Annotated in this window: 52 protein-coding genes and 1 pseudogene (1 of these 53 cut by a window edge); 23 read left to right on the top strand and 30 right to left on the bottom strand. The window is 65.8% G+C overall.

What is annotated here, in order from left to right; genetic code table 11:
* From E3T38_RS00910 to E3T38_RS00885, 6 genes are all read left to right on the top strand, one after another.
* On the top strand, window positions 1-1,277 hold the 3' portion of the coding sequence (locus tag E3T38_RS00910) for a ThiF family adenylyltransferase (RefSeq protein WP_134545569.1). Its footprint begins 25 nt before the window's first position; the window shows 1,277 of its 1,302 coding nt (coding positions 26-1,302); its start codon lies beyond the left edge, outside the window; it ends in the stop codon at window positions 1,275-1,277.
* A gap of 3 nt (window positions 1,278-1,280) precedes the next feature.
* A complete protein-coding gene (gene glp, locus E3T38_RS00905; protein ID WP_134545568.1) occupies window positions 1,281-2,678 on the top strand; it encodes a gephyrin-like molybdotransferase Glp in 1,398 nt (465 codons plus the stop codon).
* The gene (moaC, locus tag E3T38_RS00900; RefSeq protein WP_241984232.1) at window positions 2,675-3,184 is read left to right on the top strand and encodes a cyclic pyranopterin monophosphate synthase MoaC; all 510 of its coding nucleotides are present in this window, start codon (window positions 2,675-2,677) and stop codon (window positions 3,182-3,184) included. Before glp ends, moaC begins: the two co-directional genes overlap by 4 nt.
* Window positions 3,185-3,323: 139 nt before the next feature.
* A complete protein-coding gene (locus E3T38_RS00895; RefSeq protein WP_134545567.1) occupies window positions 3,324-4,004 on the top strand; it encodes a molybdenum cofactor guanylyltransferase in 681 nt (226 codons plus the stop codon).
* Window positions 4,001-4,273 carry a DUF6457 domain-containing protein gene (locus E3T38_RS00890; protein ID WP_104196012.1) on the top strand — a complete coding sequence of 91 codons (273 nt, stop codon included), beginning with the start codon at window positions 4,001-4,003 and terminating at the stop codon, window positions 4,271-4,273. The genes E3T38_RS00895 and E3T38_RS00890 overlap by 4 nt, the downstream gene beginning before the upstream one ends.
* Complete coding sequence (locus tag E3T38_RS00885; RefSeq protein WP_134545566.1) at window positions 4,273-4,512, top strand: MoaD/ThiS family protein; 240 nt, start codon at window positions 4,273-4,275, stop codon at window positions 4,510-4,512. The genes E3T38_RS00890 and E3T38_RS00885 overlap by 1 nt, the downstream gene beginning before the upstream one ends.
* A 75-nt stretch (window positions 4,513-4,587) precedes the next feature.
* Here the strand turns inward: E3T38_RS00885 and E3T38_RS00880 are convergent, their stop codons facing one another.
* Both E3T38_RS00880 and E3T38_RS00875 read right to left on the bottom strand, forming a co-directional pair.
* A complete protein-coding gene (locus E3T38_RS00880; RefSeq protein ID WP_134545565.1) occupies window positions 4,588-5,010 on the bottom strand; it encodes a molybdenum cofactor biosynthesis protein MoaE in 423 nt (140 codons plus the stop codon).
* Window positions 5,010-5,525: a molybdenum cofactor biosynthesis protein B gene (locus tag E3T38_RS00875; RefSeq protein ID WP_104196015.1), complete on the bottom strand. Its 516-nt coding sequence runs from the start codon at window positions 5,523-5,525 to the stop codon at window positions 5,010-5,012. Before E3T38_RS00875 ends, E3T38_RS00880 begins: the two co-directional genes overlap by 1 nt.
* A gap of 160 nt (window positions 5,526-5,685) precedes the next feature.
* Here E3T38_RS00875 and E3T38_RS00870 point away from each other — a divergent pair, with 160 nt between their 5' ends.
* Window positions 5,686-7,011, top strand: coding sequence for an MFS transporter (locus E3T38_RS00870; protein ID WP_134545564.1), 1,326 nt, complete (start codon window positions 5,686-5,688; stop codon window positions 7,009-7,011).
* 489 nt (window positions 7,012-7,500) lie between these two features.
* Here E3T38_RS00870 and E3T38_RS00865 read toward each other — a convergent pair whose 3' ends face one another.
* The 7 genes from E3T38_RS00865 to E3T38_RS00835 form a co-directional block, all read right to left on the bottom strand.
* Window positions 7,501-8,913 carry a dicarboxylate/amino acid:cation symporter gene (locus tag E3T38_RS00865; protein WP_134545563.1) on the bottom strand — a complete coding sequence of 471 codons (1,413 nt, stop codon included), beginning with the start codon at window positions 8,911-8,913 and terminating at the stop codon, window positions 7,501-7,503.
* Window positions 8,914-9,046: 133 nt separating this feature from the next.
* Complete coding sequence (locus E3T38_RS00860; RefSeq protein ID WP_134545562.1) at window positions 9,047-9,400, bottom strand: DUF488 domain-containing protein; 354 nt, start codon at window positions 9,398-9,400, stop codon at window positions 9,047-9,049.
* 9 nt (window positions 9,401-9,409) lie between these two features.
* Entirely contained in the window at window positions 9,410-10,168 is a 759-nt protein-coding gene (gene narI / locus E3T38_RS00855) for a respiratory nitrate reductase subunit gamma (RefSeq protein WP_134545561.1), read from the bottom strand.
* Window positions 10,165-10,890 (bottom strand): nitrate reductase molybdenum cofactor assembly chaperone, encoded by a 726-nt coding sequence (gene narJ, locus E3T38_RS00850; protein WP_241984231.1) that lies wholly within the window; start codon window positions 10,888-10,890, stop codon window positions 10,165-10,167. The genes narI and narJ overlap by 4 nt, the downstream gene beginning before the upstream one ends.
* Window positions 10,887-12,554 carry a nitrate reductase subunit beta gene (narH, locus tag E3T38_RS00845; RefSeq protein ID WP_134545560.1) on the bottom strand — a complete coding sequence of 556 codons (1,668 nt, stop codon included), beginning with the start codon at window positions 12,552-12,554 and terminating at the stop codon, window positions 10,887-10,889. The genes narJ and narH overlap by 4 nt, the downstream gene beginning before the upstream one ends.
* Entirely contained in the window at window positions 12,554-16,336 is a 3,783-nt protein-coding gene (locus tag E3T38_RS00840; RefSeq protein WP_241984230.1) for a nitrate reductase subunit alpha, read from the bottom strand. Before E3T38_RS00840 ends, narH begins: the two co-directional genes overlap by 1 nt.
* 75 nt (window positions 16,337-16,411) lie before the next feature.
* Window positions 16,412-17,131 carry a metalloregulator ArsR/SmtB family transcription factor gene (locus E3T38_RS00835; RefSeq protein ID WP_166805365.1) on the bottom strand — a complete coding sequence of 240 codons (720 nt, stop codon included), beginning with the start codon at window positions 17,129-17,131 and terminating at the stop codon, window positions 16,412-16,414.
* 152 nt (window positions 17,132-17,283) lie between these two features.
* Between E3T38_RS00835 and pdhA the strand changes: the two genes are divergently transcribed.
* The 4 genes from pdhA (at window position 17,284) to E3T38_RS00815 (ending at window position 21,424) form a co-directional block, all read left to right on the top strand.
* The gene (gene pdhA / locus E3T38_RS00830; RefSeq protein WP_134545558.1) at window positions 17,284-18,360 is read left to right on the top strand and encodes a pyruvate dehydrogenase (acetyl-transferring) E1 component subunit alpha; all 1,077 of its coding nucleotides are present in this window, start codon (window positions 17,284-17,286) and stop codon (window positions 18,358-18,360) included.
* Window positions 18,357-19,376, top strand: coding sequence for an alpha-ketoacid dehydrogenase subunit beta (locus E3T38_RS00825; RefSeq protein WP_241984229.1), 1,020 nt, complete (start codon window positions 18,357-18,359; stop codon window positions 19,374-19,376). Before pdhA ends, E3T38_RS00825 begins: the two co-directional genes overlap by 4 nt.
* Before the next feature lie 9 nt (window positions 19,377-19,385).
* Window positions 19,386-20,684 carry a dihydrolipoamide acetyltransferase family protein gene (locus E3T38_RS00820; RefSeq protein WP_166805364.1) on the top strand — a complete coding sequence of 433 codons (1,299 nt, stop codon included), beginning with the start codon at window positions 19,386-19,388 and terminating at the stop codon, window positions 20,682-20,684.
* 62 nt (window positions 20,685-20,746) lie between these two features.
* A complete protein-coding gene (locus E3T38_RS00815; RefSeq protein ID WP_134545557.1) occupies window positions 20,747-21,424 on the top strand; it encodes a metalloregulator ArsR/SmtB family transcription factor in 678 nt (225 codons plus the stop codon).
* A 122-nt stretch (window positions 21,425-21,546) separates the two neighbouring features.
* On the opposite strand, the gene E3T38_RS00810 is transcribed toward E3T38_RS00815, so the two are convergent.
* The 5 genes from E3T38_RS00810 to E3T38_RS00790 form a co-directional block, all read right to left on the bottom strand.
* A complete protein-coding gene (locus tag E3T38_RS00810) occupies window positions 21,547-23,910 on the bottom strand; it encodes a bifunctional SulP family inorganic anion transporter/carbonic anhydrase (RefSeq protein WP_134545556.1) in 2,364 nt (787 codons plus the stop codon).
* 260 nt (window positions 23,911-24,170) lie between these two features.
* A complete protein-coding gene (locus E3T38_RS00805) occupies window positions 24,171-24,566 on the bottom strand; it encodes a hypothetical protein (RefSeq protein WP_134545555.1) in 396 nt (131 codons plus the stop codon).
* A gap of 405 nt (window positions 24,567-24,971) precedes the next feature.
* Complete coding sequence (locus E3T38_RS00800) at window positions 24,972-25,205, bottom strand: ferrous iron transport protein A (protein ID WP_134545554.1); 234 nt, start codon at window positions 25,203-25,205, stop codon at window positions 24,972-24,974.
* The gene (locus tag E3T38_RS00795) at window positions 25,202-25,900 is read right to left on the bottom strand and encodes a TrkA family potassium uptake protein (protein ID WP_134545553.1); all 699 of its coding nucleotides are present in this window, start codon (window positions 25,898-25,900) and stop codon (window positions 25,202-25,204) included. The genes E3T38_RS00800 and E3T38_RS00795 overlap by 4 nt, the downstream gene beginning before the upstream one ends.
* Window positions 25,893-27,302, bottom strand: coding sequence for a TrkH family potassium uptake protein (locus tag E3T38_RS00790; protein ID WP_241984228.1), 1,410 nt, complete (start codon window positions 27,300-27,302; stop codon window positions 25,893-25,895). Before E3T38_RS00790 ends, E3T38_RS00795 begins: the two co-directional genes overlap by 8 nt.
* Before the next feature lie 119 nt (window positions 27,303-27,421).
* On the opposite strand from E3T38_RS00790, the gene E3T38_RS00785 reads away from it, so the two are divergent.
* Entirely contained in the window at window positions 27,422-28,111 is a 690-nt protein-coding gene (locus E3T38_RS00785) for a hypothetical protein (protein WP_134545552.1), read from the top strand.
* A 211-nt stretch (window positions 28,112-28,322) separates the two neighbouring features.
* On the opposite strand, the gene E3T38_RS00775 is transcribed toward E3T38_RS00785, so the two are convergent.
* Window positions 28,323-28,952: a phosphatase PAP2 family protein gene (locus E3T38_RS00775; RefSeq protein WP_134545609.1), complete on the bottom strand. Its 630-nt coding sequence runs from the start codon at window positions 28,950-28,952 to the stop codon at window positions 28,323-28,325.
* Here E3T38_RS00775 and E3T38_RS17385 point away from each other — a divergent pair.
* The gene (locus tag E3T38_RS17385) at window positions 28,854-29,258 is read left to right on the top strand and encodes a hypothetical protein (RefSeq protein ID WP_370448965.1); all 405 of its coding nucleotides are present in this window, start codon (window positions 28,854-28,856) and stop codon (window positions 29,256-29,258) included. The genes E3T38_RS00775 and E3T38_RS17385 overlap by 99 nt on opposite strands.
* Here the strand turns inward: E3T38_RS17385 and E3T38_RS00770 are convergent.
* Window positions 29,199-30,476: a multidrug effflux MFS transporter gene (locus E3T38_RS00770; RefSeq protein WP_241984226.1), complete on the bottom strand. Its 1,278-nt coding sequence runs from the start codon at window positions 30,474-30,476 to the stop codon at window positions 29,199-29,201. The genes E3T38_RS17385 and E3T38_RS00770 overlap by 60 nt on opposite strands.
* A 23-nt stretch (window positions 30,477-30,499) precedes the next feature.
* Window positions 30,500-31,744, bottom strand: coding sequence for an ROK family transcriptional regulator (locus tag E3T38_RS00765; RefSeq protein WP_241984225.1), 1,245 nt, complete (start codon window positions 31,742-31,744; stop codon window positions 30,500-30,502).
* A 168-nt stretch (window positions 31,745-31,912) separates the two neighbouring features.
* Here E3T38_RS00765 and E3T38_RS00760 point away from each other — a divergent pair, with 168 nt between their 5' ends.
* Together E3T38_RS00760 and E3T38_RS00755 are read left to right on the top strand one after the other, a co-directional pair.
* On the top strand, window positions 31,913-32,917 hold the full coding sequence (locus tag E3T38_RS00760) for an aldo/keto reductase family protein (RefSeq protein WP_134545551.1): 1,005 nt from the start codon (window positions 31,913-31,915) through the stop codon (window positions 32,915-32,917).
* A gap of 37 nt (window positions 32,918-32,954) precedes the next feature.
* Window positions 32,955-33,800: an NAD(P)-dependent oxidoreductase gene (locus E3T38_RS00755; RefSeq protein WP_134545550.1), complete on the top strand. Its 846-nt coding sequence runs from the start codon at window positions 32,955-32,957 to the stop codon at window positions 33,798-33,800.
* A gap of 98 nt (window positions 33,801-33,898) precedes the next feature.
* On the opposite strand, the gene E3T38_RS00750 is transcribed toward E3T38_RS00755, so the two are convergent.
* Window positions 33,899-35,161: an FAD-binding protein gene (locus E3T38_RS00750; RefSeq protein WP_134545549.1), complete on the bottom strand. Its 1,263-nt coding sequence runs from the start codon at window positions 35,159-35,161 to the stop codon at window positions 33,899-33,901.
* 211 nt (window positions 35,162-35,372) lie between these two features.
* Between E3T38_RS00750 and xylA the strand changes: the two genes are divergently transcribed.
* Window positions 35,373-36,578 (top strand): xylose isomerase, encoded by a 1,206-nt coding sequence (gene xylA, locus E3T38_RS00745; RefSeq protein ID WP_104196039.1) that lies wholly within the window; start codon window positions 35,373-35,375, stop codon window positions 36,576-36,578.
* Window positions 36,579-36,830: 252 nt separating this feature from the next.
* Here xylA and E3T38_RS00740 read toward each other — a convergent pair whose 3' ends face one another.
* The 3 genes and pseudogenes from E3T38_RS00740 to E3T38_RS17380 all read right to left on the bottom strand — a co-directional run.
* The gene (locus E3T38_RS00740; RefSeq protein WP_174775198.1) at window positions 36,831-38,027 is read right to left on the bottom strand and encodes an ROK family transcriptional regulator; all 1,197 of its coding nucleotides are present in this window, start codon (window positions 38,025-38,027) and stop codon (window positions 36,831-36,833) included.
* 121 nt (window positions 38,028-38,148) lie between these two features.
* Window positions 38,149-38,940, bottom strand: a complete 792-nt coding sequence (locus E3T38_RS00735; RefSeq protein ID WP_241984224.1) for an IS1595 family transposase — start codon at window positions 38,938-38,940, stop codon at window positions 38,149-38,151.
* A 21-nt stretch (window positions 38,941-38,961) separates the two neighbouring features.
* Window positions 38,962-39,141, bottom strand: a pseudogene (locus E3T38_RS17380) (transposase); the annotation flags it as partial.
* Between the two features lie 250 nt (window positions 39,142-39,391).
* On the opposite strand from E3T38_RS17380, the gene E3T38_RS00730 reads away from it, so the two are divergent.
* Complete coding sequence (locus E3T38_RS00730) at window positions 39,392-41,554, top strand: PQQ-dependent sugar dehydrogenase (protein WP_134545547.1); 2,163 nt, start codon at window positions 39,392-39,394, stop codon at window positions 41,552-41,554.
* Window positions 41,555-41,592: 38 nt separating this feature from the next.
* On the top strand, window positions 41,593-42,567 hold the full coding sequence (locus tag E3T38_RS00725; RefSeq protein WP_134545546.1) for a sugar phosphate isomerase/epimerase: 975 nt from the start codon (window positions 41,593-41,595) through the stop codon (window positions 42,565-42,567).
* A 112-nt stretch (window positions 42,568-42,679) separates the two neighbouring features.
* Here E3T38_RS00725 and E3T38_RS00720 read toward each other — a convergent pair whose 3' ends face one another.
* The 7 genes from E3T38_RS00720 to E3T38_RS00690 are packed head-to-tail and all read right to left on the bottom strand — an operon-like array spanning window position 42,680 to window position 50,991.
* Complete coding sequence (locus E3T38_RS00720; RefSeq protein WP_134545545.1) at window positions 42,680-44,098, bottom strand: alkaline phosphatase family protein; 1,419 nt, start codon at window positions 44,096-44,098, stop codon at window positions 42,680-42,682.
* A complete protein-coding gene (locus tag E3T38_RS00715; RefSeq protein WP_134545544.1) occupies window positions 44,095-44,964 on the bottom strand; it encodes a TatD family hydrolase in 870 nt (289 codons plus the stop codon). Before E3T38_RS00715 ends, E3T38_RS00720 begins: the two co-directional genes overlap by 4 nt.
* Before the next feature lie 9 nt (window positions 44,965-44,973).
* Window positions 44,974-45,681 (bottom strand): EboA domain-containing protein, encoded by a 708-nt coding sequence (locus E3T38_RS00710; protein ID WP_174775197.1) that lies wholly within the window; start codon window positions 45,679-45,681, stop codon window positions 44,974-44,976.
* A gap of 34 nt (window positions 45,682-45,715) precedes the next feature.
* A complete protein-coding gene (locus E3T38_RS00705; RefSeq protein WP_241984223.1) occupies window positions 45,716-46,588 on the bottom strand; it encodes an SCO3242 family prenyltransferase in 873 nt (290 codons plus the stop codon).
* A gap of 7 nt (window positions 46,589-46,595) precedes the next feature.
* Window positions 46,596-48,443: an FAD-dependent monooxygenase gene (locus E3T38_RS00700; RefSeq protein ID WP_134545543.1), complete on the bottom strand. Its 1,848-nt coding sequence runs from the start codon at window positions 48,441-48,443 to the stop codon at window positions 46,596-46,598.
* Window positions 48,440-49,474, bottom strand: a complete 1,035-nt coding sequence (locus E3T38_RS00695; protein WP_134545542.1) for an ABC transporter permease — start codon at window positions 49,472-49,474, stop codon at window positions 48,440-48,442. The genes E3T38_RS00700 and E3T38_RS00695 overlap by 4 nt, the downstream gene beginning before the upstream one ends.
* Window positions 49,471-50,991: a sugar ABC transporter ATP-binding protein gene (locus E3T38_RS00690; RefSeq protein ID WP_174775196.1), complete on the bottom strand. Its 1,521-nt coding sequence runs from the start codon at window positions 50,989-50,991 to the stop codon at window positions 49,471-49,473. The genes E3T38_RS00695 and E3T38_RS00690 overlap by 4 nt, the downstream gene beginning before the upstream one ends.
* A 199-nt stretch (window positions 50,992-51,190) precedes the next feature.
* On the opposite strand from E3T38_RS00690, the gene E3T38_RS00685 reads away from it, so the two are divergent.
* From E3T38_RS00685 to E3T38_RS00665, 5 genes are all read left to right on the top strand, one after another.
* Window positions 51,191-52,237 carry a substrate-binding domain-containing protein gene (locus tag E3T38_RS00685; RefSeq protein ID WP_134545541.1) on the top strand — a complete coding sequence of 349 codons (1,047 nt, stop codon included), beginning with the start codon at window positions 51,191-51,193 and terminating at the stop codon, window positions 52,235-52,237.
* A 72-nt stretch (window positions 52,238-52,309) separates the two neighbouring features.
* Entirely contained in the window at window positions 52,310-53,500 is a 1,191-nt protein-coding gene (locus E3T38_RS00680; protein WP_174775195.1) for a Gfo/Idh/MocA family protein, read from the top strand.
* A gap of 8 nt (window positions 53,501-53,508) precedes the next feature.
* On the top strand, window positions 53,509-54,513 hold the full coding sequence (locus E3T38_RS00675; protein ID WP_134545540.1) for a sugar phosphate isomerase/epimerase: 1,005 nt from the start codon (window positions 53,509-53,511) through the stop codon (window positions 54,511-54,513).
* A gap of 190 nt (window positions 54,514-54,703) precedes the next feature.
* Window positions 54,704-55,585 (top strand): thioredoxin domain-containing protein, encoded by an 882-nt coding sequence (locus E3T38_RS00670; RefSeq protein ID WP_166805362.1) that lies wholly within the window; start codon window positions 54,704-54,706, stop codon window positions 55,583-55,585.
* Between the two features lie 62 nt (window positions 55,586-55,647).
* On the top strand, window positions 55,648-55,989 hold the full coding sequence (locus E3T38_RS00665) for a CHY zinc finger protein (RefSeq protein ID WP_198417279.1): 342 nt from the start codon (window positions 55,648-55,650) through the stop codon (window positions 55,987-55,989).
* A gap of 50 nt (window positions 55,990-56,039) precedes the next feature.
* Here E3T38_RS00665 and crcB read toward each other — a convergent pair whose 3' ends face one another.
* On the bottom strand, window positions 56,040-56,432 hold the full coding sequence (gene crcB, locus E3T38_RS00660) for a fluoride efflux transporter CrcB (RefSeq protein ID WP_134545538.1): 393 nt from the start codon (window positions 56,430-56,432) through the stop codon (window positions 56,040-56,042).
* Window positions 56,429-56,881, bottom strand: a complete 453-nt coding sequence (locus tag E3T38_RS00655) for a CrcB family protein (protein WP_134545537.1) — start codon at window positions 56,879-56,881, stop codon at window positions 56,429-56,431. The genes crcB and E3T38_RS00655 overlap by 4 nt, the downstream gene beginning before the upstream one ends.
* Window positions 56,882-57,133 lie beyond the last annotated feature (252 nt).

Here is a 57,133-nt window from a genome sequence, read left to right as displayed (position 1 = left end):
CCGTTGATCGGCTCACCGCCTCCGAAACCGTGCGTACCGCCCGCCAGCGTCGCCTCCCCCAGCTCAATGAACTCGGTCAGCGCCGCCTCGCCAACGCCCGGGTGCTCGTGCTCGGCGCCGGTGGACTCGGCTCCCCCGCCCTGCTCTACCTCGCAGCGGCCGGTGTGGGCACCATCGGTATCGTCGACGATGACGACGTGGAACCGAGCAACCTGCAGCGCCAGATCGTTCACGGGCAAGCGGATGTCGGCCATCCCAAGGTGGACAGCGCCGCCGAGCGCGTCGCCGAGATCGCTCCGGAAACCACGGTCGTCCGGCACTCCGATCGTCTCGTGGCGAGCAACGCGGCCGAGATCATCGGTGGCTACGACATCGTCATCGACGGTACCGACAACTTTCCGACCCGGTTTCTCGTCAACGACACCTGCGCGCGGCTGGGGCTGCCGCTGGTGTGGGCATCCGTTTTGCGGTTCGACGCCCAGCTCTCGGTGTTCTGGGCCACTCCGCCGGCCGGCAGCGGTATCACCGGAGTGCACCTGCGCGACTTGTTCCCGACGCCACCGGCCGAGGGCGAGGTGCCCAACTGCGCCGACGCCGGTGTGCTGGGCGCGCTGTGCGGCCAGGTCGGGTCGCTCATGGCGACCGAAACCATCAAGCTCATCACGGGGATCGGCTCGCCCCTGATCGGTCGGGTGCTGGTGATCGACGCGCTATCGGGTCGGTTCAGCGAGATTCCCCTGCTCGGAACCGGCATTGCCGCCGAGCCGACCGCCGCCGAGATCGCCACCGAGCGTTCAGCCGAGCTCGCCGAGGCGGCCATGAAGAGCACCCCCGAGGTCTCGAGCGTGGAACTTGTCCACCGCCTCGCCGCGCAAAGCGCCGGCACCGATAATTTTCTCGTCGTGGACGTGCGCGAGCCAGATGAATTCGCCGAAAGCTCGATTCCAACGGCCCGGCTTTTGCCCATCGGCGAGCTTCTCACCGATGGAGCGCTCTCAGACAGTGGCCGCGCCGCGCTGCCTCAAGACACGCCGCTGATTCTGCATTGCCACGCCGGCGGTCGGGCGGCCCGCGCCGCGAACGCGCTGCGTGAGGCGGGATTCACCGATGTTTCCGTGCTCAGCGGCGGGATCCTCGCCTGGGATGACCTCGTCACCGCCGGGGGCGCCTCGGGTATCGGCAGCCGCTGGGAGTCGCCAGAGCCCGTCCCGACCAGGCAGCACGCCACGACGGGCGACGACGCCGGCAACACCGACCAGTCAGACAGTCTGGTCTAGCCGGTGACCGACACCGAACGCACACACGATCACACGCACACCGAGCGGGCGGATGCCTGCGCACCCGCCACATCCGCACGCAGCGTTGCCGCTCACCTTGCGATCGTGCTCGGCAGTGTCGATCCCCTGCCGCCGGTGCGGCTCGGCCTCGACGAGGCCCGTGGGCTCGTATTGGCCGAAGACGTACTCACGGTGACCGACACGCCTCCCTTCGACAACTCCGCGATGGACGGCTACGCCGTTATCCGCGCTGATCTGCTCGAAGCATCCGCTCAGAACCCGATCACCCTGCCCGTCGTGGCCGACCTCGCCGCCGGCACGGACCAGAACCCGCGCCTGGTACCCGGGCAGGTCGCGCGGATCATGACGGGCGCGCCGATTCCCGACGGAGCGGATGCCGTCGTGCCGATCGAAGACACCGACCAGGGCACCGAGCAGGTCACCATCCTTCAGGCGCCCAAGCCCGCCGCGCATGTACGCCGGGCCGGCGAAGACGCCCACGCCGGGGACCGGGTGCTGCGCGCGGGCAGCGTGCTCTGGCCTACCCGGGTCGCCGCAGCGGCTAGCGCCGGAACCAGCTCTGTTCTCGTGCACCCCGCTCCTCGGGTGGCCGTCATCTCCACCGGCAGCGAACTCGTCACTCCCGGCAGCCCGACGCGTCGCGGCCAGATTCCCGATTCCAACTCCTTTCTGCTGTCGGCGGCCGTCGCCGAGGCCGGCGGGATTCCCGTACGGATCGGCGCCGTGCCCGACGACGACGACGTGCTGCGTGCGGTGTTGACCGAGCTGGCCGGCCAGGTCGACGTGATCGTGCTCTCCGGCGGGGTGAGCGTCGGAGCGTACGACGTGGTCAAGGCCGTGCTGAAGCCGCTCGGCACGGTCGACTTCGGACCGGTCAAGATGCAACCCGGTAAGCCGCAGGGGTTCGGACGCTGGCCCGCCACCGACAGTGTGCCCGGACCGCTGATCTTCGCCCTGCCCGGCAACCCGGTCAGCGCCTACGTGTCCTTCGAGGTGTTTGTGCGACCCGCGCTGCGGCGTCTGCTCGGCCAGGAGACCCTGCATCGGCGCACCGTCACCGCTACGGTCGTCGATGGCTGGCGTTCCCCGCCCGGACGTGCCCAGTACATGCCCGTCATCCTCACGCACCGCACCATTGACGCCGACGCCGACAGCACAGACGGCAGCACGGATGGCAGCGCAGACGGCAGCACAGACGTCAGCACAGACGGCAGCGCAGACGTCAGCACAGACATCATCGAGGCACGCCCAGCTTCTCGCGGCGGGTCGGGTTCGCACCTCGTCGCCGGCCTCGCGCAGGCCAACGGGCTCGCCATCGTGCTCGAAGGCACGACTCACATTCGCGGCGGCGACCTCATCACTGTCATGCTGACATCATGACGCACACCACCGACACGACCGGAGCGACCATGCCCGCACAGCTGTTCACCCACCTCGACTCGGCCGGACAGGCTCGTATGGTCGACGTGACCAACAAGGTTCCGACCGTGCGCAGCGCCACCGCCGCCGGTTTCGTGCGCTGCGGCGCGACAGTGATCGCCGCCCTCCGTGACGGCACCGCGCCCAAGGGCGACGTGCTCGCCGTGGCCCGTATCGCCGGAATCCAGGGCGCCAAGAAAACCGCCGACCTGCTCCCCCTCGCCCATGTGATCGGTGTCCACGGCGCCGTCGTCGACCTCATCGTTGACGATGACGGTGTCAGCATCACCGCCACCGTGCGCACCGCCGACCGCACCGGCGTCGAAATGGAAGCGTTCACCGCCGTCACGGTCGCTGCCCTCGCGGTCGTCGACATGGTCAAGGGCCTCGATAAATCTGTCACGATCGAAAACGTGCGCCTCCTCGCCAAGAGCGGCGGCAAGAGCGGCGACTGGCTGCGCGCTTGACCCGGCGCGATTCCGGCACATCCTTCGCTCAAAACGGATGCCCCGCCATCATCACGGGCGCGCCCAGTTTCGGTAGCCGCTACACCGGTTACCGGAGCGCGCACCGAAATCAGGCGCTCCCCTCCGCTGGGCAGGCGACATGAGTGCACTTGCCGGCGCCACTGTCGATTTGCTCGTGCTCGCCGGCGGCCGCGGCCGCCGACTCGGCGGCGCACTCAAGCCCGCGGTCGAAGTGGCCGGGCGCACCCTGCTCTCCCGGGTTCTCGACGCCCGCCCGGTCGCCCGGAACGCCGTCGTCGTCGGCCCGCCCGCCGCCCGGCCCGCCGCCGGCGACCTACCGGACGACGCCCTGGTCTGGGCCCTGGAGGATCCTCCGTTCGGCGGCCCGGTGGCCGGCATCGCGGCTGGCCTCACCGCGCTTGCGGCGAACGCCGATGCACCCGCCGATTGGGTGCTCGTACTCGCCTGCGATCTGCCCTGGGGAGCGGATGCCGCCCGCCTGCTCGTCGCGGCAGCATCCGCTGCAGAGACCATCGGTGAACAGACCGAGGGCCTGCACCTCACCGACGACACCGGCCACGCCCAATGGCTTGCCGGGATTTACCGGGCACCCGCCCTGCGCGCCGCCGTGGACCGACTGGGCACTCACGTGAATGGTGCCAGCATGCGTGAGCTGCTCGCGGGACTCAACCTCACGGGGCTGCTGGACGAATCCGAAGCCGGCGCTGACGTGGACACGTGGGAAGATGTTGAGAGCAGCACCGCTCGCTTGACCGGTGCTCCGACAATTCAGCCCGACCAAAGGAGTGACCCCGAATGAGCTCTACACCGTTGCCTCCCGAAGCGCTCGACGAGTGGCTCACGGCCCTCGCCGATCGGCTGCAGCTCGACCCGGCCGACGTGCCGGTGGGCGACCTGCTCGACGCAGCCCGCGACATTGCCCACAACGTGGCCCGGCCGGCCGCTCCCCTGAGCACCTTTCTGATCGGCCTCGCCGCCGCGAAGAACGGTGGAACGGGCACCGATATTGAAGCTGCCTGCGCCGCCGCGAGCGAACTCGCCCGCGACTGGGCACCCGAGAAGCTCTGATGGCGACCCTGCGATTCTTTGCCGGCGCAGCCGAGGCCGCCCAGACCGACACGGCCACGCTCGACGCGGGCACGATCGGCGAGTTGCGCGCCGAGCTCGCCGAGCGCTACGGCACCGAGTTCATGCGCGTACTCGAGCTGTGTTCCCTGCTGGTGAACGGCGCCCGCGCCGGCGATGACGCGGTCACGCTCGCACCCACCGACGCGGTCGACGTGCTCCCCCCCTTCGCCGGCGGCTGACCACCCGGTTTTCCGAACGCGACTTCCACGATTCGCCCCGTCGCTTCGGTGCTCGTAGTTCCTGACCGGTCGAGGCTATAAACCGACCCAGGAATGCGTTCCGTCAACCTCGTACTGCTTCTTCCAGATCGGCACCTCTGCCTTCACGGCCTCGACGAGACTCTCACAGGCTGCGAAGGCGTCGCCGCGGTGCGCGCTCGCCACGACCGCCACGAGGGCGAGGTCACCGACCTCGAGGTGTCCGATGCGATGGCTGACCGCCAGCACCACCAGCGGATGCTTCCCCCGCACCCGGTCAGCGATCTCACCGATGATGCGCCCCGCGTCGGGATGCGCACTGTAGTCGAGGCCCGTGACGCGGCCGGAAGCATCCGGATCATGATCGCGCACCTGCCCGATAAACGTCACCACGGCCCCGTGGGTTGCATCGGACACCGCCGACAGGTGTTCGCCCACGTCGAGCAGTGACTCGGTGACCAGGGCGAAGCCAGCAGCCATCAGTGGTCCCCCCCGTCGAGCTGGTCGATGATGTGCCGCACGAGCGGCGCAAGAATGGCCACACCGTCGCGCACCGCGCCGGTGGAACCGGGCAGGTTCACGACCAGGGCACCGTTGTTGCCGACCGAATCGGCGATGCCGGCGATACCGCGGGACAGCACCGCGGTGGGGATCGTCGCGGCGCTCAACGCGCGCATCCGCTCGGAGATTCCCGGCAGAATAGTGTGGATCACGGTCGTCGTGCCCTCGGGTGTGAGGTCGCGCGCCGAGACGCCGGTGCCACCGGTCGTCACGACGAGGCGAGCGCCATCGCCGAGCGCTGCCAAGATCGCTCCCGCCACACTCTCGATGCCGTCGGGCACCACCCGCGGTGGCCCGCACGGTATGCCGACCTCCGCGAGCGCATCGACGGTGGCCGGCCCCGACCGGTCTTCGCGCTCCCCGCGCGACGAGCGATCAGACACGGTGATCACGACGGCCCCGAGTTCGGCACCAAGCTTGAGCTGAGTTTTCACCGTTCTACACTACCGCGACGCAGCCCGAGCGGTTCGGCTACCGGCATCCGCTCTGGGCCGAATTCATTTATCACGGTGTTTGCGCGGTGCACGCCGAACGGCAAACGAACAGGCTGGTTACGCAGCGGGCCGTATGCCCGACAACCAGCCGAGGAATCCCATGTCAACCGTCTTACCACCACGCGTTACGTCCACGCTGAAGCCGGACCTCTCCAATTGGGATCCGGAACACGACGAAACGTGGGATTCGCGCCTTGCGTGGCGCACCCTGTGGATCACGACTTTCAGCATGACCCTGGGCTTCGCGGCCTGGTACCTGGTCAGCGCTATCGCCCCACGGCTGAACGACATCGGCTTCGACCTCGGCACCAGCCAGCTGTACTGGCTGGTCGCTCTGCCGGGCCTCGCCGCCGGCCTGTTGCGACTCATCTTCATGTTTTTACCGCCGATTCTCGGCACCCGCGTACTCGTCGCCCTGTCGAGCGCCCTGCTGCTGCTGCCGATGATCGGCTGGACCCTCGTCGCCCGCGACGTCACCACCCCCTACTGGGTGCTGCTGGCACTCTCGTTCGCCGCGGGTATCGGCGGCGGCAGCTTCTCGGGGTTCATGGCGTCGACGAGCTATTTCTTTCCCAAGCGCCTGGCCGGAACGGCCCTCGGCCTGCAGGCGGGGCTCGGCAACTTCGGCATCGGTCTCATTCAGCTGCTCACTCCGTGGGTGGTCGGTTTCGGCCTGCTCGGCACTGCCGCCCTCACCCCGGAGAGCGACTCGAACGGTGAACTGGTCTGGCTGCACAACGGCGGACTCGTGCTCATCCCCTGGGTGATCCTCGCGATCGTCCTCGCCCTCCTCTGTCTCAAGCGTGTGCCGATCAAGGCCAACTTCAGACAGCAGCTCGACATCTTCACGGTCAAGCACACCTGGATCATGACCGCCATCTACCTCATGAGCTTCGGCGCATTCAGCGGCCTGGCCGCGCAGATGGGCTTGATCATTCTCAACGTGTACGGCGATTTTCCGGATGCTCCCAACCCGCTCGCTTTTGCCTTCATCGGCCCCGTCGTCGGCGCCCTCGTGCGCGCGGCCTCTGGCCCGCTCTGCGACCGGTTCGGCGGCGCCATTTTCACCTTCATCGGCGGCGCAGGCATGGCCGTCGGCACCACCGTCACGGTATTCTTTCTCACTCCGACGAGCGTCGACGAGTTCGACGGCTTTCTCACCGGCATGATCATCATCTTCTTCTTCTCCGGGCTGGCCAATGCCGGAACGTTCAAGCAGATGCCGATGATCTTTCCCAAGCGGCAGGCCGGCGGAGCGATCGGCTGGACGGCGGCGATCGCCGCGTTCGGACCGTTCATCGTGGGTATGGCCCTCACCGGCATGAGCCCGACCACTTTCTTCATCGGCTGCTCCGCCTTCTGCGTGCTCTGCACCGGGCTCGCCTGGTTCTATTACGCGCGTCCCGGTGCCCCCAACCCGAGCTGACGCTCCCTCCATCGACCCGAAGCCTCCTCCTCCTCCAGCGGGGGGCTTCGGGTTTTTTCCTGCCAGCAGGGGGTCATACTGACATGAGGAGGTCACCGATGACCAGAAGAGAAGAACCACCAGGCGGTGACCCGGTCTGCTGGCTCGAACAGGTCTGTCCGGAGTGCGGCGCCTACGTCTCCGGCGAGTTACCGGCCACCTGTTGGCGGTGCAACACGGTGGTCTCGCCGTCCTGACGGCTTGAACCGGGCATCCGTCAGCCATTGTGTGAAGCGGATGCCGACCCGTCGCCCAAACGGCCGTCGGTCGCACCGTGCGTGCGTGGTGCGGGCGCTGCGCAAGAAGCGCAACACCTGCATCTAATCCAGGGACCGCGCAACGCGCCCGGCAAACCTGGCAAACCCGATCAACGGGATCGGCAGGGCCCACACACGCATTCAGGCGCGGCCCGTGAGCCGGGCCGCGCCTGAATGCGTGTACTCGGAACGGTTAGACGCGCGTCTCGGACAGTTCAGACGGCGCGGGCTCCGCTACGTCGTCCGTAAAGGGCTGCGAGGTTCGCGGCGCGTTGTACAGCGTCTCGTCGAGGATTCCCTGGCGCTTCGCCACGATCGTGGGCACGAGCGCCTGACCGGCCACGTTCACGGCGGTGCGGCCCATGTCGATGAGCGGATCAATGGCCAGCAGAAGGCCGACCCCGGCCAGCGGCAGACCCAGCGTTGACAGGGTCAGCGTCAGCATGACGACGGCGCCCGTGGTGCCGGCCGTGGCTGCCGAACCCAGTACGGATACGAGAACAATGAGCAGGTACTGGGTGAGGTCCAGCTGAATTCCGAAGAACTGTGCCACGAAGATGGCGGCGACGGCGGGGTAGATAGCCGCGCAACCATCCATCTTGGTCGTCGCCCCGAGCGGAACAGCGAAGGATGCATATCCGCGCGGTACGCCCATGCTGCGTTCCGTGACGCGCTGCGTCAGCGGAAGAGTGCCGATGGATGAGCGCGACACGAAGCCCAGCTGAACAGCCGGCCAGACACCCGAGTAGTACTGCTTGACGGAGAGACCGTGAGACTTGATCAGTACCGGGTAGACCACGAACAGTACCAGGATCAGGCCAACGTAGATGGTGGCTGCGAACTTGCCCAGCGAACCCATGGTGTCCCACCCGTAGACCGCGACGGCATTACCGATCAGACCGATCGTGCCGAGCGGCGCGATGCGAATAATCCACCACAGCACCTTTTGAATGACCGCCAGAGCTGACGCGTTGAGGTTCAGGAATGGCTCGGCAGCTTTGCCCACCTTCAACGCGGCAATGCCTACCGCGATGGCGATGACGAGAATCTGCAGCACGTTAAAGCTGACGGTGGTGCTTGCGATGCCGTCAACGACGGAAGTATTGGCGCCGAGTCCGAGGAAGTTCTTCGGGAAGAGCCCGGTCAAAAATGCCCACCAGTCCCCGGTCTTGCCGGTGTATTCGGCATTCTCGGTGATGCCCGTTCCGGCTCCCGGTCGCACCAGCACGCCCAGTCCGATGCCGATCAGAACGGCAATCAACGCGGTGATGGCAAACCACAGAAGAGTGTTCCACGCCAGCTTCGCCGCGTTGGACACTGCGCGCAGGTTCGCGATGGAGCTGACCACGGCCGTGAAGATGAGCGGTACGACGGCAGCTTGCAGCAGCGAGACGTAGCTTGACCCGATAATTTTCAGGGTCGCACCGAGACCGTTGGGGTTCGCTTCGGTACTGCCGGTGTATTTGGCCATCAGCCCGAGGCCGAGACCGATGATGAGCGCGGCGATGATCTGAACGCTGAACGAGCGCACCCATCTGGGAAATCTGCTGCCGTGGGTACTGACGGGAACTACTGAAGTCACTGGTTCGACACTTCCTCTTGTCATTCGTGAGTCACACTGGCGCCCCTGTCCCGCGCAGCGGAGCCCCTTGAGAGTCCACGGCCGCGTGCAGGCGCCTTTATTCCCAAGGCCGAAAGGGGGCACAGTATTCCTTCACGCGGTATGTGACCTAGTGCGGCTACTTCTCCTGCAGGTATTCGGCGAGCACCCGCGCATGGTTCACCCGTTGGTCCTTTGCTCCATAGACCAACGTCGTCACGCCGGCCGCGGCGAGCGCGCGAAGCTGCACGACGGCCGCCTGGGTCTCGGTAGTACCGTCGAGTTCGGCGCGGTAGCGCACGGCGAACTCGTCCATGCGCTTCGGGTCGTGCTTCCACCAGGTGCGGAGCTTGGGTGATGGCGCGATCTCTTTCAGCCACTCATCGAGGTCGGCGCTCTCCTTGGAGACACCGCGCGGCCAGAGTCGATCAACCAGCACCCGGCATCCATCAGAAGCGGATGCCGCCTCATACGCCCTCTTGATCCGCACCATGAAAACAGACTACTTTCTGGAGCGTTCCAGCGGGCGCTCGCTTTTCTCCCAGCCCCGGTGGGGCGCCCGCGAACCGGCGCCTCGAGGGTCGTCGCGGGAACGGTAGACAACATAGGGGCGCACGAGGTAGCCGAGTGGCGCCGAGAACACGTGCACCAGTCGGGTGAATGGCCAGAGCAGGAACAGCGTCGTGGCCGTCAGCACGTGCAGTTGAAAGAAGAACGGCACGTCGCTCATCAGCGACGGGTCGGGCTGCAGGCTATACAGCGAGCGGATCCAGGGTGAGATCGACCCGCGATAGTCGTAGCCGCCGCCAAAGATTTGATACAGCACGGTCGCCGTCGTGCCAAAGGTGATCGTACTGGCCAGGAACACGTACATGACTTTGTCCATCACCGTCGTGACCAGCAGCACCCGTTTGGTCAGGCGGCGACGGTAGATCAAAATGGCGAGTCCGGCAACGGTGAGTACGACGGCGAAGCTGCCCAGCCAGGTCGCACCGAGGTGGTACATGTGCTCGGTCACGCCGAAGAATTCCAGCCACGGCTTGGGAATGAACAAGCCGACGACATGCCCGCCGATCACCATGAGAATGCCATAGTGAAACATGGGTGAACCCCAGCGCAGCAGGCGGTTCTCGTAGGTCTGACTGGACCGCGAGGTCCAGCCGAACTGGTCATAGCGGTAACGCAACAGGTGGCCCACCACGAACACGCCCGTCGCGGCGTAGGGAAAAGCGACCCAGAGCAGGTAATCCCAGGCGGTCATACTCTCACATCTTCATTCGCGTGCGCGGAAAACGGCTTCAGATTGCCGAGGTAGGTCATGCCGACCGTCTCGGTCGGCGGCCCCTCATTGACCAGGTTGAGGTAGCGTTCGCGGGTCTCGTCGTCGATCATGGGCAACGACAGGCACACCGCCTCAACCAGGTGAGCGTAGGGACTGTCGAATTTCTCGAGCGCCGAGCGCAAAACCTCGATGCCGTCGCGGTGCGCGGCGAGCAGTTCCTGCGCGATCGGCGAATCGGAAAGCGCTGAGAATTCCAGCACCATCGGCAGGTAGTCGGGCAGTTCGTCGGCATCCAGCTGCCAGCCCGCCGCCCGGTAGGCCTCGACGAATCGCACGAGCGCCATACCGCGACGGCGGGTATCGCCGGCGGCGTAGTAGGTGAGGTACGGGCAGCATTTGCGTTTCAGGTCGAAGGTCGCGGTGAAGTGCGTTTCGAGCTCCTGCTGGCTGAGCGCGTTGACCGCCGTGAAAAAAGCCTGGAAGCTGCGGCGCAGCTCGCCGGGCAGATCCGCAACGGATTCCTCCACCAGCGAAAACTGCGCCCGCCGTTCCGGCGCGGGGTAGTCGAGCAGAATCGACGCCGCCATGTGCGCGACGACCCCCTGCTCGGGCGTCAGCGGAACGGCCGCAATCGCTCGCGGAGCCGTCTTGGGCGCCCGAAAGCCGAAGTTCATCCGTGCGCCGAGGGTGCCGACGTTCACGCGGGGCTCCCGGCATCCGCTATCGGCGGGAACATGCCCTGGGGCGCTCCGTTACCGTTCCAGTTGAGCAGGTTGACCCGGCCCGGGGTGGTCGGCGCGGTCGCACTCGGGCGCCCGGTCATCTGGTTGTAGTTGTCGACGGTGGCACCGAGTGGTATGCCCACGGTGTTGCCGTATGGGCCACTGTGCCCGGCGGATCCGGGCCCGCCCATGCCGGGGCCGCCGTCGGTGTCGAGCGAGCAGCCGAGCTCTTCAAGCTCCCGCGCGGTCTCGACGTGGGCCTTGGGAATGACGTAGCGGTCTTCGTACTTGGCGATTGCGAGCAGCCGGTACATGGCCTGAATGGTCTCGCCGGTCATGCCGACCGCGTTCGGAATGCGCTCGTCAGGCTCGTTGCCGAGGTTGATATCGCGCATATAGGCGCGCATCGCGGCGAGCTTGCGCAGTGACAGCTCCACCGGAACCACGTCGCCGGCCGAGAACAGCCCGGCGAGGTATTCCACCGGGATGCGCAGCTTGTCGATCGCGGCGAACAGGGTGCGGGCGTCTTCCCCGTCGCTGCCCGAGTTGCTGACGACATCGACCACGGGCGAGAGCGGGGGGATGTACCAGACCATGGGCATGGTGCGGTATTCCGGGTGCAGCGGCAGGGCGATCTCGTACTCGGAGATGAGCTTATAGATGGGGCTGTTCTGGGCCGCTTCGATCCAGTCGTCAGCCATGCCCTCTGCCTTGGCAGCGGCGATGACCTCGGGGTCGAACGGGTCGAGAAAGCAGGCTCGCTGGGCGCCGAGCAGGTCCTGATCGTTTTCGATCGAGGCCGCGGCGAGCACCGCGTCGGCGTCATAGAGCATGAGGCCGAGGTAACGCAGGCGTCCGACACAGGTTTCGGAGCAGATGGTGGGCTTACCCTGCTCGATCAGTGGGTAGCAGAGCGTGCACTTCTCGGCCTTGCCCGTTTTGTGGTTGAAGTACACCTTCTTATAGGGGCAGGCGGAGACGCACATGCGCCAGCCGCGGCATCCGTCTTCATCCACGAGCACGATGCCGTCTTCTTCACGCTTGTACATGGCGCCGGAGGGGCAGGCCGCGACACAGGCGGGGTTGAGGCAGTGCTCGCAGATGCGCGGCAGGTAGAACATGAAGGTCTCTTCGAACTCCATCTTCACATGCTCGCTCATCGTGGCGAGAATCGGGTCCTTTGCGGCGGTCTCCTGCGAGCCGCCCAGGTTGTCGTCCCAGTTGCCCGACCATTTGATGTCCATGTCCTGGCCGGTCAAAAGCGATTTCGGGCGGGCGACCGGGCTTTGCGTGCCGGCCGGGGCGGTGGTGAGCATGTCGTAGTCGTAGGTCCACGGCTCGTAGTAGTCGTCGATTTGCGGCAGGTTGGGGTTGTTGAAAATCTGCGAGAGCTTCTTCAGCCTCCCACCGGCCTTCAGCTGCAGCCGGCCGCGCTTGTTACGTACCCAGCCGCCCTTCCACTTCTCCTGGTTCTCGTACTCGCGCGGGTAGCCGATGCCGGGCCGCGTCTCCACGTTGTTGAACCAGGCGTACTCCACACCGGTGCGGTTGGTCCACACCTGCTTGCAGGTGACGGAGCAGGTGTGACACCCGATGCACTTGTCGAGGTTCATAATCATCGACATCTGGGCCATGACACGCATTAGTAGTCCACTTTCTGGCTGCGACGACGAATCACGGTGACCTCGTCGCGTTGGTTGCCGGTCGGGCCGAGGTAGTTGAAGGCGAAGGACAGCTGGGCGTAGCCGCCGATCAGGTGGCTGGGTTTCAAGAGGATGCGGGTCAGCGCGTTGTTGGTGCCGCCGCGCATACCGCTGGTTTCGGCGACCGGCACGTTGATGGTGCGGTCCTTCGCGTGGTACATGTACACCGTGCCTTCCGGCATGCGGTGCGAGACGATCGCCCTCGCCACGACGACGCCGTTGCGGTTGTACGACTCGATCCACTCGTTGTCGCGTACGCCGATCTTGTCGGCGTCCTGCGGGCTCATCCAGATCGTCGGCCCGCCGCGGGAGAGCGAGAGCATGAGCAGGTTGTCCTGGTATTCGGAGTGGATCGACCACTTCGAGTGCGGGGTCAGGTAGCGCACGGCGACCTCCGCATGACCTGCCGAGCCCGCCGCACCGGTCGCGGTCGTCGCGCCGACGATCGAGTCGTCGAACAGGCGGTGCATGTCCAGCGGCGGCCGAAAGATGGGGAGTTGCTCGCCGAGCTCGATCATCCAGTCGTGGTCGAGGTAGAAATGCTGGCGACCGGTGAGGGTATGCCAGGGCTTCAGGTGCTCGACGTTGATGGTGAAAGCGCTGTAGCGGCGGCCACCGTGCTCGGAACCCGACCACTCCGGGGAGGTAAGCACCGGAACCGGCGCTCCCTGCACATCCGGGTAGCTGAATCGGCGGCCCTCGTTGTCGCTGGCCAGTTGGGCGAGCTTCACGCCGGTGCGTTCCTCGAGCTGGCGAAAACCCTGGGTGCCGAGGCGGCCGTTGGTGGTGCCGGACAGTGCCAGCACCATTTCACAGGCGTGGATCGCCGTCGACAGGCGCGGACGGCCGGCGGCTGGCCCGCTGGGCACCAGGCCGTTCTTCTTGCCGAGGTAGGCGACCTCCACGTCGGGGTTGAATTTCACCCCTTTGGTGACCATGCCTTCCGCGGCGGTGAGCGGACCGAGCGCGCCGAGCTGCGCGGCAAAGGCCGGGTAGTCGCGTTCGACAACGACGAGCCTCGGCATGGTAACCCCGGGAATGAGCGGCTGGTCGCTGAGCACAATACCGTGCGGCGTGGCCATACCGTCGGGGGTGTCGTGCTGCAGCGGAGCGGCGACGAGGTCTTTCCGCACGCCGAGGTGCGTCACCGACATTTCGGAGATTTTCGCGGCGAGCACGTGAAAGATGTCGAAGTCGGTCTTGGCCTGCCACGGCGGAGCGATCGCGGGGTTGAACGAGTGAATGAACGGATGCATGTCCGTCGTTGAAAGATCGTTTTTCTCGTACCAGGTGGCCGGGGGCAACACCACGTCACTGTAAATAGTCGTCGACGTCATGCGGAAGTCGCTCGTGACCATCAGGTCGAGCTTGCCCTCCGGCGCGCTCTCATGCCATTTCATGGTCTTCGGACGGCGAGCCGGCATCGATTCGACGGCGCGCACAGCGGAGGGCGCCCCGAGCAGGTGCTTGAGAAAATACTCGTTGCCCTTGCCGGAGGAGCCGAGCACGTTGGCCCGCCACACTACGAGAACGCGGGGAAAATTCTCGGGGGCGTCGGGGTCTTCGCAGGAGAACTCGAGCGAGCCGTCCCGGAGCGAATCGACCACGTATTCCGCTGGCTCCTGGCCCGCGACTGCAGCGTCGTCGACGAGGTCGAGCGAATTGCGGTTGAAGGTGGGGTAGCTGGGCATCCAGCCGCGTTTGGCCGAATCGACCATGGTGTCCGCGGTGGTGCGTCCCGTGAATATGCCGGCGCCGAGCGGGCTTGCCAGGGTGTCGGCGCTGAGTCCGTCGTAGCGCCACTGGTCGGTGGCGAGGTAAAAGAAGCCGGTGCCGATCATCTGGCGCGGCGGCCGCACCCAGTCCAGGGCGAAGGCATATTGGCCGTATCCGGTGAGCGGGCGCACCTTTTCCTGGCCGACATAGTGGGCCCAGCCGCCGCCGTTGACGCCCTGGCAGCCGGTCATGGTGGTGAGCGCGAGAAAGGCGCGGTAGATGGTGTCGGAGTGGAACCAGTGGTTGGTACCGGCGCCCATCAGAATCATCGAACGACCCTGTGAATCCTCGGCATTCTGCGCGAACTCGCGACCGATGCGCGCGGCGGCCTGCCACGGCACCGAGGTGATCTCTTCCTGCCAGGCAGGGGTACCGGGCGTCGACGCGTCGTCGTACCCGGTGGGCCACACGCCCGGCAGGCCGGGACGACCGACGGCGTACTGGGCGAGCAGCAGGTCGAACACGGTCGTCACGAGCACGCCGGCGACGAGGCGTACCGGTACGCCGCGGCGCACGATGCCGGCCGCTCCGGCGTGCTGTTCACCGGCTTTGTCCGCGCCCGGCGTGACGTCGAAGCGGGGCAGGTCGATTGCGACGGTGGCACCGTCGTAATCGGGGGCATCCGCTATCGAGAGCAGCGGATCGCGGCCCTCGAGGTCGAGGTTCCAGGTGCCCTTGTCGGCCTCGCTGAACCGGTGGCCGATCGACCCGTTCGGCACGAACGGTTCGGCGTTTTCGTCGAGCATCACGGTCTTGAAGGCAGCGCTCGACACCGATGCGTCGGTGCCGGGCAGCGCGTCGGCCGTCAAAAACTTGCCGGGGACCCAGGCGTCCTGGCGCGGGGCGAGCGCGATCAGGTAGGAGGAGTCGCTGAACTTCTTCATATAGTCAACGAAACGCGGGGTGCGGCAATCGACCAGGAATTCCTTCAGCACGACGTGCCCCATGGCGAGCGCGAGGGCGCCGTCGGTGCCGGGGTGCACGGCAAGCCACTCGTCGGCGAACTTGGAGTTGTCGGCATAGTCGGGCGAGACCGTGATGACTTTCTGGCCGCGGTAACGGGCTTCCACCATGAAGTGGGCATCGGGGGTGCGGGTAACGGGAACGTTGGAGCCCCACATGATCAGGTAGCTCGAGTTCCACCAGTCGGCCGATTCGGGAACGTCGGTCTGGTCGCCGAACACCTGTGGGCTCGCCACCGGCAGGTCGGCGTACCAGTCGTAGAACGAGAGCATGGTGCCGCCAAGCAGCGAGATGAAGCGGTTGCCAACGCCCTGGGACACGATCGACATGGCCGGAATCGGGCTGAAACCCGCAACCCGGTCCGGGCCGTATTTCTTGATGGTGTGTACGTGTGCGGCGGCGACGATTTCGGCGGCCTCATCCCAGCTGGCACGCACCAGTCCGCCCTGCCCGCGGGCACTCTTGTACTGGCGGGCGGTCTCGGGGTTACCGGTGATCTCGGCCCAGGCGAGCACCGGGTCGCCCAGGCGAGCCTTCGCTTCGCGATAGAGGTTCAGCAGTACGCCGCGCACGTAGGGGTAGCGCACCCGGGTGGGCGAGTAGGTGTACCAACTGAAGGCGGCGCCGCGGGGGCAACCGCGCGGTTCGTATTCGGGGCTGTCCGGGCCGACACTGGGATAGTCGGTCTGCTGGGTTTCCCAGGTGATGATGCCGTCTTTGACGTACACCTTCCACGAGCAGCTACCGGTGCAGTTCACGCCGTGGGTGGACCGCACCTCTTTATCGTGGGTCCAACGGTCACGGTAGAACGTGTCGGCGGCGCGGCCGCCGTTCTTGAACACGCTGCGCAGGTCGTCGCTGGTTTCGCCGCGGCGCAGAAAGCGGCCGAGCTTGATCAAAGAGTCGGCGACCGGGCCGTCGGTGCCGGGCGTGGTCGCGGCGCTGGTGGAAACTCTGGTGCTGGTGTTTATGCGCTTTTTCACGGCTATCCCTTACCTGCCGGGGAATGCCGCTGCGGCACTCACCCTCGAAATAAGCTTTGCCGCTGGGTAAAACGGCTACAACCGCGAAATACCGTGAATAATGTTTTGCCCCAGTTCACACGAGCCTGCATCCGCTTTTTGGGCACTCTTTTCGCTCTCGCGGGCACCGGAAACGGCCACCACGTCGATCACGCAGAGGTGCGGGGCATCGATGAGGTTCAAGCCGACCGCCCGGAGTGGGCCGTCGGCCTGCTCCAGCACACCCTGAATCAAGCGGTAATGCACGCCGCAGACCTCGGGATGGTCCTTGACCATTTCCGAGTACGGGCAGTCACGCAGGTTGAGTTGTTCACGGTTCGCGGCGATGCTCGCGTCGAAACCGGCCTGGTCGAGGTGGTCGTCGAGCGCATCGAGCTGCCGTTGCGCAGCCGGACCGGAGCAACCGGCGAACCCCTGGCCGGCGGGCAGCAGCGGCAGAATCCGTCGCAGCTGGTCGGCACGTTCCTGCGCGGCCGCGATTTTGCGGCTGCGGATCGACCCGAGCTCGGTGCTGACCCCGTCCGCAGCGCTATAGAGCATTTTGGGACGACCCTTACTGTCGCGCGGCTCGGGCGCGCAGGTGACGAAGCCCTCGTTGATCAGGCGGTCGAGGTGTTCGCGGGCGGTGTTGTGGTGCAGGCCCGCGGCTTCGGCGAGGTCGTTCACGGTCATCGTTCCGCGGCTTTGTAACTGGTAAAGCAGGTTCATGCGGCTGAGACTGGCGAGCGTTTTGTAACTCGGGGGTTGGGCGGCCATGTTTCCATTATGGGCGCCAATCATGTGCGGCAGCAGAATCGGTCAGTTTCTCTCTTTCTTCCCGCAGATCCTTCCGCTGCACGGTAGAAAAAGAAAATATTCAGCACACAGTATTAGTCTGGTCAAACGAAGCACGCAGGAAGTGGGATCACATGGCGTCAAAAGCCCGCACGCGACCGGAGTCAACAGTTGAGTCCACGGGTGGTGAGCCCGCCGACACCCTGCGTGACTATTACGAACAGATGTCGTTGGTGCGAGCCTTCGAGTTGCGCTCCAGCGAGATGTATGCCCGGGCCAAGATCGGTGGCTACTGCCACCTGAACCTCGGCGAAGAAGCCACGGTGGTCGGCCTGATGGCGGCCATCGAGGTCCGTGATTATCTGTTCACCGGCTACCGCGACCACGGCTATGCGCTGATGCGCGGGCTGTCGCCCGAGCGGGTAATGGCCGAACTGTTCGGCAAAGTCACCGGTGTCTCGGGCGGACGCGGCGGTTCGATGCACCTGTTCGACGCCGAAACGCGCCTGTTCGGCGGCTACGGCATCGTCGGCGGGCAGATTCCCCCGGCGACCGGCGCCGCACTCGCTTTGAAAAATCAGGAAGTGGCCGGTCCCGACGCTGCGGCAGTGATGTGTCTGCTCGGTGACGGCACCACCAACATCGGCGCGTTCCACGAATCGCTCAACCTGGCCGGGCTGTGGAAACTTCCGATCGTTTATGTGATCGTCAACAACGGGCTTGGTATGGGCACAACGGTGGAGAAAGCATCCGCTGAACCGGACCTGTACAAGCGCGGCGCTTCTTACCGTATGCCCGGAGTACGGGTCGACGGCGACGACGTTCTTGCCGTGCGCGACGCCGCCCGCGATGCACTCCGGCAGGCCCGCGAGTCGCGCCAGCCGGTGTTGCTCGAGGTCATGTGTTACCGGTTGCGCGGCCATTCCGTGGTCGACCCGGCCCGCTACCGCTCGAGCGAAGACACGACCATCGCCCAGCAGTCCGACCCGGTACCGAGCTTTCGTGCCAAGCTGATCAGCGCCGGAGTGCTCAGCGAAACGGATGCCGCCGCCATCGACGAGGCCGCCGACGTGCGCGTGTCCGAGGCGGTCGTTTTCGCCGACGAGAGCCCCGAGCCCGACGTTGACGACCTGTTCAAATATGTATACGCGACCGCGGTGGCAAATATGCCAACCGCTTTGCCCGGAGAACCCGTTATGGACGCACTGTGAACACCGAAGTAGCAACCACCCGCACGATCACCTACCGCCAGGCGCTCAACGAGACTCTGCGCGCTGAGCTCGAGCGTGACGACAAGGTCTTCCTCATCGGTGAAGAGATCGGCGTCTTCGAGGGGTCCTATAAGATTACCGCCGGACTGCTTGAAGACTTCGGACCCGACCGGGTGATCGACGCCCCGATCGCCGAAGAGGGTTTCGTGGGGGCAGCCCTCGGGGCCGCGATGCTCGGAATGCGCCCGGTGGTCGAGATCATGACCATCAACTTCAGCCTCATCGCGATCGACCAGATCGTGAACCACGCAGCCAAGATGCGGTCGATGTTCGCCGGTCAGGTTTCCATTCCCCTGGTCATTCGCATGCCCGGCGGTGGTGGCCAGCAGCTCGCCGCGACCCACTCGCAGAACCTCGAGGTCTGGTACGCGCACATTCCGGGGCTCAAGGTCGTCGCCCCGTCAACCCCGGCCGATGCCAAGGCTCTCCTCACCGCTGCCATTCGCGATGACGACCCGGTGATTTTTCTGGAGAACCTTTCGCTCTACAGCGCCAAGGGTGAAGTTTCCAACGACGAGCAGGTCGCCGAGATCGGCAAGGCTGCTGTGGTCAAGACCGGCACCGACCTCACTATCGTGAGCTACTCGCGCGGCACCACGACGGCTCTCGAAGTGGCTCGCCAGCTCGAGACCGAGGGCCTGTCGATCGAGGTCGTCGACCTGCGCAGCCTGCGGCCGCTCGACCGCGATACCATTTGCGCCTCGGTGAAGAAGACCGGCCACGCCGTCGTCTTCGAAGACGACTGGCTCAGTTACGGCATCGGCGCCGAGATATCGGCGACCATCGGCGAGGGAGTCTTCGACTTTCTCGACGCCCCCGTGCGTCGCGTCGCCGCCGCCGAGGTGCCGTTACCCTACGCCAAATCCCTCGAGAAGGCCGCGCTGCCCAGCGCCGCCGATCTCGCCAGGGTCGTGCGCGAGGTACTCAATATTTCATCTACCCCGAACGACAAGTAGGAGCCGGCCATGCCCGACGTCATCATGCCCCGCCTCTCCGACACCATGGAGGAGGGCGAACTCAGCCGCTGGATGAAGCAGGTCGGCGATGAGATCCACAAGGGCGACGTGCTCGCCGAGATCGAGACCGACAAGGCCACGATGGACCTGGAAGCCTTCGACAACGGCATCCTCGAGCAGCTGCTCGTCGTCGCTGGCGCGCTCGTACCGATCGGTGCACCGGTCGCGCGCATCGGCGACGGGAGCAACATCGTCGCGGAAGGCGCTGCCCCGGCAGCTCCGGCAGCTCCGGCAGCCCCAGCCGCGGCTGCTCCAGTCGCGGTCGCTGCAGCAGCAACACCCACGGTCATCCCCCCGGCGGATACCCCCACGCCGGCCACGCCCACGGCAGCCCAGACGGGCGAACTGCGCACCTCGCCGCTGGCTCGCAAAATCGGCCGAGAGCACGGTATCGACCTGCACACCGTCGCGGGCACCGGGCCGCAGGGCCGCATCACGCGCACCGACGTCGACAGGGCGATCCTGGCCCAGGAAGCGGCAGCATCCGCTGTCCCGACGGCGCCACGAGCCGCAGCACCAGCGGCGGCCGCACCGGTCGCGGCAGCACCGGCCGCCGTTTCGGCCGACTCCGTCTCCGTGCCGGTCAGCCGCATTCGCGCCGTCACGGCCCGCCGACTCACCGAGAGTCAGGCCGTTCCGCACTTCTTCCTCACCAACGTCGTCAACGTTGAACGCCTGGTCGCTTTCCGCGCCGACGTCAATGAATCGCTCGCCGCCCTCGGCACCAAGATCAGTCTGAACGACCTGTTCGTGCGCGCCAGCGCGGTCGCGCTGCGCGCGCACCCCGAAGTCAACGCGTCCTGGGGCGACGGCGTCATTCTGCGCCATGACCATGTCAACGTCGGCGTGGCCGTCGCGACCGACGATGGACTCCTCGTTCCCGTCGTCACCGATGCCGATCAGAAGTCGCTCGGTGCCATCGCCACCGAAACCCGCGCCCTGGCGGGCCTCGCCCGCACCGGCAGCCTGTCCCTCGCTCAGATGTCGGGGGGAACCTTCACCATCAGCAACCTCGGCATGTTCGGCATCGACTCCTTCACCGCCGTATTGAACCCGCCAGAAGCCGGCATCCTGGCAATCGGCGCGGCGACCGACGTTCCCGCGGTACGGGACGGCGTTCTCGTGACGATACCAACGGTGAAGATCACCCTGACCGTCGACCATCGAGTACTCGACGGCGCCGTCGCGGCAGCGTTCCTGCGCGATCTCACTATCCTGCTCGAAGAACCGTTGCGCATCGTTCTCTAGCCTGCCCGCCCCGCAAGATTAAAAGTACGCGACTGCTCATAATTCCGGGCTAGTCTTGTACGGTGGATTTCGACGAACGCACTCCCGCGTGGCATGCCGCGCTGGCGTCGCCGATTCGGCGCAGCGTGCTCCAGCTTCTGGTCGCCTCCAGCGAACCGCTCGATGCCGCCGCCGTCGCCGACCGGATGAACCTGCACGTCACCACGGCCAGGTTTCACCTCGACCAGCTTCTGGCAGCCAAGCTCATCGAACGAGAGGCCGTACGGTCCGGCCAGCGGGGCCGGCCGCGCATCCGCTTTTGTGCCGTGGCCGCCACGCGCACCGACACGCGCGACCAGCTCAGCCACGCGCTCGCCAGCGTGCTTGCCGAAGACGACGACGGCGGCCGGGCCCGGGCTATTCGGGCCGGTGAGAAGTGGTCGGAGGCCTTCACCGGCGGCCTCGCAGCATCGACCGAAACGGGCGCCGCCCCGCTGGTCGAATTACTCGACCAGCTCGAATTCGCGCCCGAACTCGATGAGTCCACGCAATCGATCGCGCTCACGGCCTGCCCGTTTCGCGAGGCCGCCCGCGAAAACCCCGGCGTGGTCTGCGCCGTGCACCTCGGGCTCATCCAGCGGGTGGCGCGCACGCTCGGCCACGACGACAGTGCGATCGAGCTGCGCCCCTTCGTCGGCCCGCACCTCTGCGTCGTCAACCTCGGCAGCAACTGGAATGCCGTTCCGGTCGAGTTGAGTTAGTCCGGCCCGGTCGCGGCTCGGTCGCGGCCCGGTCGCGGCTCGGTCGCGGCTCGGTCGTCGACGGGGGCACGGACTGTTCCCCGCTTAACCTGAATCCGCCGCGCACGTGGGATAGTACGTCTTCACAGCGCGGCCGCCCCCAGTCCCGCGCTTTCCGGTGAAGGGGCGTTCACCCGGTCGAGGTGGTCGATTCCGTCGGCCGTGATCCAGATCACCCGCGCCGTGGACAGGTCGTAGAAGACGCCGGCAAGATGCACGCGCCCGCTCGCGACCGCCGGGCCAACAAGCGGATGCCGCCGCAAATTCTGCAGCTGAACGGCAACGTTCACCATGCCCAGTTGGTCGACCTCGCTGAAACCAGCATCTCGTGCCGCCCGCCCAACGGGATGTCCGTTGCGAAGGGCTTCGCGGCTGGGGCGCACATGATCGAGCCAGGCATCGACGGCTCCCCGTTCGCGGCCGGCACTATCCTCGGCAGCCGCCTGCGAAGCATCCGTCGCGTCCGCCGCGTCCGCCGCCTGCTCATTGTGCGCGGCCGCCATGGCACCGCAGCCGGAATGGCCACACACCACAATTGAATTTACGGAGAGTTCGTCAAGACCGAACGCGAGCGCCGCGTCGATGGAGGGTTCTGTACCGTGCGCGCAGACGACGTTGCCAATGTTGCGCACCGTGAACAGGTCACCGGGGCCGCTGCTCGTGATCAGGTTGGGAATGATGCGGGAGTCCGCACAGGTCAGAAACAAGGTGTCGGGATTCTGGGAGTCGGCCACCTCCTGCATGTGCGGTCGCACGCGAGCCGCATGGCGACGGTGATAGTCGTCGATGCCGTGGATCACCGGGTTCAGCGGATGCGGGTGCGCGTAGCTGTTGACTCCGCCGCGGTCACGGCCCTGCCAGGCCTTCCAGGGCGCGAAACCGAGGCGCGTCGTGGACGGTGCCGAGTTTCTGCGGGGCGGGAGTGCCGCCGCCAATTCGAGCGTTGCGGCGCCGCCCTCGTCGATCTGTACCGTGCCGCCGGTGCTCTCGTGTTGACGCTGCCAGGCGCTGAGCGTCTCGTAGGCCGGATGGTCGAAGAAATCGACCGCCAGATCGATCGTGACGTGGGAGCCCGCTGGCACGGAGCTCAGAACGGAATTCAAGCGCGGGAGCGACAGAAAACTGCACGACCCCTCGATCACGACCCGCCACAATTTCGATTCCGGAGGACCCGCTGGTTCGGCGTGGATGGAGGCCCGAACCACGCGCCACAAAACGAGGGCGGCTGCCAAGGCGAGTCCGATCATGACCCCCTCGAGCAGATTGAGAAACACGACCCCGATCAGAGTGATGCAGTACACCAGCAGGTCGCCGGTGCGTCGGGCGGTCTTGAAGTTGGCCAGGCTCGCCAGCCGCACGCCCACGACGATCAGAAGTCCCGCGAGCACCGCCTGCGGAATCTGCTGAATCAGACCGGCGAACAGCAACGAGAAGACCAAAATCCACATGCCGTGCAAAATGGTGGACGTGCGCGACCGTGCACCTGCTTCCACGTTGGTAGCACTGCGCACGATGACCCCGGTGACGGGCAGACCGCCGATCGCACCGGAGAGCATGTTCGCCGCCCCCTGCCCCAGAAGTTCGCGGTTGAAGTTGGTGCGCGGGCCGGTGTGCATCTTGTCGAGTGCCACCGCAGAAAGCAACGATTCGATGCTCGCGATCAGCGCGATAGACAGGACGCCCATCATGATCGCCTGCCAATTTCCCTCGGGAACCTCGGGAAAAGACAGGGCGTCGAGAATTGACCCGTCGAAGGTAACGCGTTCCACGTTGGCACCGAGCAGTACCGACAGGATCGTGACGCCGACCACGGCAACGAGCTGTCCTGGAACCCGGCGCACGGCTGGCGGAAGTCGTTTCCAGAGCACCAGGATGGCGATAACCAGGGCACCGAGGAGTACGGCCGGAAGATTCGCGGCCGCGAGCGCTGCGGGGAGGCTCGTAATGTTCGCGAGGGCTGAGCTGCTCGATTCGGAGCCGATCATGACGTGCAGCTGTTGCAACACGATGGTGATTCCGATGCCAGCGAGCATGGCGTGCACGACCACCGGGGAGACGGCCAGTGCCGCTCGGCCGATGCGACAGGAACCAAAGACGATCTGCACGAACCCGGCGGCGACGGTGATCGCGCAGGTCGCCTGCCACCCGAACTGGTCGATGAGGCCGGCGACGATCACGGTCAGCCCAGCGGCGGGGCCGCTGACCTGCAGCGGAGAACCGCCGAGGCTGCCCGCGACGATCCCGCCAACGGCGGCGGCAATCAGACCGGCCATGACCGGCGCCCCCGACGCGGCTGCGATGCCCAGCGAGAGGGGTACGGCTACGAGAAAGACGACGAACGACGCGGGAAAGTTGATACGCAGGTCGTTCGTCAGGAAACCGCGAATGCGCCCGCTGCGCGAAATTCCGGGGGGCGAGGACGCTGAATGGGTGAAATGTGTGGTCATGAAAAAGTCCTTCGTTCGGAGAATATTCGTGCTGCATGGGTCCGGAGACAGGCCATCGCGCCAGGCACCGAGTCTCGGGACGCCGATAGGCGGGTGTCGATAGGCGGGTGTCGATAGGCGGGTGTCGATAGGTCTCCGTGGACGCGCTGGTCTCAGCGAGCGCGCAACCGACCCGCTCCTGGGGGCACGTGAAAGGCGTGCACTGTTTCTGGGCAGGAATTGCGTCGCGGGGTGCTCTGCCGTGGGGATCTGCTCGACTTCTAGGTGCGGCTAATGCACAGTGCGGTAAGCGTGACCGGGCGAGGTGGGGCCTCCGGGTAGCGTATTGCTACCGACCGGCGAATGCGCGGCGCGAAAGACAACACTGTGCAAGCGCTGGGCTGGCGAATAAGCGCCCGAGGCAGAACGATGCCTCGCCCGGGCTCTGCCGCCGCGCAGAGATCCGCGTCGTTGACCTGGAGTGTCGGTGCGGCCGACTCTGTTCCGACGACCTGCACGGAGCTGATCGCCGAAGCGGCAGCGCTGTCACCCGAATCGGCCAGGAGCGCCCCGTCGAGGGAGTGTCCGAAGATCAACGAAATGGTCGTGCCAATAATTGCCAGGATCATCGTCACGGTACGGCGCAGGTCACCCGCCGCCTGAAGCGCAGGGGTCATCGGGTACCTCCTTATCGGCACCTCAGGTCGTTGACGACCCGCGACCGCGAGCCTTCCGACCGCTGAAAACTCAGGTGATCTGGAAGGTAAAAAGTAGCAAGATAATCTCTGTTTGACCTGACCAGAACGCAAATCAGCGTTAGATGTTCACGCACTCGTCACGAAACCTTCAGGGGCACGTCGCACGCGCCACACAACTGATGGACGGGCCTGACGGAGCCTCAGCGCGGCCAGAAAGCCGCAGCGCAGCCAGAAAAGCGCAGCCAGAAAGGCGCAGCGCAGCCAGAAAGGCGCAGCGCAGCCAGAAAGGCGCAGCGCAGCCAGAAAGGCGCAGCGCAGCGCAGTAGGTGGCCGAACCGTCTTGGGCGCACGTTCTGGTTCAGATCCTCACGTCAACCGGTGGTTTCAGGCCCGGGCCCGGCGCGGTCTCCGTTCGGGCGCCGGCGGCACGAGCTTCGCGGCCACCACGTCGGCCATCGCGAGCGTGACCAGCCCCCGCTTGGTCTCCACCGAAACGGATGCCGCGCTGCGGCTCCGCAGAAAGCCCAGCGCGTCCGTATACCCACCCGGAATGCTGGTGCGCACGACGACCCGACTGCCGAGCGGTGCATCCGCGAGAAAAACGAAGGGGGAACTCATCGCATCAGGCTGTATTCTTCGACTCGCGCAGATTCTCCGGCGATGAGAATGATGTCGCCATCTTCGATCACGGTGTCGAGCGAGGTGTAGCTCCAGCCTGCGCCGGGGCGGTGAAACGCGGTGACGGTAATGCCGTAGCGGGCACGCACCTTGGCCTGGCCGAGGGGTACGCCGATGAGCGCCCGCGGCGGTGCCGTCTTGACCAGCGCAAAGTTCTCGCCGATCTCGATATAGTCCTGCATAGCGCCGCGCACCAGGTGCGCAACCCGCTTGCCCATATCTTTCTCCGGGTAGATGACATGGTTGACGCCGAGCTGGGTGAGGATCTCGCCGTGCGGGTCACTGACCGCTTTGGCCCAGATGTTCGCGATGCCCAGCTTGAGCAGCAGCGAAGCGGTGAGAATGTTTGCCTGGATATCGCCGCCGATCGCCACGACCACACTGGAGAACTCGGGTACCGAGAGCTCCCGCAGGGTAGCCTCCTTGGTGGAGTCGGCACGCACCACGTGGGTGAGCAGTCTGTTGTGCATCTGTACCACCTCTTCGTCCCCGTCGATGCCGAGCACCTCGGTGCCACTGTTCATGAGTTCGAGGGCGAGCGCGCTGCCAAACCGGCCGAGACCGATGACGACGACCGATTCAGCTTCGGCGAGGCGGGCGGGGTCGCGGTGCCCGAACAGCGAATATTTAGCCAATGATCGGCCTTTCCTTGGGAAGTTCGTAGGTGGTGCGGCGTTCGCGCAGGGCAATGGCCGACGCGAAGGTGATCGGGCCGAGGCGGCCGATGAACATAAGCAGAATCAGGATGACCTGCCCTCCCCATGGCAGCCCCGCGGTGATCCCGGTCGACAGTCCCACCGTCGCAAAAGCGGAGATCGCCTCGAACAGCAGCGCGTCCAGAGAGATGTCGGTCAGGAGCATGAGCGCCGCCGTCGCGGCAATGATGACGCCGACGGCGAGCAGGGAGATCGTGATCGCCTCACGGTGCACCGCCCGGGAAAGCCGCTTGCCGAACACGTTCACGGCGACCTGGCCGCGCACCTCGGTCCAGATAATGAAGAACAGTACGGCGAACGTCGTGATTTTAATGCCGCCAGCGGTTCCGGCGGGACCGCCACCGATCAGCATCAGAACATCCATCCCGAGCAGGGTGGCGGAGTCGAGCTGGCCGATGTCGATGCTATTGAAACCGGCGGTGCGGGTCTGCACCGATTGGAAGAAACCGGCCAGTAGTTTGCCTGACCAGTCCAACGGGCCGAGAGTATTCGGATTCGACCATTCAACGGCGGTGATATATGCCGTTCCGAGAATGAGTAGCGCGAGCGTGCCGGAGACCACGATGCGGGTATTCATGGTCCAGGTTCGAATCGACCAAGCATGCTGTAACCAGTGCCGAGAATCCCGCCCCTGCCGCCGCAGCTGCCGCCGCAGCTGCACAATGACCGGAAAGCCGAGGCCACCGAGAATGACGGCGGCGGCAATCGGCAGGCAGATCCAGGCATCCGTTGCATACCCCATGAGATTGTCGCTGAACAGGGCGAAGCCGGCATTATTGAAACTCGATACCGAGTGGAACACCCCCAGCCAGATGGCCCGGCCAATGGGCTCGCCGTAGCCGAGCATAAAGCGCAGCGCGAGCATCATCGCTACGGTGACCTCGATCGCGAGCGAGATACGCACAACACCGAACACCAGCCCCTTCACGTCAGCGAGACCGACGCTTTTGGTTTCGGCGGCGGCTGTTATGCGCGAGCGCAGGGAGAGCTTGCGGGCGATCGCGAGCCCGACGACCGAGGCAAAAGACATGATCCCGAACCCGCCGATTTGAATCAGCAGCAGAATCACGACCTGCCCGAACGGTGTCCAGTACACCGCCGTATCGACGACGGTCAGCCCGGTGACGCACACCGCGCTCGTCGCGGTGAACAGGGCCTCCAGAAACGATGCGCCGCCCGGCCCGACCCGGGCGTTCGGCAGCATCAACAGCGCTGTGCCGACGAAAATGGTCAGGGCGAATCCGGAAACGACGACCTGCGCCGGATGCAGCCGGTGCCGCTTCGTTGTGTTGCCGCGTTCGCGGATGGCCCGTGAGTGCACGGACCAACTCTACGCTGGGCGCACTCCCCGCGGGGTACGCCTGATTCCTCGTCGGGAGACGTTACTCGCTTCAGGCGGCTTCGTCTACCCCCCTGAAGTAGCAACGAGATACTGGGTCGATGTGCGCGATACTCACTTTGAGGGGTGAAACGGAACACATGATGCGCGAGGGGTTCGAGCCGGCAGTCCGGCACGTTTTGCGGCCGCGTCGCAAGCTGGTCAAGCGGTCGATTATCGCTGCACTGTCGTTGCTGGTCCCCGTTCTGATCGTGCTGTACTGGCTCACTATCCCGCGCAATACCTGGATCTTTGTCGCCGCCGTTCAGTTCGGCCTGACCCTTCTCGGCGTGATCGCTGTATTCGGGGCCCGCAGAGTGTGCGTGACCGTTGCGGCTGGGCGCTTGGAAAGCCGCAACCTGCTGGGCCGGGTGACCAACTTTGGTACGGCCGAAATTGCCAGCGTCGTGCTCGTCGAGCTGTATCAGAGCGAGATGGTCGAGACCCTCTCGCACTTGTACCTGCTGGACTCCGCCGGTGACGTGCTGCTTCGCCTGCGGGGCCAGGTGTGGCCCCGCTCCGGGCTGGAGAACATTAGCGACGCACTCGGGGTGAGAGTCGTGCGACCACCCGACCCGCTCACCGTGTCCGAGCTGGGGCTACTCCGCCCACGGCTGGTGCACCGCTGGACTCGACACGCCGCTCGGCTGGGAAACTCATCCCCTCGCGCGTCTGCGCGGCGAGTGCCCGTTCCGTTCAGCCGTCTAGTGCCCCCGGCCCGGCACGATGTCGGCCATGCGCGCAAACGGTGACGTGGTGCAACGCCCGGCAAGCTCGGCTCGATCGGCCAGTGGATAGGCACGGTAGAGGGCGGTGACGGCGAGCCAACGCAACGGCTCGGGTTCCCAGTCTCGTACCCGATGGTTGACCCACGGCAGATCCAGGAGTTGTCTGTTGCACGAATGACGAACGAAGCGTCGAACGAGACCTTGCCGTTCTACCGGGGCTCCTGTACCGCGTTGGTCATGACGTGAGGGTTTTCTGCCGCTTCCGCTGCCGTTCGAGTCGCCGGCGGGCGGCGAGTGCACGTTCGCCATCGAGTTTGGCGGCGACCGGAGCCCACAGCACGATAGCGACACCGGCGCCGAGTAATAAGCCACCGATGGTGTCGGTGAGCCAGTGCGCACCCAGATAGGTGCGGCTGAGCAGCATCACGATCGTATACGCGGCGCCGGCGAGCACCACCCAGAGGCGCGGAAAGATGATCGCGAGGCACACCGCCATGGTTGCCGCATTGGCGACATGGCCGGAAGGAAACGACCCAAAATCGGAGGTGACCAGCATGTCTTCAGGGCGGGCCCGCCCAAAGACCTGTTTGAGCAGTTGCACGCCTACCGCACTCAGCACCGTGGCCCCGAGGTAGTACCCGGCCGCCCAGGGCCGCTTGATCAGCACGAGCACGAGGATTATGACCAGCGGCACGACGAAGACGCCGAATAGACCGCCGCCGAGCGTGTTCATGAACAGCGACGGAACCTGCCAGACCGTCGAGCGATGCTCGATGATCTCGTTCATCCACTCGGTGTCGACCTCGAGGGCGGCGCCGTTTGCCCGCACGACCACGACGAGACCGAGCAGGGCGGCCAACGCCATAGCGGAGATGCCGCTGACGACGGGCCAGCGACGGGAAATGTGGCGAGCTGCGGGGTCTGCAGCGCGTTCCGGGTTAGTCATTCCGCCATCGTAGGTCAGCAGCCCGTTACCGCGCCCCCATTTTGGACGGGGCCCGGGCCCGGACCGTGGGCCCGAGCGGCTAAGACTCGAAGGAGCCTAAGACTCGGAGGGGCCCAAGACTCGAAGTGGCCTGAGACGCGAATGAGAACGAGCGAGCGCCTCGGGCTAGCGGTCGAGCGCTGGCACGCTGCTCGGGCGCACAATCAGCCAGAGCGCAAGAATTGAGATCACGGCGGTGACGCCCATGACGGATGCCATCGGTATCGCCGTTCCCACTCCGAGCAGTCCCACAATCGGCGAGATCAATCCGGCCACACCGAAGTTCGCGGCGCCGAGCAACGACGCAGCGGTTCCGGCTTCGTGTCCATGGGCGTTGAGCGCGATGACCTGCACGCTCGGCAGGGTGAAGCCGCAGGCCGCGATGAAGAACCAGAGCGGCACCAGGACACCCCACAGCCCAATGCCGCCGAGGTCGAGCAGCACGATCGCACCAGCGGTGATCACCAGCACAACCGTGGAGACGGAAAGTATCCACTGCGGCCCGATGTTGGACCGGTGCATCAGGCGCGAGCTCAGCTGCACCCCGGTGACCACACCGAGGGAGTTGATGGCGAACAGCAGACCGTACTCCTGCGGACTGAACGCGTACACGTCTTGGAACAGAAACGGTGAGGCCGACAGGTAGGAGAACAACCCGGTGAAGGTCATCGCTCCGATGATCGCGACGCCCACGAAGGTGCGGTCGCTCAGTACCGCTTTGTAGCGTTGGCCGAGGGTGCTGTGGCCCGTCGCGTTGCGTTCGCTTTCGGGCAGGGTTTCAACGATCCAGAAGGCGACGGCCAGAATCACGATGACGCCGTAGGCGGCCAGTACCCAGAAGATTCCCCGCCAGCTCATGACGAGCAGCAGCTGCGAGCCGATCACCGGTGCCAGCACCGGCGCGAGGCCGCTGACCAGCGCGAGGCGGGACAGCATCTTGACGAGCGGCCTGCCGCCGAACAGGTCCCGCACCATGGCCATGGCAACGACGGCGCCGGCCGCGGCGCCGAAGCCCTGCAGCACGCGGAAGATGGCGAGCACGATGATGTCGTTCGACAGGGCGGCGCCGACACAGGCGAGAATGTGCACACCGGTAGCGAGCATGAGCGGGAGTCGCCGTCCGACCTTATCGCTCCAGGGGCCTACGACCAGCTGCCCGAAACCGAAACCGATCATGGTGCCGGTCAGGGTGAGCTGGATGACCGACGGCAGCACGCCGAATTCGTTTTCCAGGGTCGGAAAGGCCGGCAGATACAGGTCGATGGTAAACGGGCCGAGCGCCGTGAGCGCCCCGAGAATGAGTATGTAGACGATGCGCTGGCGCCGAGTCAGTTTGTCCCCGGGATGCGCCGCGGTGGAGGCAAGTTGCGCGGCGCTAATCACGGGGATGCTGGCTGTAATCACGAAAACGGATGTCCTTGGCTGGTCTAGAGAGGCTGGATGGCGGCGGGCGGCGCGATTTCGGGCGACACGGCCGCAGTGGCACCTCCGGCCGCCCTTACGCTAAGCGAGGATAGACCCGAACTATTCCCGCTTTCGGACTGTGGATCGAGAAGCAGCGTTTCGAAGGCCAGTTCGGCGGCACCGATCAGGAGCAGATTCGAGCCGAGAAGCGCGGGGGCGATCTGCACCTCGTCGAACGCAGTCCCTAGCGTCAGTGCAGCCACCGCGCGCGTCAAGCGCCCGGGGTCGACCACATAGAGCGCCGCGAGGAAGCCGCCCAGCACGATGAGTTCTGGGTTGAGGATGTTGACGGCGCTGGCTAAAGCCACGGCCAAGAAATCGACCTGCCGGTTCACTTCGGCGCGTACCGCGGGCGCGGTGGAGGCGAGCAGTGCGCGTTCGAGGTCGTCGGCATCCGTTTCCCCGGCGGGCAGGCCGAGCACCTCAAGGAGCGCGCCGCGGGTGACCTCGGCTTCGAGAGTGCCGGCGATACCGGCCGAGTCGGTGCGGCAGCCCGCGCTCACCCTGGTGTGCCCGAATTCCCCCGCGTAGCCCGCCCGTCCGCCGGCCGCGACTCCCCCGACGACGAGGCCCCCACCGATACCGCTCGAGCCGCCGTTGAGGTAGATGAGATCGGTCATTCCCTGCCCCGCACCGAAATAGCGCTCCGCCGTGACGCCGAGGCTCGCGTCGTTGGCGGCCACGACGGGCAGACCGGTGACCTCGGCGAGCAGGTCGCAGAGTGGTTCGTCGACCCAGCCGAGATGTGGAGCGTTGCGAACCAGACCGTCGTGTGCACGCACCAGGCCCGGCACAGCCACACCCATTCCGATTATGGAATACTCTCCGAGCTCGCGCCGCAGGTCGGTGACAATACTCGCCGTGATAGCGACCGCCTCGGCGACCGTCGGCGTGGTTGGCGTGGCGAAGCGGATGCTCCGGTGCACGACGCCGCTGAGGGCGACGACCCCCACGGTGATCGCGTCAATTTCAGGATTCACCGCAATGGCCACAACGCGGTCGCTCGCCGCCACGATCGGGCTCGGGCGCCCGGCAAGTTTGGTGGGGTCGGGGGTGCGTTCCTCGACCAAGCCGCGTTCGCCCAACTCTGCGACCAGCGCGCCGATGGTCGACCGGTTCAAACCGGTCAGGCGGGTCAGCTGGGCGCGCGACGCCGCGCCACCGCGGTGTACGAGGCGCAGAATGATCGACAGGTTGTGCCTGCGCACATCATCATGGTTGTTACCCTGCATGGCGTCCACTGCTCTCGGCCTCCCGCTCGCTTTTTCGGTCAGAAGTCAGGTTACTGCGCCGGATGAGCTCGATGGATGATACGTTGCCAATGTCAACAAATCATCGAAGGCGCCGGCAGACACGAGGCGCCAGACAGGGACGTCATGGAGTTTCGATACCTCGGCAACAGCGGATTGAAAGTTTCGGAGATTACCTACGGCAACTGGCTCACCCACGGGTCCCAGATCGAGAATGACACAGCGACGGCCTGCGTGCGCGCGGCCCTGGACGCCGGAATCAGCTCGTTCGACACCGCAGACGTCTACGCGAACACCATCGCCGAACAGGTATTGGGCGATGCCCTGCGCGGTGAACGCCGCCAGTCCCTCGAAATCTTCACCAAGGTCTTCGGGCCGACCGGTCCCAAGGGACACAACGACACCGGCCTCTCTCGTAAGCACATCCTCGAGTCGATCGATGGCTCGCTCACGCGGCTGCAAACGGAGTACGTCGACCTCTATCAGGCACACCGGTACGACGTGGAAACCCCGCTCGAAGAGACGATGCAGGCCTTCGCCGACGTCGTACGCCAGGGCAAGGCCCTGTACATCGGAGTAAGCGAGTGGAACGCCGAGCAGTTGCGCGCCGGCCACGCCCTGGCCACTGACCTCGGCATTCAGCTCATCTCCAACCAGCCGCAGTATTCGATGCTGTGGCGTGTGATTGAATCCGAAGTGGTTCCGGCCTCCGAAGAACTCGGCGTCTCGCAGATCGTCTGGTCTCCCGTGGCTCAGGGCGTGCTCACCGGCAAGTACCTGCCGGGTCAGGCGCCCTTGAAAGGCAGCCGGGCAACGGATGCCCAGGGCGGCGCCAACATGATCAAGCGTTGGATGGATGAGCCGGTGCTCACCGGCGTGCAGAAATTGCGCCCGATCGCCGACGAGCTCGGACTGAGCATGGCGCAACTCGCTCTCGCCTGGGTGCTGGCGAATAAGAACGTTGCATCCGCCATCATGGGCGCGTCCCGCCCCGAGCAGGTCGCCGACAACGCGAAGGCCGCCGGTGTGCACCTCGACGCTGACGTGCTTTCAAGGATCGATGCGGCCGTTCGAGACCTGGCCGAGTTCGACCCGCGCAAGACCACCTCGCCGGAGCAGCGCGAGGTGTGAGCCGGCCGCATCCGCTTTTGAGACTTAGGGAGTATTCATGAGAATTGCCGTCACCGGTGGTAGTGGCAAGCTCGGCCGTAGCGTGGTTGCGCGCCTGGCGAGCGAGGGGCATGAGGTCACCAATCTCGACCAGTCGGGACTTCGCGGTTCCGGATTCACCAAGATCGACCTGACCGACTACGGCCAGGTCATCGACGTGATGTTCGGCATCGACGACCGCACAGACGGGTTTGACGCGCTCGTGCATCTGGGCGCCATCCCGGCCCCCGGCCTGCTGCCCGATGTGGCCACGTTCCACAACAACATGCTCGCAACCTTCAACGTCTTCCAGGCCGCCCGCCGGGCCGGAATCAAGACGATCGTCTATGCCTCGAGTGAGACGACCCTCGGTCTGCCATTCGACATCGACCCGCCCTACATTCCTGTTGACGAGGAGTACCCGGCCCGCCCGGAGAGCATGTATTCCCTGGTGAAGCACCTCGAGGAGCAGATGGCTATCCAGCTCGTGCGCTGGGATCCGCGGCTGAGCATCACGGCGCTGCGCTTCTCCAATGTGATGGACGAAGACGACTACGCGGCATTCCCCGCATTCGACGATGACGCCACCCTGCGCAAGTGGAACCTGTGGGGCTACATCGACGGTCGCGACGGCGCCCAGGCCGTGCTGCGGGCGCTCGAACAGGCCCAGCCGGGTTTCGAGACGTTCATCATCGCGGCCGCCGACACCGTGATGAGCCGGTCGAGCGCGAGCCTGGCCGCCGAGGTCTTCCCGAACGTCACCGTGACGAAGACGGTGGGCGAACACGAGACCCTGCTGTCGATCGACAAGGCGAAACGGATGCTCGGCTTCGCCCCCGAGCACAGCTGGCGCGACCACGTGTAGTTAGCCGCGACTGGTAGTCAACTTGGGCAGTTTCGCTCCGGACCGCCGGCATCCGCTCACTGCTGTGACGACGGATGTCGCGGCCCGCATGAACTGCGTCAGACCCGTACGCGCCCGAACACCGTTCGCTCCAAAAACGCGTTGCGAAATTTCTGTGCCGGGTCGAGTCGGTCGGCGAGAGCACGGAAGTCGTTGAAGCGTCGGTAACGGGTGGCGAGCATCTCGGCATTCGCGTGAAAGAGTTTGCCCCAGTGCGGGCGCACTGCGAATGGCGCAAGAACGCCCTCCAGTACGGGCAGCAGCGCTTCAACGGCGGCCTGCTCGGGCTTCCAGGTGAAGTGCAGTGCCACGCCGGGCCGTTCGAAGTTCGGGCTGAGCCAGAGGTCGTCTGCCGCGACGCTACGAACCTCGCTGACCAGCAGCAGCGGCGCGATCCGGTCGGAGAGAGTGCGCAGCGCCTCGATTGCTGCGACGGCATGCTCGCGCGGCACGTGATACTCGCTCTGCAACTCCTCGCCGTTGCTCGGGGTGAAAGCCATCCGAAAGTGCGCCAGTCGCTCCGACCAGGGCCCGGCGACGCCGAACTGCTCCGTACAGTTGACCGCTGAAATACCGGGCAGCGGATGTCGCCCCAGAGTCGCCGCCGTTCCCCCGAAGAACTCGCCCGCGCCAGTAAAGTCGCCGCCCCGGCTTTTCACCCAGGCCTGATCCACGTTTTCGCCGAGCCAGTTGGTGAACAGGCTCACGCTGTAGGCGCTGCCCATCACGGCATCGAAATGCTGCAGCACTGCGCTCCACGACAGGTTCTCGTAGACGAACTGTTGCGCCTCAAACGTCGGCTGGATATCGAGCGTGACCCGGGTGACGATGCCGAGGGCGCCGAGCGCCACCACCATGCCGGCGAAGTCGGGAGTCGACCGATCAACCCGCAGCAGCCCCCCGGAGCCCGTGACGATCTCCAGGGCCGACACCGCGGTTGCGAGGCTGCCGTTGTGGTCGCCCGAGCCGTGCGTGCCGGTAGCGATAGCACCGGCCACGCTGATGTGCGGCAACGACGCGAGGTTGTGCAGGGCGTAGCCCTGCCGCTGCAGTTCGACGGCGAGCGTGCCGTAGGTCGTGCCGCCGGAAACCTCGACGCTCAGCAGGGTCGGGTCGATGACAATGGCATCGTCGACGCGGTCGAGTGCGAGCAGCATGCCGGGGGAATCCGCGATCGCATTGAAGGAGTGGCGCGAACCGAGGGCGCGCACCCGGGTCGCCGCGGCGACGAGTTGTTGCACCTCGTCGACGCTCTTCGGGTGCGCGACGGGTGCCGCGTAGCGGTAGTTACCGGCCCAATTGCGTTCGCTCTTCTGGTTCATTCGGACCACCTCATCGTATTTGGTGTTCAGGACAACATACCAGCCCAGTCAGGTCACCTTGGCACCATTGCACTCGGGTTCTGCAGCTGCGTGGCTGCGGCTGCGTGGCTGCGGCGAATTCAACAGTCCGGCTATTGACGACTGCATCCATCCCCGGTATATGTTTGACTAATCAACAAATCATCGACGAAGCTGAATCGGAAGTAGTGATATGACCCTGAGTGACGTGAGCCTGACCCCCACCCGCGACGACAAGTTCTCCTTCGGCCTCTGGACCGTCGGCTATAACGGCAGTGACCCGTTCGGTGGCCCGACGCGTCCCAAGCTCGACGTCGTCGATGCCGTCACCAACCTGGCCGAGCTCGGCGCCTACGGCCTGACCTTTCACGACGACGACCTGTTCGACTTCGGCTCGACGGATGCCGCGCGCCAGTCCCAGATCGACCGCCTCAAGCAGGCTCTCGCCGACACCGGACTGATCGTGCCGATGGTCACCACCAACCTGTTCAGCGCACCGGTCTTCAAGGACGGCGGCTTCACCTCCAACGATCGCGCGGTACGCCGGTTCGCCCTCCGTAAGGTGCTGCGCAACATCGACCTTGCCGCCGAGCTCGGCGCCAAGACCTTCGTCATGTGGGGCGGCCGCGAGGGCGCCGAGTATGACGCGGCCAAGGACATCCGTTCGGCGCTCGAGCGCTACCGCGAAGCCGTGAACCTGCTCGGTGACTACGTCACCGACAAGGGCTACGACATCCGCTTCGCCATTGAGCCCAAGCCCAACGAACCGCGCGGCGATATTCTGCTGCCGACGGTCGGCCACGCGATGGCGTTCATTGAAACCCTCGAGCGTCCCGAAATGGTCGGAGTGAACCCCGAGGTCGGGCACGAGCAGATGGCGGGGCTCAACTTCGCTGCCGGTATCGCCCAGGCGCTGTACCAGGGCAAGCTGTTCCACATCGACCTCAACGGTCAGCGCGGCATCAAGTATGACCAGGACCTCGTCTTCGGCCACGGCGACCTGCAGAACGCCTTCGCGCTCGTCGACCTGCTCGAAAACGGCGGCCCGAGCGGCGGCCAGGCCTACACCGGGCCGCGCCACTTCGACTACAAGCCGAGCCGTACCGAAGACGTCGCGGGAGTGTGGACGTCGGCCGCGGCCAACATGCGCACCTACCTGCTGCTCAAGCAGCGCGCGGCGGCGTTCCGCGCCGATCCCGAGGTGCAGGCGGCCCTCGCCGCGTCGAAGGTGCCTGACCTGTCGAACAACACCCTCGCATCCGGCGAAAGCTACGACGACCTGCTCGCCGACCGCAGTGCCTACGAAGACTTCGACACCGACGCGTACTTCGGTGGCAAGGGCTTCGGCTTCGTGCATCTGCAGCAGCTCGCCCTCGAACACCTGCTCGGTGCGCGCTAGCCCCACCGCACTCAAGCAGCTCATTCAGGCGATCCGCACGCGTTCGCTCCGCCCAGTCTCGAAAAATCGGGGCTGGGCGGCACCGGCAACCCCAATTTCCTGAATCAGCCACCTGCACTGCGCATAACTCCTGCAAATTGGCGACAGACCGCCCAGGCACCCACGCGAATACGCGGAAGTCGGTCGGCGGCCACTCAGATTGCAGGAGTTATGCCTCGTGATCCCTGCACGGGACGGGTCAGAACGCTGGCGTCAGAGGGCGAGCGACACGACCATGGCCTCGATGCGCTCGGGCGAGAGCGCGTGGTGGATGGCGAGCATGCTCGCACCCAGGATGGCGGCATTGGGCCCGGCGCTGGACTGGGTAATCTGCAGGTGCTGGGTAGCGAGCGGGTTGGAGCGCGAGTAAACGATCTCCCGCACGCCCGCGATCAGGTGTTCCCCAGCCTGTGCCATCGACCCGCCAAGCACGATGACCGAGGGATTGATCAAGTTGACACACATGGTGAGCACCTCCCCCATATCCCGTCCGGCCTGACGCACGGCCCGAATAGCCTCGAGGTTGCCCTGCTTCACGAGGTCGACCACGTGCTGGCTCGTTGTCACCGGCAGCCCTTGGGCGGCCAGTAATCGCGTGAGCGCCGCCCCGGAGGCCACGGCTTCGAGGCAGCCATCATTGCCGCAGCGGCACGGCACGCCCACGCCGCGGGCAATCTGCACGTGCCCGAGGTCGCCGGCAATGCCCTGCGCGCCGCGCTGCAGGTAGCCGCCCGAGATGACGCCGGCGCCAATGCCGGTGGCGACCTTCATGAAGATGAGGTGGTCCGTGCCCGACCAGGCGAATTCTCGTTCGCCGAGCGCCATGAGGTTCACGTCGTTGTCGACGAGCACGGGAACCTGAAAGTGCTGTTGCAGCCAGCCGGGAACATCGAAGCGGTCCCAGCCCGGCATGATCGGCGGGTTGATCGGCCGGCCGCTGGTGTGCTCAACCGGGCCGGGCAGGCCCACGCCGATCGCGAGCAGGTCGGCCGTTGACCGCCTGCTGTCGCTGAACAGCCGCGCACCGGCCTCGATGACCCAGTTCAACACGATCTCGGGTCCGTCCGAGATTTCCAGAAAGGTCGAGTCCTGCACGAGGCTTCGTCCACCCAGGTCGCTCAGCGCGATCCGAATATGGCTCGCGCCGATGTCCACGGCCAGCACGAATTTGTTGCCCGATTGCAGGGCGAACTGCGATGAGGGCCGGCCACCAGTGGAGGTGGCGTTGCCGGCCGGGCCGACGAGACCGAGGCGCGTGAGCGCGTCGACGCGCAGGGCTACGGTGGAGCGGGCCAGTCCGGAGAGGTCGGCGAGTTCCGTGCGCGTGCGCGGCTGACCATCACGCAACACCTGAAAAAGGTCACTCGCGCCGGCCGGACCGAGGGCGTTGACGTGACTTATGTCGACCATCAGGCAATTCAATCATACTAATCATTTGAACTTTGATACTTTCCGAGCGGATGCCGCCGCGGCGGCCTCGCAGGGCACCGCAGCACCACGACGGCGCCGTTCACCGCAGGCCAGCGCCAGGTCAGCGCCAGGGCAGCGCCGGGGACCCCGATCGGGGTGCCGAGTACGGCACGCCGGCGGCGGGCCGGGTGCGCCCCGTCTTCAGCAGCGACCGGTAGGTCATCGGCTGTCCGGCCACGGCGTACCCCATCAGGGCGTGGAAAAGCTGACCGCGACTGGTGGAGTGACGGCGATTAAACCGAAACACCCACTCGTCGACGTAGGCGGGCAAGTGCTCGGCGCTGACGGCGCCCTGCCGCGGCCCCATCAACCAGTGATTCGCCTGGAACACCACCCGGCGCACGGCGGGAAGCACTTCGCGAGTGGCGAAACCCGGCGCCACGGTCGGTCGGGCCAGGTGCAGGTACCGGTCCCGAATGAGCGCCGGAAAGGCCGACCAGTCGTGGGTCATGACGCGGCTGCCGGGCTCGATGGAATCCAGCATGAAGGCGGCCAGCTGCGCGGTCCCGGCGCTCGGGATTCGCGCTACCCGGGTTCGACCCAGACCGTCGGCACCTACTTCGACGGCAACCGCGAACAGCACACGACCCAGGGAACCCCGACCGGGGACCGACCCGCCAAGGTAGGACACGTCGACCTCCACGTTGCCGCGCAGGCGTTCCCGGCCCGGTTGCACCATGACCGAGCGGAAGCGGTGCAGCATGGCCCAGGCGGTTTGCAACGAGCCGAGCTCGGACTCCCGGTGCAGCTGGGTCGCCGACAGCCCGGCCTTGCTGTTCACGAGCAGCCACGCGGCACTGAACCACACCAGGAGCTCGGTGCGGGTGCCGTGAAAAATAGTTCCAGCTGTCACGGAAATTCGTTTGCCGCAGCCCGCGCACCGCCATCGCTGGTGCGCCTCGCGCCAGCCGTGCTCGTGCGCACAGTTCGGACACTGAAATCCGTGCGGCCATCGCAACCAGTCGAGATAGTCGAGGCACTTCCACTGTTCGTCGAACCACAGGCGCAGGTCGGCGTACGAGTTCGGGTAGGCAGGTTGTGCCGGCGTTGGCATACTCCCCACACTAGGGCACCGAACGCGAAACCCCATGAGGTCAAAAATAAGGGGGTTTGTAGTTCGGTGCCGTCGGGTGTACCCCCGGTGCGGCCTCCCGAGCCGGACATGATTTTCTGCGACGGCACCGAGCCGTAAATAGATGTTGGTTCTTCCGGTTATTCAAACACCGAAGTATTCCCATACCGTGGCGACACCGGCCCCGCTCACCTGAGAGTTGCGCCCTGATCTCAACGAGGAGAAACCAGATATGCGAACGAAGCACGGACTTCGACTGACTGCGGGGGCGGCGATGGCCACCCTTGTAGTCGCTGCCCTCACCGCGACGCCGGCACTGGCAGCCCCGGGGGACCAAGCGCCCCCGGGTACACCCGACACACCCACCCCGGCAGCTCCCGCGGACTCAAGCTTTCAGAAGGTCACCCTCGACGCCACGCCGGGCGAGCCGCTCGACCTGGCTGTGCTGCCCAACAACGACGTGCTGCACACCACCCGCGCCGGTGATATCTGGCTCAACGACGCGCAAACCGGACTCAACACCCTCGCCGCGTCACTCGAGGTGTACCAGCACGACGAAGAGGGGCTGCAGAGCATCGCCCTGGACCCGAAGTTCGGCACGACAGGAAATAACTGGATCTACCTGTACTACTCCGCACCGCTGAATACTCCGGTCGACGACCCCGCAACCGTTGGCGTGAACGAGGGCGACGCCCCGATCACCGGCTCGGCACAGGACTTCGCCCCGTTCAAGGGCTCGATCACCCTCTCGCGATTCCAATTCGACGGTGCCGTCTTCGACCTTGCGAGCGAGCAGAAGATCCTCGATGTCGACGTGGATCGCGGCATCTGCTGCCACGTGGGCGGAGACATCGTCTTCGACGCGGCCGGCAACCTCTACCTCTCCACCGGCGACGATTCGAACCCGTTCTCCTCCGACGGCTTCGTACCGATCGACGAGCGAATTGAGAGCAATCCCGCATTCGACGCCCAGCGCAGTGCAGCCAACACGAATGACCTGCGCGGCAAGATTCTGCGCATCACCCCGGGTGCCGAGGGCGGCTACACGATACCAAACGGCAACCTATTCGCCCCGGGCACCGATCTCACCCGCCCGGAAATCTACGTGATGGGCATGCGCAACCCGTTCCGCATTGAGCTCAACCAGAAGACCGGCGAGCTGTACGTTGGCGACTACTCCCCGGATTCCCGGACCGCCGATCCCCTGCGCGGCCCGGCCGGCACTGGCAAGTGGACGAGTATCACCGAAGCGGCAAACTACGGCTGGCCATACTGCGCCACCGCCGAGTTGCCGTATGTGGACTTCGACTTCACCACCGGCGTCTCCGGCGAAACGTTTGACTGCGCAGCTCCCGTGAACGACTCGCCACGCAACACCGGCCTGCGAGAGTTGCCTCCCGTTGCCCAGCCCGAAGTTTGGTACGGCTACGGGTTGTCCGCCGAGTTCCCGGAGCTCGAGACCGGTGGCATCGGTCCGATGGCCGGCCCCGCGTATGACTTCGACAAAAAGGCGTCGAAGGGTAAGGCATCCGTTGCCTGGCCCGAGTACTACGACGGCATGTCGATGATGTACGAGTGGACTCGCGACTACATCAAGGGCATGACCCTCACCGACGGTGAGCTGACGAAGATCGAAGCCGTCGTGGATTCGATCATCGTCGACAACCCGATCGACATGGAGTTCGGCCCCAACGGCGCACTCTACGTTCTCGAATACGGCGACGGGTACTTCGCGCAGAACCCCGGCGCGCAGCTCTCGCGCATCGACTTCGTGGGCGAAATGGGCAACCGCTCGCCCCTCCCTATGGCCTCGGCCACGCCGACCACTGGCGCCTCGCCGCTCACCGTGGAGTTCTCCAGTGCAGGCACCACCGATCCCGAAGGCGACAAGCTCAGCTACGCCTGGGACTTCGAGTCCGACGGGGTCGTCGACTCCCTCGAGCAGCACCCCACCCATACCTACGAGACGGATGGCGCCTTCACGGCTTCACTGCAGGTGACGGATTCCGGTGGCAAGGATCGAGGACGCTACGCCTCCGCAGAGGTGGAGATCGAGGTGGGCAACCAGGCTCCGGTCGTGACCTTCGTCACCCCCGCAGTGGGCCAGGACTTCCAATTCGGCGACACGGTGGCCTACGAAGTCCTGGTCACCGATGACCAGCCGGTGGACTGCTCGCTCGTGACCGTGACCTACATTCTGGGCCACGACTCGCACGGCCACCCGATCACCACCGCAGGCGGCTGCTCGGGAACCATCACCACCACGGTCCCCTCCGGCCACAACCCGGAGACCGATGACCTGTCCGGGGTCTTCAACGCCTCATACACGGATGCCGGCGGCGACTCCTCAGGACCGCTCACCGGCAGCGCCGAGGTTGCGCTGCGCTCGAACTAGTTCTGTCTCAGAAAAAACTACCCACGAAAGGTAATCACATGTGTTTCGGATTTGACGGAGCGAGAGAACTTAACAAATCGCTCGACGGCAGGAAAAATCTCAACCGCCGCAACTTTTTGCGCGGCGCACTGACGGCGGGAGCGGGGGCCGGCCTCGCCGTCGCCGGCGCAAACTCGGCCATGGCCGCCCCCGGCCTGAACTCTGCCAAAGCAGGCTTAGGAGGCAAGCCGGGTCAGGGTCGCAAGGTGCCGCCGGGGCTGATCAGCATCCAGCTGTACACGCTTCGGTCGATCATGAAGGGCGACGGCGTTGACGCTACCTTCGAAGCGCTCGCGGACTACGGATATACCAAGGTAGAACTTGCCGGTCTCTACGGCCGCACTCCGGCGGCCATGCGCGCCTACCTCGACGAGCTCGGCATCACGCCGAGCTCAAGCCACGACGGTATCAGCGGCTCGCCAGCGGCGTTGCAGTCCAAGATCGCCGGCGCAGTGACGCTGGGGCAGACATACCTGAATGTTCCCTATCTGGCCTCGAGCGTGGCCGACGACTGGCGCCTGTGGGCTGACCAGATGAACGCCGAGGCATCCGTTGCCCAGGCTGCGGGGATCAAGTACGGGTACCACAACCACGCCCACGAGTTCACGACCGACCTCGGTGGCGGGCTCACCCCGTGGGACATCTTCACGACCCGGCTCGACCCGAAACTCGTGCACCTCGAGGTGGACCTGTATTGGGCCGTGACGGGTGGAGTCGGTGTCGGAGCGCCTGACCCGGTGCAGTTCGCGATCGACGTGATCAAGGATGCCCCGCAGAAGGTGCTCGAGTACCACGTGAAGGACCGCGACGCGGCCGGCGGATTCGCCGATCTCGGCACCGGCACGATCGACTTCGCCCGCATCTTCGACGCCCACCCGGTGAAGCTGTATGCGGTCGAGAACGACCAGCCTGACGTGACCCCGCTGCAGAGCGCAGAAGTGGGTTACAACTACCTGCGGAACGTGCGCTTCTAGCCGCCACACACGACAACGGCGCCCCTGCGAGGGGGCGCCGTTGTCGTGTGTGCTCGGCGTTGCGGTGTGCTCGGTGTTGCGGCGTGCTCGGTGTTGCGGCGTGCTCGGCGGGTCAGCCGTTCACCGGGGCGCCCTGTTTCAGGCCGGCGAGCTGCAGAAGCAGGTCACGCACCTCGGTGGCGGCGATGCTGCCCCTGGCGGCCGCCGGGTCGGAGCAGAGCAATACGGGACCGTCGGCAGCACGCTCCGGCAGGCGCCCGTGAGAACCGCGTACGCAGGAGGGATCCAGCGGCACTACGTCCATGGCGTAGCGCAGCCCGACCTTCTTTTTTGCGAGGTTACGGGCGGCCCGCAGTTTGACGAAACGGTCGTCGGGGTCGAAAAATAGCTCGGCGGGATCGTAGCCGGGCTTCTTGTGAATCTCCACTCCCCGCGCGAAGTCGGGCGCCCGGGCGTCGTCGAGCCAGTAATAGTAGGTGAACCACGCCTGCTTCTGCGCTATGGCCACGAGCTCGCCGCTCCGCTCGTGGTCGAGGCCGTAGCGGGCCTGCCCTTCAGTGTCGAGCACCTCCTCCACGCCCGGCAGCGCTTCGAGCAGCGCGCGCACGCGCGGCACATCGGCGACGTCCTGCACATAGACGTGCGCGAGCTGGTGGTCGGCGACCGCGAATGCCCGGCTCGTCCAGGGGTCGAGCAGTTCTCCGCTCGCGTTCTGGTGCACCTCGAGTAAGCCTTCTCGGCGCAGCATGCGGTTCACGTCGACGGGCTGGTCGACGTTCGTGATGCCGTATTCGCTGAGTACCACGATGGTCACGCCGAGCCGGGCGGCATCGTCGAGCAGCGGCGCCAGCACCGCGTCGAGTTCTCGTGCGGCGTTGATGGAGCGCGGATCGTCGGGGCCGAAGCGTTGCAGGTCGTAGTCGAGGTGCGGCACGTAAACGAGCGTGAGGTCGTGCTGTGGCAGCACGTGCCGGGCCGCGCCCACGATCCAGCGCGAGGAGGCCAGGCCCGCGGTCGGTCCCCAGTAGGTGAAGAGTGGGAACGCTCCGAGCTTGGCCACGAGTGCGTCGTGCAGTTCGGGTGGACGGATGTAGGCATCCGGGCTCTTGCGTCCGTCGGCGTGATAGACGGGGCGCGGGGTGATCGTGACGTCGGTCGTGGCGCCCATGGCATACCACCAGCACACGTTCGCCACCCGGTAGCCGGGATTCGTGCGGCGGGCCGTCTCCCAGACCTTCTCGCCGCCGACCAGCCGATTGTGCTGGCGCCAGAGGTTGACCTCACCGATATCGCGCAGGTACCAGCCGTTGCCCACGATCCCGTGTTCGGCCGGCGTGAGCCCGGTGAGAAAGGTGGACTGCGCCGAGCACGTCACGGCGGGCAGTACGGTGCCGAGCTCGGCCGAAAAGCCGCTGGCCGCGACGCCCTGCAGGTGCGGCATCACCATGAGCAACCGCGGGGTGAGCCCGGCGACATCGATGACGAGCAACGGAGTGGGCCCGTTCTGCGTCTCGGCTGGAGGGCTGGTCATGCGCGGGCGCCCCGCATGATGGAGTTGCCGCCGAATTCGGCCGGCACCGCAGCATCCGTTGTGTCGCTTTGCTCATCGAGGTCGAGGCGACCACTCTGACCGAAGAACTCCACCGGGTTGCGCCAGAGGATGCGGTCGACATCGTCGTCGTCGAAACCGGCGGCGAGCATGGCCTCACCGGTATGCAGCGTGGTGAGAGGGTCGCTGCGCCCCCAGTCGGCGGCCGAGTTGACGAGCACGCGGTCGAGCCCCACGTCTTTCAACACGGCGACCATGCGGGTGGGGTCCATCTTGGTGTCGGGGTAGATGCTGAAGCCCATCCAGCAGCCGGAATCGACGACCTCGTGCACGGTGACCTCGTTGAGGTGGTCGACGACGACCATGCCGGGCGCGATGCCACTCTCCCGCACCACGTCGAGGGTGCGGCGGGTGCCGGCGACCTTGTCGCGGTGCGGGGTGTGCACGAGCGCGGGGAGTTCGTGGGCCACGGCGAGCGCGAGCTGGGCGGCGAAGGCGCGGTCTTCCTCCGGGGTCATCGAGTCGTACCCGAGTTCACCCACGGCGACGACGCCGTCCTTCTCGAGGTAACGCGGCAGAATGTCGAGCACGCCGGTCAGGCGCGGGTCGCCGGCCTCCTTGGGGTTGAGCCCGATCGTGCAGAAGTGGCGGATACCGAACTGGCTGGCCCGGAACGGTTCCCAACCGACCAGGGCGTCGAAGTAATCGATGAACGACGCGACACTCGACCGCGGCTGGCCGAGCCAGAAGGCCGGCTCGACGACCGCGCGCACCCCCGCCGCGTACATGGCCTCGTAGTCGGTGGTCGTGCGGGAACTCATGTGAATGTGCGGGTCCATGATGCGCATGTGTGGTCCTTATTCCTTATGGATGTGGTTGGCGGTCAGCAGTTCGCTGAGCAGGGCCATCGGGAGGTCCGTACGGTCCAGGCACTCGGGAAACGCGGCGACCACTGCGGTGATATCGGCGGGAATATCGCGACCGGCTGCGTTGCGTTCGTGGGCGAGGTCGACGAGCATCCGGGCGAGTTCGGCATCCTGGCGTGTGGTGAGATTCGCGATCACGAGCAAGGGAATACCCATGAAGACGCACTTGACGACGGCGTGGCGGTACGCCTCGAGGCCGAGGTGGTGCGCGCCATACGGTTGCAGGGCAGCGGCGATCAGGCGCACATCATTGGTACGGAGCGCGTCCTCGACGAGTGTCAGGAGTTTCGAACCGATGCCAGAACCGGGCGAAACGTTGGGATCATCGAGCGGGTGCAGCCCGCGCAGCACTCCGCGTTTCTCGCCGGCATCGCCGTGACGATACAGGTCATCCAGAAGATCGACGCGGGCCGCACCGGCGAGTGCGCCCAGAAGTACGCCGCGAGCCGCATCGTCGACGGTGCCGTAGCGCAGGCCCTGCACATCATCGTGCCGGAGTGGGGCGCGCCCACAGCGCCGGGACACCGCTGGGAAGTACCGAGTGATCGCTGCCGGATGATGCTCAACGTCGACCCGTGCAGATTCCAGCCAGAGCGAACCGGCGTCGGTCAGGTGGTCGTGCAAGGCGGTGCCGCTCACTGGTGCGCCCCCGTGGTCTGGGGCGTTGCGACGCTCATGTGGCTGACACCCTCCGGGTGAGGCGCCGGCCAAGCGGCAACAGGGCTGCGACGGCCAGGCCGGTGCCCACTGCACCGGACCGCGCGATCAGCGCCGCCTGCAGGCCGATCGTGCCGATGACCGAGGCTCCGACCGCTCGGCGCACGTCGGCGGCGGCGCGTGTGTTCCGAGCGCGGAGTTGGGCAGGGGCAACGGTGCCGAGGTAGACGGTCGCGAGGGCGGCCCCGACGACCCGGGGCAGCCATTTGTTATCAGGTTGCCGAACTCGGCCGAAAGCGGCCATCACAGCGGCGCCGGTCGTGCCCACGACGGCCAGGGTACCCACCACGCCGCTCTCGGATCCGTGCACTTCGTCGCGACTGAGGGTGGTGGTGCCGAGGGTGTGGGTGAACACGGTGAGCGCCGCCGGCAGTGCTGCCGGTACCGAACCGGCGCCGAGCAGCACGTCGAGCAATCGGGTGGCCGCCATCGAGACCGGGCCGAACGGGGTGGATTTGAACACCAGGTCGTAGGCCCAGACGCTTGCGGCCAGTGGGAGCGCGACCGCGAGGGCCCGCCGTCCGCCGCTCAACGCGGCAATGCCGACGCCGGCCGTGGTGAGAACGATCGCCACAGCGAGGGCCTCGGCGGGTGTCACATCGCCGGCCGGAATCGGTCGTTCCGGGCGCTCCACCGCGTCAAGTGCCCGGTCGGCGTAATCGTTTAGTGCCATGCCCGCCCAGTAGATGAGGGTCGAGCACAGCGGAAGCAGAACGGTGTGCGGGCCGAGGGAGCGGCCGGAGGCAGCGGCCCCCGCCAGCGTATCGCCGGGCGCGGTGAGTGCTGCGGGGAGGCGCACGAGACGGGCGAAGGCATCCGGGGTCATCATGCGCGGCTCATGCCGACTGCCCGGCAAAGACGCGGCTGTCGGCGCGGCTGAGCATCTCTGTCATCGCCGTGAACACGGCCTCTTCCGGATGTTCGGCGAGCCGGTACGACCGCCAGCCGATGTGTTTGTCGGGGCGCACGAGCACGACACCGTCCTCGGCCACCTCGCGCAGCCTGGCCCAGTCGAAGTACAGGTCGGTGACGGGCTGACCAGGGCCGATGATCACGGTTTCGAGCTTGACGCCGAGCCGCTCACCGACGCGCGCCGCGGCCTCCGCCCAGGCTGATCCGGTGATGCCGGTGATGAGCGTGAACTGCGAGAAGGGGGCGAGATCGTGGGTCGAGATCTTGTGCACGCTGTCCCCTACCCAGGCGTGCGGCAGGCGCGATCCCGGCACGGTCGAGGCCTGGTAGTACAGTTCGGGATCGCGCTCGGGTTCCCGGCGTCGCGAGCCGTCGCCGACGATGGCGGTCGATTCATAGAACTGCCCGACCTCAACGCCGTGGGCATTGAACTCGTAGTCCTTGACCTCCATAGCGGCCTGGATGGCCTGCCGTTTGGCTGCGCCCGCCGGGGTGTTCGCCTTGCGTTCCTCGATCATCTCGATCATCTCCGATTCGGTGCGCGCCGTGGTCACGCCGAGCGCGTCGAACAGTTGGCCGAACTCGCGGGCCGACTTGTTCGCGCGCAGTACGATCTGCCTGGCCACCGGGGCGCGCTCCGTGGAATAAGTTTCCAGCAGGTCGGGGCCCGCTGTACCGGCGAGCACGGCGGCAAGCTTCCAGGCCAGGTTGTACGAATCCTGAATGGAGGTGTTCGACCCCAACCCATTGCTCGGCGGATGCTTGTGCACCGCGTCTCCCACGCAGAACACCCTCCCCCGCTGCAGCCTCGTGGCGTACTGGGCGTTGTTGCCCCACAGCGACGTTCCGGTGATCTCCACCTCGAGGTCGGGGAGGCCGAGCAGGTTCCGCACGATCTGCGTAGCGGCGGCCTCATCAATCACGGGCGCTTCTTGCGAGATGTCGTAACCCCACACCACAAGCCACTCGTTCCACGGCCGGATCATGCGCACCAGGCCCGTGCCGATACCGCCGATGTTGGACCCGGGTTGCACCACCCAATAGAGCACCGAGGGGCGATGCTCGACGAAGGGCGTGATGTCGGCGGTGAAGGTGATGTTCATCGATCCGGCGATATCCATCTCCCCCTCCATCGGCAGGTCGATATCGGCAGCGACCTGGGACCGTGCTCCGTCGGCGCCGATCAGATACTTCGCACGGATGCTGAACTCGGCTCCCGTGAGCCGGTCCAGTACGCGCACGCTCACCCCCTCCGCATCCTGCACGTGGGAGAGATACTCCGTCGAGAACCTGGTTTGGGTTCCCCGCGTCGTGGCGTTCTTCACCAGGATCGGCTCGAGGTAAGTCTGCGGAATGTCACAGGTGCTGGCCGGTGAGGCCAGTTCGTAGTCCGCGTGGCGGGCTGGGTGCGTACCGAAGGTGAGGATGCGGCCGAGTTCCTCGCCGGCAATCGATGTGCAGAACACCGTGTCACCCATCAGCTCGTTCGGTGTCGACTCGGCCCGCACCGCGTCGTCAATGCCGACGTCGCGAAAGATCTCCATCGTGCGCTGGTTGGTGATGTGGGCGCGCGGCGTGTTCGCCGTCCACCGGTACTTGGTGATCATCATGTTGGCGACGCCGAGAGTGGAGAGGAACAGTGCCGCGGCGGATCCGGCCGGGCCCGACCCGACGATCAGCACCTCCGTCTCGACCTGGGCGCCGTGCGGCAGGGCGGTCTCGGCGATTCCATCATCGAAGACGACCGGCGTCCTGCTGCCCGGTCCGGTCACTTGCTGCGGCTGCCGCGGGAGGCGAAACGCTGTTGCAACAGCACGGCGGCCACGATGATGACGCCCTTCGCCACGTTCTGCACCGAGGTCGAAAGGTTGTTCTGGGTGAAGACGTTGGTGAGCGTGCTGAAAATGAGAATCCCGAGCACGGATCCCACGATGGTGCCGCGGCCGCCGATCAGCAGCGTACCGCCCACCACGACGGCGGCGATCACGTCGAGTTCGAGGAGCGTGCCGTGAGTCGAGGTACCAACCGTGGTGCGGCCGAGGAACATCACCCCGGCGATGCCGGCGGTGAGGCCCGAGAGCATGTAGACGTACACCATGTGGCGCTTCACCTTGATGCCGGCGAGGCGGCTCGCTTCCGCATTGCCGCCGACGGCCACTGTCCGTCGACCGAAGGTGGTGCGGTTGAGCAGCACCCAGCCCGCCGCCGCCACGACCACGAAGATCCAGATCAAGATCGGCACCCCGAGCAGGTCGGCGCGGAAGAAATCCAGGAATCCCTGGTTGTTCACGATCTGCGTCGACCGGTTCGAGATGAGTTCGGCCAGGCCGCGCGCGCCCACGAGCATGGCGAGCGTCGCCATGAAGGCCACGACGCCGCCGTACGCAATCACCACGCCGTTCACGAAGCCGGCCAGGGTACCGACGGCCAGCGCGACCACGACGATCAGCAGCCAGGACGACTGGGCGGAGGCGAGCTGCACCGCGGTGAGGCTCGCCACCACGCTCGACAGGCCCACCACCGAACCCACCGACAGGTCGATGCCCCCGGCCGTGATCACGAAGGTCATTCCGACGCAGACCACGCCGACGATCGAGGCGAAGCGGATGATGGTGACGAAGTTGTCGAAGCTGGCGAACCGGTCGCCCGCCGTGAGGGTTCCCACCAGGAACAGCAGCGCGAAGGCGATGACCAGCCCGAGGTTGCGGCCCACCGAGCCGCCCAGCGCCCGTTTCAGGCGTCCGGGCGGGGCTACGTGTGTCTGCGGGATCGGCGGGGCCGCCTGGGTGATTTGCTCGCTCATGCGGCACTTCCTCTCATGACCAGATCGAGCACACCGGGCTCGTCGATTTCGTTGGAATTGGTAGTGGTGAGAACCTCGCCGTCGCTGATGACCAGCACGCGGTCGGCCAGGCCGAGCACCTCGTCGATCTCGCTCGACACCACGATGATGGCGGTTCCGGCTTCGGCGAGACGCCGAATGAGACCGTAGATCTCGGCGCGGGCACCGACGTCCACTCCTCGGGTCGGTTCGTCGAGCAGGAGCACCGCGGTACCGTGCACAAGCCAGCGGGCGAGCAGGATTTTCTGCTGGTTTCCACCCGAGAGCGTTCGCGTCACCAGGTCGGGATCGGCCGGCCGTAGCTCGAGCGCTTCGATCTGCTCCCGCGCGGCTTGGCGCTCGCGCCGCTCGTTGAGGAACCCGCCGCGGGCGAAGCGCCCGAACGACGACAGCGTGACATTCTTGAAGATTGGTTCGTCGAGGATCAGCCCCTGGCTCTTGCGTTCTTCGGGAGACAGCCCGATGCCCGCGCCCACCGCGGCCTCAACCGAGCCGGCGCGCAGGACGGTGCCGTTCACGGTCACGGTGCCGCTCGTGCTCCGGCGAGCGCCGTAAATCGCCTCCAGAATTTCGGAGCGGCCCGATCCCACGAGCCCGGCGAGCCCCACGACCTCCCCCGCCCGCACCTCGAGGGAGACATTGCTGAACACGCCGCGCACTCCGAGCCGGTCGCAGGCCAGCACCACCGGCGCATCCGCTGCGATCGGCGTGGCGGCCGGAAAAATGTTGGTCACGTCGCGGCCTGTCATCAGACGGATGAGTTCGGGAGTAGACGTGTCGGCCACGCTCAAGCCGTTGGCCGTGCTCTTGCCGTCCTTGATCACGGTGATGCGGTCGCCGATGCGTCGAATTTCGGCGAGTCGATGGGAGATGTAGACCACGGCGATGCCCTGGGCGGTGAGCTCGGCGACGACGCGGAACAGATTCTCCACCTCCTGGGAATCGAGCACCGCACTGGGTTCGTCCATGATGATCAGCCGTGTGTCCCGGCTGAGCGCCCGGGCCATGCTCACGATCTGCTTGTTCGCCGCCGAGAGCTGGCCGACCTCCATGCGCGGCGAGATTTCGCCGTGACCGAGGCGGGAGAGGATTTGCTCGGTTCGGGCATTGGCCGAAGCTACGTGAAGCAACCCGCCCGTGGCTTGCTCGTGGCCGAGAAAGACGTTCTCCGCGATCGTGAGGCCGTCGACCACGTCGAGTTCCTGGTACATGGTGGCGATGCCGAGTTCGAGGGCGGCCACCGGGCCACCGATGGTGACCGGGTTACCCTGCCAGAAGATCTCACCGGAGTCGGGCTGGTAGGCACCGGACAGCGTCTTGATGAGGGTGGATTTTCCCGCGCCGTTCTGGCCGAGCACGCAGTGCACCTCGCCGGGTCGCACGACGAGATCGACGCCTTGGAGGGCCTTTACGCCGGCAAAACTCTTTCTCAGCCCGCGCACTTCGAGTAATGGTGCGAAATGGTCGACAGTGATCATGCGGAAAATCTAACACAACGATGGCACTTACGTCGATCAACAGCAATAAGTTGCATGCGAACCGTCATCATCTGCTATCGTTCAACTCGTCAGCGTCGACCACACCTCAACTGATCGACAATTGCTCCGCATCCGTCGCTGGCCGCCATCACAGCGCCATTCCTACTACCGCAGCAATTACCGAGCCAGAGGGAAACACATGCTTGCACCACGCACTGTCCGTCGCAGAATTCTTTTCGCCGCCGGCACCTCGCTGGCCGTCGTCGGCCTCATCACCGGTTGCACCGCGGGCGGCGCAACCACGAACGCCCAGCCCACGAACGCGAGCGTCGAGGGCAACGAAGCCCAGGGCGACAGCATCACCATCGGCTATTCGGGCCCAGCCTCCGACCACGGCTGGCTCGGCGCGATCAACAACGCGGCGATCGCCGAAGCGGCAAAGTACCCCGACATCGACCTCGATATCGCCGAGGGAACCGACGATGCCAACCTGCAGATCAGCCAGGTCGAAACCTTCATCAACGATAAAGTCGATGCCATCGTGCTGCTGCCCACCGACGGCGCCGCACTGACGCAGGTGGCCATCCGCGCCATGGAGGCCGGCATCCCGGTGATCAACGTGGACCGGGAATTTTCGAGCACCTTCGCCGCCCGCGCCACCATCCTCGGCGACAACTACGGAATGGGCGTCAGCGCCGGCACCTACATCTGCGAGGAACTCGGCGATAACCCCGACGCCGTGGTCGCCGAGATCGCCGGCATCGATTCCCTCCCGCTCACCCAGGAACGCAGCGCCGGCTTCGCGAAGGCGCTCTCCGATTGCGGACTGTCCGTCACCAACCGCGTCTCCGCCAACTTCACCGTGGCGGGCGGCGAGGCCACCACGAGCCAGTTGCTCGCCGCCGCCCCGAAGATCGACGCGCTTTGGAACCACGACGATGATCAGGGAATCGGCGTGCTTGCGGCCATCGACGCCGCCGGACGCGACGAGTTCATCATGGTCGGCGGCGCCGGATCCGCTAACGCCATGCGCCTGATCCAGGCCGGCGACAGCGTGATGAAGGCCACCGTGGTGTATCCGTCCACCCAGGCAGCCGACGGCATCCGCCTGGCCCGCCTGCTCGTGCAGGAGAAAGCCATGAGCGACCTCGTCGAGGTGGAGATCCCCAGCCGGATCGTGCTGAACGCCCCCGTGGTGACCAGTGAGAACGTGGAGAAGTACCTGCCGACCGCCTTCGAGTCCTAAGCACCACAGGCGCGTTTCACGGGGAGCACGCGAGTCGTGCTCCCCGTGACCATCAACAGGAAAAGAGTTCACATGAGCGCACCGCTTCGCGTCGCACTGATCGGCCACGGGTTCATGGGCGCCGCGCACTCCCAAGGCTGGCGCGTCGCCCCCCGCTTCTTCGACCTGGCAGCGCAGCCCGAGATGAGTGTTCTCGTGGGGCGCGACGCCGCTCGCGCCAACGAGGCCGCTAAACGCTGGGGCTGGGCCGAATCCTCCACCGACTGGCGGACCGTGATCGACCGGCCGGATATCGACGTGATCGACATCGTCACCCCGGGCACCTCGCACGCCGAGATCGCGATCGCCGCCCTCGACGCCGGCAAACATGTAATGTGCGAAAAACCACTCGCGAACACGGTTGCCGAGGCCGAGGCGATGACGGATGCCGCCGCTCGCGCCTTCGACCTGGGCGTGTATGCCATGGTCGGGTTCACCTATCGGCGAATCCCGGCAGCCACACTCGCCCGCGATTTTGTCGCCGCCGGCAAGATCGGCGATATTCGCCAGGTGCGGGTGAACTACCTGCAGGATTGGCTCGTCGACCCGCAGTCCCCGCTCACCTGGCGCCTGCAGAAGGAGCTCGCCGGCTCCGGGGCGCTTGGCGATATCGGCGCCCACGCCATCGATCTCGCCCAGTTCATCACCGGCCAACGGCTCGTGAGCGTTTCGGGCATCATCGAGACGATCGTGGCCGAACGCCCGCTTCTGGGCCTCCGGCAGGGACTCTCGGGTACGGGCACCACCGAGCATGGTCCCGTGACGGTCGACGATCTGGCCCTGTTCACGGGTCGGTTCGAGGGCGGCGCGCTGGGCAGCTTCGAGGCCACGCGTTTCAGCACCGGACGCAAGAATTCCTTCCGCATCGAGGTGGCCGGCTCCTTGGGCGCGATCTCGTTCGACCTGGAAGACCTCAACGCCCTGAGCTTCTTCGACGGCACCACCGCGAACGGCCAGCAGGGGTTCACCAAAATTCTGGTCACCGAGCCGCAGCATCCGTATCTGGCCGCCTGGTGGCCCCCCGGGCATACGCTCGGCTACGAGCACGGTTTCACCCATCAGGCCAGGGACTTCGTCGAGGCCGTCGCGGCCGGCGTGCAACCGACCCCGTCGTTCGCCGACGGCTTGCAGGTCCAGCAGGTGCTCGCTGCCGTGGAGGCCAGTTCCGACAATGGAAGCGCCTGGACGCCCACCCTCGCACGCGTACTCACCTCACAGAAATAGGAGAACTCATGCCCCGCCCAATCACCCTGTTCACCGGCCAGTGGGCCGACCTTCCCTTCGAAGAAGTAGCGCGGCTCGCTTCCGGCTGGGGCTACGACGGGCTGGAGATCGCGTGTTGGGGCGACCATCTCGACCCGAATCGGTGGAACGACGCGGACTATGTCGCCGGCAAGCTGGCCGTGCTCGAGAAGTACGACCTGAAGGTGTGGGCCATCTCCAATCACCTCAAAGGCCAGGCCGTCTGCGACGATCCGATCGACCAGCGGCACCGCGATATCCTGCCCGACTCGATCTGGGGCGACGGCGATGCGGAGGGCGTGCGCCAGCGCGCCGCCGAGGAGATGAAGAACACCGCCCGGCTCGCCGCGAAGCTCGGCGTGAAAACGGTCATCGGGTTTACCGGCTCATCGATCTGGAAGTACGTGGCCATGTTCCCGCCGGTGTCGCAAGAACTCATTGATGCCGGCTACCAGGACTTCGCCGACCGGTGGAACCCAATTCTCGACGTGTTCGACGAGGTCGGCGTGCGCTTCGCCCATGAGGTACACCCGAGTGAGATCGCCTTCGATTATTGGACGACGGTGCGCACCCTCGAAGCCATCGGGCACCGACCCGCGTTCGGCCTGAACTGGGACCCGAGCCACTTCGTCTGGCAAGACCTCGACCCGGTCAGCTTTCTCTGGGACTTTCAAGACCGCATCTACCACGTCGACTGCAAAGACACGAAGAAGCGCCTGCATAATGGTCGAAACGGCCGCCTCGGCTCGCTGCTGGCCTGGGCCGACCCTCGCCGCGGCTGGGATTTCATCTCGACCGGCCACGGCGACGTGCCGTGGGCAGACAGCTTCCGCATGCTCAACACCATCGGCTACGACGGTCCGCTCTCGGTGGAGTGGGAGGACGCCGGCATGGATCGACTGGTCGGCGCACCCGAAGCGCTCGCCTTCGTGCGGGCGCTCGCTTTCGACGCGCCGACGGATGCCTTCGATGCGGCGTTCAGCACGCGCCGCTGACCAGCCGAATCCGCACTGCGCACTGCGCACTGGCCGACCTTCTGCTGTACTCTGCCCGCATCCGAACGGGCAGAGCACAGCTCCCAGTCAGCTTTCAGCCAGTTGGAACCGGACCGTTAGGCGGGGCCGCTAACGTCGTAGGCAACGGCCGCTCCGGCGGCATTGCATCGAACGAATGGTGAACTCCCGCATGAGCACTTCCGGTCAGGCCCGTCCGCCGAAGAAAGACCGCCGCGAGGAAGCCCGCGAACATGCTCGACTGCTGCGGGTCGAACAAGCCAAACGGACTAAGCGCCGTCGCCTCTTCCTACGCGGCGGCATCGGTATCGGCCTGCTCGCCGTCGTCACCATCGTGACCCTCGCCATCGTGAACAACGTGAATGCCCCTGCAGCATCGGGCCCGGCCAACATGGCCAGCGATGGCATCCTGCTCGGCAGCGACGGCGCCACGGTCTCCGCCGCCACGACGGTCGCCCTCGCCGCCGACGCCGATCCCATCGCGACCGACCAGACCGCCCTGACCGACACGGCCAATATTGTGCTGTACCTCGACTACCTGTGCCCGATCTGTGGCAACTTCGAGGCCACCAACGGCAAGCAGATCACCGACTGGGTGACCGCCGGCAATGCCACGGTCGAAATCCACCCGATCTCGATTCTCGACCGCCTCTCGTCGGGCACCAAGTACGCCACGCGAGCCGCGAATGCGGCCGCCTGCGTGGCCGACTACGACCCCAACAACTTTCTGGCGTTCAATACGGCAATGTTCGCCGGTCAACCCTCCGAGAATTCAAGCGGCCGCACGAACGCCGAACTTGTAAGCCTCGCCCAGGGATCCGGGGTGACGTCCAGCGGTGTCGCCAGCTGCATCACCGACCAAACCTATGCCGGCTGGGTCGAAGCGTCGACGCAGCGTGCGCTCGCGGGGCCGATCCCCAACTCCGACATTGAAAATATCAAGGGAACACCCACAGTGCTGGTGAACGGCGTGAGCTACACCGGCTCGTTTTCCGACCCCGCCGCCTTCGAAGCATTTGTCACCGCACAGCTGACCGCTGCGCCCGCCAAGTAGCCGCGCGCGTTGTGATGAGCGATTCTGACGAAACGGCCCCAGCGGAAATGGGCGTGACGGGAATGGGCGTGCCGACCGTGTACGGGGCGGTTCTCGATGCGGCGACCCGCTGCATCCACTATCACTCGGAGCGCGACATCGTGGCGATCAAATTTGCCTGCTGCCGACGGTATTACCCGTGCTTCCAGTGCCACGACGAGGCCGTGCGGCGCGAACCCACACCGCACACGACCCGGCGGTGGCCGCACGTCCAGTGGACGGAGCTCGCAATCTTGTGCGGTGCATGCCAGCGCCAGCTCAGCATCTTCGAGTATCACCGAGTCGATCGCTGCCCGCACTGCAGTGCCGAATTCAATCCCGGCTGCCGACTGCACGCCCACCTGTACTTCGACGAGCCCCAATGAGCATTCACCTTCGCTCCACGTTCCGGGGCGTGTACGCCGGCCCCGCCGTGCTAGCCCGGCCCGAGCCCGAGCCCGAGCCCAAGCCAGAGGCCGAGCGCGGCAGCGGCCACGGACACCCCGAGCATGCCGATTCCATGCAGTAACGCCGCCCGGTAACGGCGCGCCTGGATTAGCCGCACGGTTTCGAAGCTGGCCGTGCTGAAGGTCGTGTAGCCGCCCAGCAGACCGGCACCGAGCACGAGGCTCCACTCAGGAGCGAGCAGGTGGTTCATTGCCAGGCCGGTAACGAGCCCGAGCAGCAGCGAGCCGCCCACGTTGATGATCATCGTTCCGAACGGGAACGCGTCACCCAGCCGGGATCGCACGACGCCGTCGAGAAGGAACCGGGCGGCCGCGCCCGCGCCGCCGGCCGCGGCGATTGCCAGGAACAGGAGAGGAGTCATGCGGTCTCCTCCCCAGCGACTGCGGGGCCGTCGTGCGTGCGCCGGTGCAGCGCCGCACCGATCAGGATGCCGAGCCAGGTGGCGACGCCACCGAACAGAACGGAACCAAGGCCATAGGCAATGGCCACTCCGGTCGCACCATCCTGCAGCAAAAAAGCGCTGTCGGTTGCAAGGGCGCTGTAGGTGGTGAATCCGCCGAGCAGTCCGGTGCCAAGCAGCAGGCGCACGGTGCGGCGGCGGCCATCGTCGGTTCCGCGACGCGCGAGGGCCTCGAGGAGCAGCCCGAGCAGCAAGGCACCGAGCAGGTTGATGCCGAGGGTGGTCAGCGGCAGTCGAGCCCCGGCGGCGAGATCAACGGGGGGCAGCGCGAGTGTGACTACCTCGCGGAGCGCGGTGCCCACAGTTCCGCCGAGAAAGACGAGGCCGAGGTAACCCCAACGCCGGTGCACGGCGCCCGGCGTGATCGTGTCGATGGTTCACCTGCCTCATCGTTGCTGGTTCCGTCACACTCAGCGGGAACCATTGGCCCCGGCCAAGTCGAGCGGATGCTCCGACGAGATCGGGCGCCGTGGCCAGAATACAGGTCCTTTTCGGCACGCTTTCACGGCAGCGCGGCACGGCAGCGGTTCGGCAGCGCGGCACGGCAGCGCGGCGCGGCAGCGGTTCGGCAGCGCGGCACGGCAGCGCGGCACGGCAGCGCG

It is taken from the genome of Cryobacterium sp. Hb1 (genome assembly GCF_004403585.1).
Classification (GTDB): Bacteria; Actinomycetota; Actinomycetes; order Actinomycetales; family Microbacteriaceae; genus Cryobacterium; species Cryobacterium lyxosi.
This window is presented reverse-complemented; position numbering and strand designations above follow the sequence as displayed.

Coding starts and splice junctions, on each gene's coding strand:
- moaC (WP_241984232.1), top strand. CDS start 2,675: ATGACGCACACCACCGACACGACCGGAGCGACCATGCCCGCACAGCTG.
- E3T38_RS00895 (WP_134545567.1), top strand. CDS start 3,324: ATGAGTGCACTTGCCGGCGCCACTGTCGATTTGCTCGTGCTCGCCGGC.
- E3T38_RS00890 (WP_104196012.1), top strand. CDS start 4,001: ATGAGCTCTACACCGTTGCCTCCCGAAGCGCTCGACGAGTGGCTCACG.
- E3T38_RS00885 (WP_134545566.1), top strand. CDS start 4,273: ATGGCGACCCTGCGATTCTTTGCCGGCGCAGCCGAGGCCGCCCAGACC.
- E3T38_RS00880 (WP_134545565.1), bottom strand. CDS start 5,010: ATGGCTGCTGGCTTCGCCCTGGTCACCGAGTCACTGCTCGACGTGGGC.
- E3T38_RS00870 (WP_134545564.1), top strand. CDS start 5,686: ATGTCAACCGTCTTACCACCACGCGTTACGTCCACGCTGAAGCCGGAC.
- E3T38_RS00865 (WP_134545563.1), bottom strand. CDS start 8,913: ATGACAAGAGGAAGTGTCGAACCAGTGACTTCAGTAGTTCCCGTCAGT.
- E3T38_RS00860 (WP_134545562.1), bottom strand. CDS start 9,400: ATGGTGCGGATCAAGAGGGCGTATGAGGCGGCATCCGCTTCTGATGGA.
- narI (WP_134545561.1), bottom strand. CDS start 10,168: ATGACCGCCTGGGATTACCTGCTCTGGGTCGCTTTTCCCTACGCCGCG.
- narH (WP_134545560.1), bottom strand. CDS start 12,554: ATGCGTGTCATGGCCCAGATGTCGATGATTATGAACCTCGACAAGTGC.
- E3T38_RS00835 (WP_166805365.1), bottom strand. CDS start 17,131: ATGGCCGCCCAACCCCCGAGTTACAAAACGCTCGCCAGTCTCAGCCGC.
- pdhA (WP_134545558.1), top strand. CDS start 17,284: ATGGCGTCAAAAGCCCGCACGCGACCGGAGTCAACAGTTGAGTCCACG.
- E3T38_RS00820 (WP_166805364.1), top strand. CDS start 19,386: ATGCCCGACGTCATCATGCCCCGCCTCTCCGACACCATGGAGGAGGGC.
- E3T38_RS00810 (WP_134545556.1), bottom strand. CDS start 23,910: ATGACCACACATTTCACCCATTCAGCGTCCTCGCCCCCCGGAATTTCG.
- E3T38_RS00805 (WP_134545555.1), bottom strand. CDS start 24,566: ATGACCCCTGCGCTTCAGGCGGCGGGTGACCTGCGCCGTACCGTGACG.
- E3T38_RS00800 (WP_134545554.1), bottom strand. CDS start 25,205: ATGAGTTCCCCCTTCGTTTTTCTCGCGGATGCACCGCTCGGCAGTCGG.
- E3T38_RS00785 (WP_134545552.1), top strand. CDS start 27,422: ATGTGCGCGATACTCACTTTGAGGGGTGAAACGGAACACATGATGCGC.
- E3T38_RS17385 (WP_370448965.1), top strand. CDS start 28,854: ATGCTCGATGATCTCGTTCATCCACTCGGTGTCGACCTCGAGGGCGGC.
- E3T38_RS00775 (WP_134545609.1), bottom strand. CDS start 28,952: ATGGCGTTGGCCGCCCTGCTCGGTCTCGTCGTGGTCGTGCGGGCAAAC.
- E3T38_RS00760 (WP_134545551.1), top strand. CDS start 31,913: ATGGAGTTTCGATACCTCGGCAACAGCGGATTGAAAGTTTCGGAGATT.
- E3T38_RS00755 (WP_134545550.1), top strand. CDS start 32,955: ATGAGAATTGCCGTCACCGGTGGTAGTGGCAAGCTCGGCCGTAGCGTG.
- E3T38_RS00750 (WP_134545549.1), bottom strand. CDS start 35,161: ATGAACCAGAAGAGCGAACGCAATTGGGCCGGTAACTACCGCTACGCG.
- xylA (WP_104196039.1), top strand. CDS start 35,373: ATGACCCTGAGTGACGTGAGCCTGACCCCCACCCGCGACGACAAGTTC.
- E3T38_RS00740 (WP_174775198.1), bottom strand. CDS start 38,027: ATGGTCGACATAAGTCACGTCAACGCCCTCGGTCCGGCCGGCGCGAGT.
- E3T38_RS00730 (WP_134545547.1), top strand. CDS start 39,392: ATGCGAACGAAGCACGGACTTCGACTGACTGCGGGGGCGGCGATGGCC.
- E3T38_RS00725 (WP_134545546.1), top strand. CDS start 41,593: ATGTGTTTCGGATTTGACGGAGCGAGAGAACTTAACAAATCGCTCGAC.
- E3T38_RS00720 (WP_134545545.1), bottom strand. CDS start 44,098: ATGACCAGCCCTCCAGCCGAGACGCAGAACGGGCCCACTCCGTTGCTC.
- E3T38_RS00715 (WP_134545544.1), bottom strand. CDS start 44,964: ATGCGCATCATGGACCCGCACATTCACATGAGTTCCCGCACGACCACC.
- E3T38_RS00705 (WP_241984223.1), bottom strand. CDS start 46,588: ATGATGACCCCGGATGCCTTCGCCCGTCTCGTGCGCCTCCCCGCAGCA.
- E3T38_RS00695 (WP_134545542.1), bottom strand. CDS start 49,474: ATGAGCGAGCAAATCACCCAGGCGGCCCCGCCGATCCCGCAGACACAC.
- E3T38_RS00690 (WP_174775196.1), bottom strand. CDS start 50,991: ATGATCACTGTCGACCATTTCGCACCATTACTCGAAGTGCGCGGGCTG.
- E3T38_RS00685 (WP_134545541.1), top strand. CDS start 51,191: ATGCTTGCACCACGCACTGTCCGTCGCAGAATTCTTTTCGCCGCCGGC.
- E3T38_RS00680 (WP_174775195.1), top strand. CDS start 52,310: ATGAGCGCACCGCTTCGCGTCGCACTGATCGGCCACGGGTTCATGGGC.
- E3T38_RS00675 (WP_134545540.1), top strand. CDS start 53,509: ATGCCCCGCCCAATCACCCTGTTCACCGGCCAGTGGGCCGACCTTCCC.
- E3T38_RS00670 (WP_166805362.1), top strand. CDS start 54,704: ATGAGCACTTCCGGTCAGGCCCGTCCGCCGAAGAAAGACCGCCGCGAG.
- E3T38_RS00665 (WP_198417279.1), top strand. CDS start 55,648: ATGGGCGTGCCGACCGTGTACGGGGCGGTTCTCGATGCGGCGACCCGC.
- crcB (WP_134545538.1), bottom strand. CDS start 56,432: ATGACTCCTCTCCTGTTCCTGGCAATCGCCGCGGCCGGCGGCGCGGGC.